This window comes from Streptococcus sp. 263_SSPC (genome assembly GCF_001071995.1).
Classification (GTDB): Bacteria; Bacillota; Bacilli; order Lactobacillales; family Aerococcaceae; genus Granulicatella.
Genome location: NZ_JVNU01000051.1, coordinates 1 through 57671, shown reverse-complemented (window position 1 = coordinate 57671; position 57671 = coordinate 1). Strand labels below are relative to the sequence as shown.

Annotated in this window: 56 protein-coding genes (1 of these 56 running past the window's edge); 3 read left to right on the top strand and 53 right to left on the bottom strand. The window is 39.9% G+C overall.

Translation table 11 applies throughout. The features are described from left to right. From ADH02_RS07920 to ADH02_RS07775, 30 genes are all read right to left on the bottom strand, one after another. Positions 1–34, bottom strand: the 5' end (the start) of a protein-coding gene (locus ADH02_RS07920; RefSeq protein WP_048783993.1) for a glycerophosphodiester phosphodiesterase. 695 nt of this gene lie to the left of the window's left edge; the window shows 34 of its 729 coding nt (coding positions 1–34); the start codon lies at positions 32–34; its stop codon lies off the left edge, out of view. After that, positions 31–1752 carry a DNA repair protein RecN gene (recN, locus tag ADH02_RS07915; RefSeq protein WP_048783991.1) on the bottom strand — a complete coding sequence of 574 codons (1722 nt, stop codon included), beginning with the start codon at positions 1750–1752 and terminating at the stop codon, positions 31–33. The genes ADH02_RS07920 and recN overlap by 4 nt, the downstream gene beginning before the upstream one ends. Before the next feature lie 3 nt (positions 1753–1755). Next, a complete protein-coding gene (locus ADH02_RS07910) occupies positions 1756–2571 on the bottom strand; it encodes a TlyA family RNA methyltransferase (RefSeq protein WP_048783989.1) in 816 nt (271 codons plus the stop codon). A 9-nt stretch (positions 2572–2580) separates the two neighbouring features. Then, the gene (locus ADH02_RS07905; RefSeq protein WP_048783987.1) at positions 2581–3459 is read right to left on the bottom strand and encodes a polyprenyl synthetase family protein; all 879 of its coding nucleotides are present in this window, start codon (positions 3457–3459) and stop codon (positions 2581–2583) included. Positions 3460–3463: 4 nt separating this feature from the next. Continuing rightward, entirely contained in the window at positions 3464–3676 is a 213-nt protein-coding gene (gene xseB, locus ADH02_RS07900) for an exodeoxyribonuclease VII small subunit (RefSeq protein WP_048783986.1), read from the bottom strand. Continuing rightward, the gene (gene xseA, locus ADH02_RS07895) at positions 3676–5010 is read right to left on the bottom strand and encodes an exodeoxyribonuclease VII large subunit (protein ID WP_048783984.1); all 1335 of its coding nucleotides are present in this window, start codon (positions 5008–5010) and stop codon (positions 3676–3678) included. Before xseA ends, xseB begins: the two co-directional genes overlap by 1 nt. A gap of 3 nt (positions 5011–5013) precedes the next feature. Then, positions 5014–5862: a bifunctional methylenetetrahydrofolate dehydrogenase/methenyltetrahydrofolate cyclohydrolase FolD gene (gene folD / locus ADH02_RS07890; RefSeq protein WP_048783982.1), complete on the bottom strand. Its 849-nt coding sequence runs from the start codon at positions 5860–5862 to the stop codon at positions 5014–5016. A 341-nt stretch (positions 5863–6203) separates the two neighbouring features. Continuing rightward, a complete protein-coding gene (nusB, locus tag ADH02_RS07885) occupies positions 6204–6665 on the bottom strand; it encodes a transcription antitermination factor NusB (protein ID WP_048783980.1) in 462 nt (153 codons plus the stop codon). Further along, a complete protein-coding gene (locus ADH02_RS07880; protein ID WP_048783979.1) occupies positions 6665–7054 on the bottom strand; it encodes an Asp23/Gls24 family envelope stress response protein in 390 nt (129 codons plus the stop codon). Before ADH02_RS07880 ends, nusB begins: the two co-directional genes overlap by 1 nt. A gap of 100 nt (positions 7055–7154) precedes the next feature. After that, positions 7155–8219: a M24 family metallopeptidase gene (locus tag ADH02_RS07875; protein ID WP_275043197.1), complete on the bottom strand. Its 1065-nt coding sequence runs from the start codon at positions 8217–8219 to the stop codon at positions 7155–7157. 86 nt (positions 8220–8305) lie between these two features. After that, positions 8306–9073: an acetyl-CoA carboxylase carboxyl transferase subunit alpha gene (accA, locus tag ADH02_RS07870; RefSeq protein WP_048783976.1), complete on the bottom strand. Its 768-nt coding sequence runs from the start codon at positions 9071–9073 to the stop codon at positions 8306–8308. After that, positions 9070–9930: an acetyl-CoA carboxylase, carboxyltransferase subunit beta gene (gene accD, locus ADH02_RS07865; RefSeq protein WP_048783973.1), complete on the bottom strand. Its 861-nt coding sequence runs from the start codon at positions 9928–9930 to the stop codon at positions 9070–9072. The genes accA and accD overlap by 4 nt, the downstream gene beginning before the upstream one ends. Before the next feature lie 25 nt (positions 9931–9955). Continuing rightward, positions 9956–11326 (bottom strand): acetyl-CoA carboxylase biotin carboxylase subunit, encoded by a 1371-nt coding sequence (accC, locus tag ADH02_RS07860; RefSeq protein ID WP_048783971.1) that lies wholly within the window; start codon positions 11324–11326, stop codon positions 9956–9958. Positions 11327–11330: 4 nt separating this feature from the next. After that, complete coding sequence (gene fabZ / locus ADH02_RS07855; protein ID WP_192831712.1) at positions 11331–11753, bottom strand: 3-hydroxyacyl-ACP dehydratase FabZ; 423 nt, start codon at positions 11751–11753, stop codon at positions 11331–11333. 33 nt (positions 11754–11786) lie between these two features. After that, positions 11787–12254, bottom strand: coding sequence for an acetyl-CoA carboxylase biotin carboxyl carrier protein (accB, locus tag ADH02_RS07850; protein ID WP_048783970.1), 468 nt, complete (start codon positions 12252–12254; stop codon positions 11787–11789). 3 nt (positions 12255–12257) lie between these two features. Next, a complete protein-coding gene (fabF, locus tag ADH02_RS07845) occupies positions 12258–13493 on the bottom strand; it encodes a beta-ketoacyl-ACP synthase II (RefSeq protein WP_048783967.1) in 1236 nt (411 codons plus the stop codon). Positions 13494–13513: 20 nt separating this feature from the next. Then, on the bottom strand, positions 13514–14245 hold the full coding sequence (fabG, locus tag ADH02_RS07840) for a 3-oxoacyl-[acyl-carrier-protein] reductase (RefSeq protein WP_048783966.1): 732 nt from the start codon (positions 14243–14245) through the stop codon (positions 13514–13516). A 4-nt stretch (positions 14246–14249) separates the two neighbouring features. Next, positions 14250–15203 (bottom strand): ACP S-malonyltransferase, encoded by a 954-nt coding sequence (gene fabD, locus ADH02_RS07835; protein ID WP_065427034.1) that lies wholly within the window; start codon positions 15201–15203, stop codon positions 14250–14252. Positions 15204–15284: 81 nt separating this feature from the next. Continuing rightward, entirely contained in the window at positions 15285–16238 is a 954-nt protein-coding gene (gene fabK / locus ADH02_RS07830) for an enoyl-[acyl-carrier-protein] reductase FabK (RefSeq protein WP_048783962.1), read from the bottom strand. 22 nt (positions 16239–16260) lie between these two features. Then, on the bottom strand, positions 16261–16491 hold the full coding sequence (locus ADH02_RS07825) for an acyl carrier protein (protein ID WP_048712258.1): 231 nt from the start codon (positions 16489–16491) through the stop codon (positions 16261–16263). Between the two features lie 25 nt (positions 16492–16516). Beyond that, positions 16517–17467, bottom strand: coding sequence for a beta-ketoacyl-ACP synthase III (locus ADH02_RS07820; protein ID WP_048783960.1), 951 nt, complete (start codon positions 17465–17467; stop codon positions 16517–16519). Positions 17468–17472: 5 nt separating this feature from the next. Next, positions 17473–17934 carry a MarR family winged helix-turn-helix transcriptional regulator gene (locus ADH02_RS07815; RefSeq protein WP_048783958.1) on the bottom strand — a complete coding sequence of 154 codons (462 nt, stop codon included), beginning with the start codon at positions 17932–17934 and terminating at the stop codon, positions 17473–17475. A gap of 247 nt (positions 17935–18181) precedes the next feature. Further along, a complete protein-coding gene (locus tag ADH02_RS07810) occupies positions 18182–19768 on the bottom strand; it encodes an amidohydrolase (RefSeq protein WP_048783957.1) in 1587 nt (528 codons plus the stop codon). A 1-nt stretch (position 19769) separates the two neighbouring features. Further along, positions 19770–20858, bottom strand: coding sequence for an ABC transporter substrate-binding protein (locus ADH02_RS07805; protein ID WP_048783955.1), 1089 nt, complete (start codon positions 20856–20858; stop codon positions 19770–19772). A 72-nt stretch (positions 20859–20930) separates the two neighbouring features. Next, entirely contained in the window at positions 20931–21890 is a 960-nt protein-coding gene (locus tag ADH02_RS07800; protein WP_048783954.1) for an ABC transporter permease, read from the bottom strand. 6 nt (positions 21891–21896) lie between these two features. Next, the gene (locus ADH02_RS07795; protein WP_048783952.1) at positions 21897–22955 is read right to left on the bottom strand and encodes an ABC transporter permease; all 1059 of its coding nucleotides are present in this window, start codon (positions 22953–22955) and stop codon (positions 21897–21899) included. Position 22956: 1 nt separating this feature from the next. Continuing rightward, positions 22957–24507: an ABC transporter ATP-binding protein gene (locus tag ADH02_RS07790; protein ID WP_048783950.1), complete on the bottom strand. Its 1551-nt coding sequence runs from the start codon at positions 24505–24507 to the stop codon at positions 22957–22959. Between the two features lie 103 nt (positions 24508–24610). Beyond that, positions 24611–25675: a BMP family lipoprotein gene (locus ADH02_RS07785; protein ID WP_048783948.1), complete on the bottom strand. Its 1065-nt coding sequence runs from the start codon at positions 25673–25675 to the stop codon at positions 24611–24613. 118 nt (positions 25676–25793) lie between these two features. Continuing rightward, positions 25794–28238, bottom strand: a complete 2445-nt coding sequence (locus tag ADH02_RS07780; protein WP_048783946.1) for a DNA translocase FtsK — start codon at positions 28236–28238, stop codon at positions 25794–25796. Continuing rightward, positions 28231–28545 (bottom strand): DUF1033 family protein, encoded by a 315-nt coding sequence (locus ADH02_RS07775; RefSeq protein ID WP_048783943.1) that lies wholly within the window; start codon positions 28543–28545, stop codon positions 28231–28233. Before ADH02_RS07775 ends, ADH02_RS07780 begins: the two co-directional genes overlap by 8 nt. 98 nt (positions 28546–28643) lie before the next feature. Between ADH02_RS07775 and ADH02_RS07770 the strand changes: the two genes are divergently transcribed. Further along, positions 28644–28916 carry an acylphosphatase gene (locus ADH02_RS07770; protein ID WP_048710913.1) on the top strand — a complete coding sequence of 91 codons (273 nt, stop codon included), beginning with the start codon at positions 28644–28646 and terminating at the stop codon, positions 28914–28916. Positions 28917–28984: 68 nt separating this feature from the next. Then, a complete protein-coding gene (gene yidC, locus ADH02_RS07765; RefSeq protein ID WP_065427033.1) occupies positions 28985–29914 on the top strand; it encodes a membrane protein insertase YidC in 930 nt (309 codons plus the stop codon). 249 nt (positions 29915–30163) lie between these two features. Here the strand turns inward: yidC and ADH02_RS07760 are convergent, their stop codons facing one another. The 23 genes from ADH02_RS07760 to ADH02_RS07650 form a co-directional block, all read right to left on the bottom strand. Further along, positions 30164–31891 carry an ABC transporter ATP-binding protein gene (locus ADH02_RS07760; protein ID WP_048784019.1) on the bottom strand — a complete coding sequence of 576 codons (1728 nt, stop codon included), beginning with the start codon at positions 31889–31891 and terminating at the stop codon, positions 30164–30166. Then, a complete protein-coding gene (locus ADH02_RS07755; protein ID WP_048783939.1) occupies positions 31878–33644 on the bottom strand; it encodes an ABC transporter ATP-binding protein in 1767 nt (588 codons plus the stop codon). Before ADH02_RS07755 ends, ADH02_RS07760 begins: the two co-directional genes overlap by 14 nt. A 103-nt stretch (positions 33645–33747) precedes the next feature. Then, positions 33748–35085 (bottom strand): MFS transporter, encoded by a 1338-nt coding sequence (locus ADH02_RS07750; protein WP_048783937.1) that lies wholly within the window; start codon positions 35083–35085, stop codon positions 33748–33750. Between the two features lie 99 nt (positions 35086–35184). Then, positions 35185–36621: a signal recognition particle protein gene (gene ffh / locus ADH02_RS07745; RefSeq protein ID WP_048711171.1), complete on the bottom strand. Its 1437-nt coding sequence runs from the start codon at positions 36619–36621 to the stop codon at positions 35185–35187. 17 nt (positions 36622–36638) lie between these two features. Beyond that, entirely contained in the window at positions 36639–36977 is a 339-nt protein-coding gene (locus ADH02_RS07740; RefSeq protein WP_048783935.1) for a putative DNA-binding protein, read from the bottom strand. Between the two features lie 144 nt (positions 36978–37121). Beyond that, positions 37122–37538 (bottom strand): hypothetical protein, encoded by a 417-nt coding sequence (locus ADH02_RS09565; protein ID WP_048783932.1) that lies wholly within the window; start codon positions 37536–37538, stop codon positions 37122–37124. A gap of 121 nt (positions 37539–37659) precedes the next feature. Next, a complete protein-coding gene (locus ADH02_RS07730) occupies positions 37660–38196 on the bottom strand; it encodes a TIGR00730 family Rossman fold protein (RefSeq protein ID WP_048783931.1) in 537 nt (178 codons plus the stop codon). A 53-nt stretch (positions 38197–38249) separates the two neighbouring features. Continuing rightward, on the bottom strand, positions 38250–39029 hold the full coding sequence (locus ADH02_RS07725) for an inositol monophosphatase family protein (RefSeq protein WP_005605229.1): 780 nt from the start codon (positions 39027–39029) through the stop codon (positions 38250–38252). After that, positions 39029–39310: a UPF0223 family protein gene (locus tag ADH02_RS07720; protein ID WP_048711176.1), complete on the bottom strand. Its 282-nt coding sequence runs from the start codon at positions 39308–39310 to the stop codon at positions 39029–39031. The genes ADH02_RS07725 and ADH02_RS07720 overlap by 1 nt, the downstream gene beginning before the upstream one ends. Before the next feature lie 810 nt (positions 39311–40120). Next, positions 40121–41035, bottom strand: coding sequence for a pseudouridine-5'-phosphate glycosidase (locus ADH02_RS07715; RefSeq protein WP_048783929.1), 915 nt, complete (start codon positions 41033–41035; stop codon positions 40121–40123). Further along, positions 41032–41985 (bottom strand): carbohydrate kinase family protein, encoded by a 954-nt coding sequence (locus ADH02_RS07710; protein WP_048783927.1) that lies wholly within the window; start codon positions 41983–41985, stop codon positions 41032–41034. The genes ADH02_RS07715 and ADH02_RS07710 overlap by 4 nt, the downstream gene beginning before the upstream one ends. A 250-nt stretch (positions 41986–42235) precedes the next feature. Then, on the bottom strand, positions 42236–43642 hold the full coding sequence (lpdA, locus tag ADH02_RS07705; protein ID WP_048783920.1) for a dihydrolipoyl dehydrogenase: 1407 nt from the start codon (positions 43640–43642) through the stop codon (positions 42236–42238). A 78-nt stretch (positions 43643–43720) separates the two neighbouring features. Then, positions 43721–45337: a 2-oxo acid dehydrogenase subunit E2 gene (locus tag ADH02_RS07700; protein ID WP_048783918.1), complete on the bottom strand. Its 1617-nt coding sequence runs from the start codon at positions 45335–45337 to the stop codon at positions 43721–43723. An 83-nt stretch (positions 45338–45420) separates the two neighbouring features. Then, positions 45421–46398 (bottom strand): alpha-ketoacid dehydrogenase subunit beta, encoded by a 978-nt coding sequence (locus ADH02_RS07695; RefSeq protein WP_048783916.1) that lies wholly within the window; start codon positions 46396–46398, stop codon positions 45421–45423. A 2-nt stretch (positions 46399–46400) separates the two neighbouring features. After that, positions 46401–47507 (bottom strand): pyruvate dehydrogenase (acetyl-transferring) E1 component subunit alpha, encoded by a 1107-nt coding sequence (pdhA, locus tag ADH02_RS07690; protein ID WP_048783914.1) that lies wholly within the window; start codon positions 47505–47507, stop codon positions 46401–46403. A gap of 307 nt (positions 47508–47814) precedes the next feature. Beyond that, entirely contained in the window at positions 47815–48876 is a 1062-nt protein-coding gene (gene dinB, locus ADH02_RS07685; protein ID WP_048783912.1) for a DNA polymerase IV, read from the bottom strand. Between the two features lie 90 nt (positions 48877–48966). Next, positions 48967–49407 (bottom strand): hypothetical protein, encoded by a 441-nt coding sequence (locus ADH02_RS07680; protein ID WP_048783910.1) that lies wholly within the window; start codon positions 49405–49407, stop codon positions 48967–48969. 141 nt (positions 49408–49548) lie between these two features. Continuing rightward, the gene (locus tag ADH02_RS07675; protein ID WP_048783908.1) at positions 49549–51180 is read right to left on the bottom strand and encodes a prealbumin-like fold domain-containing protein; all 1632 of its coding nucleotides are present in this window, start codon (positions 51178–51180) and stop codon (positions 49549–49551) included. Between the two features lie 92 nt (positions 51181–51272). Beyond that, the gene (gene ung / locus ADH02_RS07670; protein ID WP_048783906.1) at positions 51273–51929 is read right to left on the bottom strand and encodes a uracil-DNA glycosylase; all 657 of its coding nucleotides are present in this window, start codon (positions 51927–51929) and stop codon (positions 51273–51275) included. Then, complete coding sequence (locus ADH02_RS07665; RefSeq protein ID WP_048783904.1) at positions 51926–52423, bottom strand: dihydrofolate reductase; 498 nt, start codon at positions 52421–52423, stop codon at positions 51926–51928. Before ADH02_RS07665 ends, ung begins: the two co-directional genes overlap by 4 nt. A gap of 15 nt (positions 52424–52438) precedes the next feature. Then, a complete protein-coding gene (locus tag ADH02_RS07660; protein WP_048783902.1) occupies positions 52439–53386 on the bottom strand; it encodes a thymidylate synthase in 948 nt (315 codons plus the stop codon). A gap of 14 nt (positions 53387–53400) precedes the next feature. After that, the gene (locus tag ADH02_RS07655) at positions 53401–55290 is read right to left on the bottom strand and encodes an ABC-F family ATP-binding cassette domain-containing protein (RefSeq protein ID WP_048783900.1); all 1890 of its coding nucleotides are present in this window, start codon (positions 55288–55290) and stop codon (positions 53401–53403) included. 20 nt (positions 55291–55310) lie between these two features. Further along, entirely contained in the window at positions 55311–56975 is a 1665-nt protein-coding gene (locus tag ADH02_RS07650) for a formate--tetrahydrofolate ligase (RefSeq protein WP_048783898.1), read from the bottom strand. Between the two features lie 220 nt (positions 56976–57195). Here ADH02_RS07650 and ADH02_RS07645 point away from each other — a divergent pair. Continuing rightward, on the top strand, positions 57196–57671 hold a 476-nt coding region (locus tag ADH02_RS07645), incomplete at its 3' end, for an ISL3 family transposase (RefSeq protein ID WP_048781743.1).

Genomic DNA, 57671 nt, shown 5'->3' with positions numbered 1-57671 from the left:
CTTTACTTCCTCTATGTGCAAAGATTTTTGTCATTTGCGTTCACCTTCTGCTCGTGTATCATTTTCTTGTTTAATTGCGTTTGAAATTTGTAATAATTCTTTTGCATTTTCAAGTGTTAATGCTGTAATCGTCGTACCTGAAAGCATACGCGCGATTTCTTCTGTTCGTTCTACTTCGTCCATCACTTTCAGAATCGTATGCGTACGTTCGCCTTCTTCCACTTTTTCAATATGAATATGCGTATCTGCCATACTTGCCACTTGAGGTAAATGAGTAATACTCAACACTTGAGCGTATTCTGAAATGTAGTGCATTTTAGAAGCAATCGCCTGCGCCACACGTCCGCTGACACCTGTATCCACCTCGTCAAAAATAATCGTTCCAACGAGTTGTTCTTTCGTGAAGATGGATTTCATCGCTAATGTAATACGCGACAACTCCCCTCCAGAGACAATCTTGCTAAGAGGCTTCAATGGTTCCCCTTTGTTCGTTGAAATGTAAAACTCAACAATGTCAATCCCTGTTTCCAGTAAGGCTTCAGTTGTCTCAAATTGAATACCAAATTGCGCATTCTCCATGTATAGTCCGTGCAATTCGCTCACAATATCTGCTTCTAAGCGTTTTGCCACTTCACGACGAATACTTGAAATCTTCTCTGCAATCGCAAATGCTTCAAGAGTAGCTTGTTTCAACACTTTTTCTGTCTCAGCAATCAATGCTTCTTTATTTTCAATCTTATTCAAAGCGTCTCTGGCTTTATCTTGGAAGGCTAGAATTTCTTCTGCATCATCCCCATATTTACGTTTTAATTGATAGTAAACATCAAGACGTTCTTCGATAAAGGCCAGACGTTCTTCGTCAAATTCTGCATTTTCAATTTCATGACGAATCGCACTTGCGGCATCTTGTAATTGATAGTAAGCCTCACTCATTTGCGTAGAAAGTGTCTTAAAGCTTGTTGAAATCGATTCTAGGCTTTCCACTTCACGTGTCGCTTCTCCTATAGCATCGACGCTTGAATACTCTTCTCCTTCAAGAGCTGCAAGAGCTGTTTGAAGTGCCGTTTGGATTTTTTGGAAGTGTGTAAAGTATTCTTTCTCTTCACTTAATTGTTCTTCCTCACCCACATAAATATTGGCTTCTTCGATTTCTTGCAGTTGGAATTTCAACATATCTACGCGTTGTGCGTCTTCTTTTTCCGCCGTTTGCAAGGCTCTAAGCTCTTGTTTTGCAGCAACCACTTTAGCGTATGCTTCATCGTACTCGGCCATTAATGAACCCATTTGATGGTGTGCAAACTCATCTAATAGCCCTAGGTGTTTCTCTTCATTTAATAAGAGGAAATGCTCATTTTGACCATGAATATCGATTAAATAAGGTCCGATTTGTTTAAGGAGCGCAACAGTCGCTAACTGTCCATTAATACGGCAGTTTGATTTCCCGTTTTGCAATAATTCACGTTGAATCATTAATTCATCTTCAACAACTTCAACACCGAATTCTTGCAACTTTTCAACAACAGCTGGATCCTCAATTCGGAATACCCCTTGAATCAAGGATTTTTCTTCACCATAACGAATCATTTCAAGCGATGCACGTTCTCCAATTAATAGGCCCACCGCATCAATAATAATCGATTTACCAGCACCCGTTTCCCCGGTTAATACCGTCATTCCTTTTTCAAACGTACACTGAACTTCTTCGATAATGGCAAAATTCTTAATATAAATCTCTTGAATCAAGTTCGTCACCCTTTACTTTTTTAATCGTTGCGCTTCTTTAACCGTCTCACGCGCGAGTTCTTCAAATGAATGAACCTCACCTGGAGCCGTATTTTTTAAATGCGCTAAAAATTCAATATTCCCACTTCCACCAGTAATTGGTGAATACGTTACTTTCTCGACAGTGAATCCAATTTGTTCACTAAAGCTTAAAATATCTACTAATACATCTTCATGTACTTTTGGATCGCTAACAATTCCTTTTTTCCCGATGCGTTCACGACCTGCTTCGAATTGCGGTTTAATCAATACGAGCACGTCCCCGCCTTCTTTTAGAATTGGTTTTAATGGCGGTAAAATAAGTTTTAATGAGATAAACGATACGTCAATCGAAGCCACATCTGGTTGTCCTTTTGTGAAATCATCTGGTGTGGCAAAGCGGAAATTCATACGCTCCATAACAACGACACGTTCATCTTGGCGAAGTTTATAATCTAATTGGTTATACCCCACATCGAGTGCATAACTTTGTTTAGCTCCATTTTGTAAGGCCGCATCTGTAAAGCCACCTGTAGAAGCACCGATATCAAGTAAAATCTTTCCATCGACACTGACATCGAATTCTTTTAAGGCTTTTTCTAATTTCAAACCGCCACGAGAGACATATTTCAACGGTTCCCCTTTAATCATCAATGAACTCGTTACAGGAATTTTCTCCCCTGGTTTGTCGTATCGATTATGATTCACAGCATCCACAATCTGTCCTGCCATGACAAGACGTTTTGCTTTTTCTCTGGAATCTGTCAATCCTTGTTGGACGACTAGAATATCCACACGTTCTTTTTCCATTTGTTACTCCTATATTTCTAGATACGTTAAAAATTCAACGAGTAGCGCCTTTGTTTGTTGGTTTTCTGGTGAAAACTCAACTTCCTCTAATGCACGCTTACAAGAAGCGATTTCGCTTAGCAATGCTTCTTTTGCGCCTTCTACTCCTAAGAGACTCGGATACGTATTTTTACTTAGTTCTGAATCCTTACCTGTTTCTTTACCAGTTTGCTCACTTGTCCAGCACACATCTTGCAAGTCGTTTTGAATTTGGAATGCTAGACCAAAGTGCGTTGCATAAGATACAAAAGCTTCTTTCATCTTCGAATCATCTACAAAAAGATTTCCAAGACGTACAGCAGCTAGTAATAACTCGCCTGTTTTCTCACGATGGATTTCCTTCATTTGTTCTAAAGTAATCGTCACTTCTTCACTAGCTATATCTTTCATTTGGCCTGAAATCATGCCACTCATACCTGAAGCTGTCGACAAAATCTTCACGGCTTCCACTAATTGATGAGCTTGTAAGTTGGCATTTGCTGCCACTTCGAATGCTAATGTCAGTAATGCATCTCCAGCCAAAATCGCAGTGGCTTCATCAAAAGCCTTATGCACGGTTGGACGACCACGACGAAGGTCATCGTCATCCATCCCTGGTAAGTCATCATGAATGAGTGAATACGTATGAATCATCTCTAAGGCACACGCCAAGTCTAACGCTGCTTCATTTGACGAAGTTCCAGCTGAACCAACCGCAAGTGTCAAGAGCGGTCTAATGCGTTTGCCACCGGATTGAACGGCGTATAACATCGCTTCTTTCAACCTCGCATCTGAAGGTCTTTTTTCAATCAGCTGCGTTAAGTGAAGTGCTACGTCTTGTTGAAGTTGTTGAATAACATCCTTCACCATACGACTATGCCTCTTTTCCTTCTGCGTTCACTGTAATCATTGCACGAACTGTTTCTTCGGCTTTTGTCAATGTTTCATTACAAAATTGGCTTAATTCCATTCCTTCTTTGAACTTATCAAGCGCTTCATCTAAAGGAACATTTCCGCTTTCTAATTGGCTCACGATTTGTTCTAAGGCTCCCATTGCTTCTTCAAATTTCATTTCTTTTTTAGCCATTATAAACTCTCCTTATTTTTTGCTGTGACAGTAGCATTCACTAAACCATCACTAAGTCTGATTTCAATTGGTTGTTCTTCTTCAATTTGGTCAACGGACTTCACGATATCACCGTCTTTAAATACGATACCGTAACCACGCGTCATAATCTTCAACGGACTAAGTAAATCTAATTTCTCCACTAATTGTTGGAATCTGATTTGCTTATCCTGCAAGTAATTTTGATTGCTATCGACTAATTGCTTATGCAACCATTCGAGTTTTTGCTTTTGTTGAATTAATAATTGTTCTGGCGAAACTAATTGCAGGCGGTGCGTAAATTGCATCGACTGTTGTTTGGCCAAATGAAGTCTTTGTTGCATCCCTTGCATCAATTTTAATCGCAATTGATCTACTTGTTGCGCATAGACTTCATACATCCGTTCTGGTTTTACAAAAATACCAGATTTCTCTAGCTTACTTAATAACTCCTTACGAGTATTCAACTGATTAAGCATCGTGGTTTGCAAGCGCCCTGTTAGATTCCCAAGTGTTAAATGGATGTCATTTAAGACCGGGGTTGCAAGTTCTGCTGCGGCAGTTGGTGTCGCTGCACGTTGGTCAGCGGCAAAGTCTGTTAAGGTCGTATCTGTTTCATGCCCCACACTTGAGATAATCGGTAGCGAGAATGAAGCGACACGTCTTACAACTGGTTCTTCGTTAAAGGCCCACAAGTCTTCGATGGAACCTCCACCACGACCAATAATCACCACATCGGCATCCGACTGTTCTACTAAGTCTAAGTTTTTAAGAATGCTTGGAACGGCGTGAACTCCTTGTACCACGGTTGGATATAACACGAGTTGTGCGATTGGAAAACGTCGAGCTACCGTTGTTTGAATATCTCGAATAACAGCACCTGTATCACTCGTTAAAATCGCAATTTTCTTTGGAAATACAGGAATTGGTTTCTTTGGTCCAGCAAATACGCCTTCTTCAGTTAATTTTTTCTTCAACTGCTCGTAGGCTTGATAAAGAGCTCCAACACCATCTGGTTCCATATGCTCGATAATCATTTGGTATTTCCCAGATTTCTCATAAACCGTAACGCGCCCAATCACAAGAACCTTCATTCCTTCTTCTGGTTGGAATTGAATTTTCTTATAGGCACCTTGGAACATTGTTGCAGCGATAATCGCATTTTCATCCTTTAAGTTGAAATACTTATGGACACTATTTTTATTAAAGTTCGAAATTTCTCCCGTCAAATAAACGCGGTCTAAGTGCGGATCACGGTCAAATTTAGTTTTAATATACTTCGTCAACGCGGTGACGGTTAAGTATTCTTGTTCCATGTCCTACTCCTTCTTACTTTTTGCATTTTTTACGGTTTGCGCTAGTAACATCGCAATCGTCATTGGGCCTACTCCGCCAGGCACTGGTGTAATCGCACTTGTGAGTGGCGCCACTTCTTCAAATAAGACGTCTCCACAGAGTTTTCCTTCCTCATTACGATTAATGCCGACATCAATGACAACGGCTCCTTCTTTTACGAAGTCTTTTGTAACAAGTCCTGCTTTTCCTACTGCACTTATGAGAATATCAGCTCGTTTAGCAACTTTGGCTAAATCTTTAGTACGGCTATGACAAACGGTAACCGTCGCGCCGTGATTTAATCCTAAAAGCGCCATTGGACGACCGACAATCGTACTTTGGCCGATAATCACCATCTCTTTACCAACAAGGTAGATATTGTATTCTTTGAAGAATTCCATAATACCTTGTGGTGTACATGGAACAATCGATTCATCCTTTTGTAGTAACTTCCCTAAGTTCACTGGATGGAACCCGTCCACATCTTTATCAGGAACAATCGCTTCCAAGACTGCATCTGTATCGATGTGTTTTGGCAGAGGCAATTGCACTAAAATCCCATGGACGCTAGCATCATGGTTTAGTGTATTCACGTATTCTAATAGTTCTTCATGTGTCGTTTCTTCACTGAGGCGAATCACGTTTGAATGAATGCCTACTTCAGTTGCTGCACGTTCTTTGTTACGCACGTACACTTGGCTAGCTGGGTCTTCTCCAACGAGAATCACTGTTAGTGAAGGTGTAACCCCACTCTTAGAAAGTTGTTGTACTTCGTGTTTTAGTTCTTCTCTTATTTTTCCAGCTAATGCTTTCCCATCTAGAATTTGCGTCATAGAAGTCTCCTTTTTTCAAAATAATATGTAATGGTGATAAAAATAAAATATGTATGGCAGAATTAACATATGTGTGAATTAACATATATGTTAATTTTGAGCGCGAAGAAGGTGGCAGGGATTGTGATTGCTCACATCCTTTGTAGTTGAACTCGGGCTCACATCCTGTTTTTAGTTGAGCTCGCAATCGAAGAAATGGCGTGCGTTTCCCGAAACATCCGCAGAACGTTTCACGTTCCTTCTGGTGTTCCGGTCCAACGTTCCATTTCTGGGCGCGATTGCTCACATCCTTTAAAAAAGAGTCTGAAACTGTTGCTTCAGACTCTTCGTGTAGTAGAATCTTACCCGTTTACTAAGTTTGATAAGATACCATTAATAAATTTCGCTGATTTTTCGTCACTGTATGTTTTTGCGATTTCAATTGCTTCGTTTAACGCTACAGTTTGTGGAACTTCTAATTCTGGAGAAGTCATTTCGAAGATAGCTACTCGCATGATGATTAAGTCTAAACGGACGATACGGTTTAACTTCCATCCTTTTAAGTATTTTTCGATTAACGCGTCGATTTTCTCGACGTTATTTTGAACTCCTCGTACTAATGCTATGCTGTACGCAATTTCTGGAACTTCGTTAAGTAACTCTTCTTCCGTAATTGCTTCGATAGAATAAGGTGAATCTTCTGAGCATTCCAACGCAAGACTAAGCGCATCTACAATGTGCATTTCAGGCGACACATCTAGTTGGTATAAGGCTTGAATCGCCAAAACTCGTAGTGCTCGTCTTTTTAATGGTTTACGACTCACTATTCATCCCCCAATTCAAATAATTCTGCATCTTCGTGATGCACTGGTAAAATTTCTTGAACGTGAACATTCACTTGTGAAATCACTAATTCACAGCTGAATAATAATTGTTCTTTAATTTTGTTTTGCAATAATAGAGCTGTTTTTGGAATTGAAACACCGTAATCTACATTTCCGTAAATATCAATTACGAATGATCCGTTTTCTTCTGTTAAATAAGCCCCTTTAGATAATTGTTTTCCACCAAAAATAGTGTTTAAGAATCCAGGAACTGGATAGAAGCCTTCCACTTGCGCAGCTACAATCCCTGCAATGCTTTCGATAACTTCAGGAGCAATCTCAATTGCACCTAATTCTTGATCTTTAGAATATTTTTTGTTTTGTTCCATTTTGTAACCTCCCTGTTTGATAGAAAATTACTCATAAAAAGATTTTCCAATTCTCATTTAGTTTACCATGAAACAGCTATTCTCACAACTACCGTCTATTTTAGAGAATAATGAGTTCACGAGGAACTTTTTGAATCACTTCGCCGCCAGTTTCATTGATAATAATATCGTCTTCGATACGTACACCACCAACACCTGGAAGGTAAATTCCTGGTTCGTTTGTAATCACGTTACCTGGTACAAACGCTTGTGTCGCAATACGAGAAACGTTTGGTGCTTCGTGGATTTCAAGACCAATACCATGTCCTGTTGAGTGAGTGAAGTATTCGCCATAACCACGGCTAGCAATATAGTCACGAGCAATCTTGTCTAATTCTACCCCTGTTTTACCAGGAGCTGCTGCTTCGCTTACTTTTAATTGAGCTTGCAAGACAACATCGTGAATTTCTTTTAATTGGTCGATTGGCTCACCAACAGCAATTGTTCTAGTCATATCAGATACATAACCGTTGTAGTAGCAACCAAAGTCAAGTGTTACTAAGTCTCCTGTTTCGATGACTTTAGCACTTGCAACCCCGTGAGGCATTGAAGAACGAACACCACTTGCGATAATCGTATCAAATGAAACCCCAGTTGCACCGAGGCCTCGCATATAGAAGTCTAATTCATTCGCTACTTGAATTTCAGTTACACCTGGTTTGATGAAATCTAAAATGTGTAAGAATGCAGCATCTGAGATACGGCAAGCTTCACGGATTGTTTGGATTTCTCCTTCATCTTTAACTTCACGAATTTTTTCTACAATGTTTTGTGTTGGAATTAATGCTGTATCAAACGCATCTTCGAAGATTTCTAGTTGAGAAACTGAAACATGATCTGCTTCAAATCCAACAAATTTTAAGTTATTTTCGCGAATGATTTTTTCAAACGCTGGAACCCAACCTGTTTTATGTTCAATCACATGGAATCCTTTTGCTTGTTGTTGTGCTTGTTGTGTGTAACGAGCATCTGTTACAAAATAAGCATCTGTCAATGTGATTAATGCAAATCCTGTTGTTCCAGTAAAGTTTGCTAAATAACGCAAATTGTATGGGCTATAGACGATAAGTCCATCAATTTCTTGTTCTTTCATGGAATTTCTTACTTTTTCTAAACGTGTCATAATTGTTCCCTCCAATGAAAATGGTAACTCTAGTATAACAAAAAAGAGCCTAACAAAAAAGTCAGGCTCCTTGGAATTTTCATCAAATTCTAATATTGGTTAAATCGCTCTAAACGTTGGCTTACAATTTCTTCTTTCGATTTCTGTGACCACTCATTCAATTGAACTTCTAATTGTTCTCTCGTATCTAAAGCAATCTCTTCATTTGTCTTTTTCTTTTCTGGAATAATGCGGTCTACAATCTTTTGCGCCAACAAATCCTTACTTGTAAATTTCATAAGTTCAGCGGCTTGACTGGCTTTAGAACCATCTTTCCACAAGATGGAAGCAAATCCTTCTGGAGAAAGAATCGAATACATCGCATATTCCATCATCCAGACTTCATTGGCAACAGCAAGCGCTAATGCTCCACCACTTCCGCCTTCACCACAAAGGATGGCGATAATTGGAACTTTCAAGTGGCTCATAATACGAAGATTATCCGCAATGGCTTCACCAATCCCACGTTCTTCTGCAGTGGCCCCGCAGAAAGCACCAGCTGTGTTAATAAACGTCACAACAGGGCGATTAAACTTCTCGGCTTGTTTCATTAAACGTGCACTCTTACGATATCCTTCTGGATGGACTTGTCCGAAGTTTGTCTTCAAGTTTTCTTGAAGCGTATGCCCCTTCTCCATCCCAATCACCGTAACAGGCTTGCCGTTTAATGTCGCAATTCCACCTACAAGGGCTTTATCATCGGCGTAGTAACGGTCTCCGTGTAATTCAATAAAGTCGTCAAATACGGCGTTAATCCATTCTTTTGTGGTAGGACGTTTCACATCACGTGCCAACGCAACAATTTTCATTGGTTTCATGCATTCGCCCCCTTTCCATGAAGGACAAGTAGACGATGAATCATCTTCTTCATTTCTTTACGGTGAACTACCGCATCGATAAATCCTTGTTCAAGAACTGTTTCCGCTTGTTGGAAATCATCTGGAAGTTTTTGGTTCATGGTTTGTTCCACAACACGTTTTCCAGCAAATCCAACGATAGCTTTTGGTTCTGCTAAAATAATGTCGCCTTGCATCGCAAAGCTTGCAGTGACGCCTCCTGTAGTTGGATCCGTCAATACTGTTAAATAGAATAATCCAGCTTGATGGTGTTCTTCCACAGCTCCTGAGATTTTCGCCATTTGCATGAGAGAAAAGATTCCTTCTTGCATTCTGGCACCACCTGAAGCAGTAAAAATCACAACTGGCAAGTGGCGTTTAATTCCCTCTTGGAAAGCTTTCGTGATTTTCTCACCAACGACTTGTCCCATTGAGCCCATCATGAAGAATGAGTTCATGACGCAACAAATAAAGGATTCTTCACCAATCGTTGCCACACCGACTGTTACAGCTTCATTTTCTTTGGCTACTTTTGAGGCTTTCTCCAATTTCACTTCGTACCCTGGAAAGGCTACATCCACTTTTGGCTTTTCATCCTCAAAGAGTTCCTGGAATGTATCTACTGTAATGGCTAATCGTTCAGCCGCATTAATTCTAAAATGAGCATCACAGTGCGGACAAACTTTTAAGGATCCTAAATCCTCTTTGTAGACAATCTTGTCACAAGAAGGACATTTCACCCATTTCCCATCCGGAACTGTAGGTAACTCAGACTGTTCAGATAAGTCTACTTTGGTACGATTAATAGTGATATACGACCGTTTTCTAAACAGACCCATCTAATCACTCCTTTACTAAATCATTCTATTTCTCTTTTGGTTGATTCCAGTGTTTCAAAAATTCAGTTTCAACATACGCAGTTGTATAGTCCCCACGTCTAAATGCTGGTGAATCTAATAAATCTTCAACGAATTCTTGGTTGGTATCGACACCTTCTACCACGAGTTCAAAAAGCATACGTTTCATGCGAAGAATCGCTTCTTCACGGGTTTTACCGTGCGCAATTAGTTTCGTTAACATTGAATCGTAGAATGGTGGGATTTGATACCCTGTATACAATGCGGATTCAATACGAACACCCATCCCACCAACTGGTTGGTGTAAGAATGTTACTTTCCCTGGAGAAGGACGGAAGCCTTCAAATGGATTTTCAGCGTTTAAACGACATTCAATCGCATGACCTTCGAAAGTAATATCCTCTTGCGTAAATGGTAATGGTTCTCCTGCAGCAATCTTAATTTGTTGTTGTACAAGATCCACATTCGTAATCATTTCCGTAATCGGATGTTCTACTTGAATACGCGTGTTCATTTCCATGAAATAGAAATGTTTTTCTTCATCTACAAGAAACTCAATTGTTCCTGCATTTTGATAGCCGACTGCTTTAGCAGCACGTACAGCAGCCTCTCCCATTTCTCTTCTAAGTTGAGGGGATAGAGATGGACTTGGTGCTTCTTCAATAATCTTTTGATTTTTACGTTGAAGCGAACAGTCACGCTCTCCTAGGTGAACTACATTTCCGTGTTGATCGGCAAAAATTTGAAATTCAATATGTTTGGCTGGATAAATAATACGTTCCATGTACACATCGGCATTTCCGAAGGCTTGTAAGGCTTCTTGACGCGCAGTCACAAATTGATGTTCAAATTCTTCAACTGTTTCAACACGACGAATCCCTTTACCGCCACCACCGGCAACCGCCTTAATTAAAAGCGGGAATCCGATACGCTTGGCAAGTTCAATACCTTCTTCTACGGTTGCGACAACATCATCACTACCAGGGATTACTGGTACATTGGCCGCAATCATTTGTTTACGCGCTTCAGCTTTATCCCCCATTTGAGAGATCACTTCGCTTGAAGGTCCAATGAAAGTGATATTGCATTCAGCGCACATTTTGGCAAATTTAGCATTTTCTGATAAGAATCCAAACCCTGGGTGAATCGCTTGTGCCCCTGTTGTAACGGCAGCGCTCAAAATATTTTCAACCTTTAAGTAAGAATCTTTTGAGGCAGCTGGTCCGATACAAACGGCATGGTCGGCTAATTGTACATGAAGAGCATCTTTATCCGCTTGGGAATAGACGGCTACCGATTCAATTCCTAACTCGCGACAAGCACGAATAATGCGGCAAGCAATCTCTCCACGGTTTGCGATTAGTACTCTATTAAACATAGGCTTAACGTCCAATAATAAAGGTTAATTCAGCTTCTGCGACTTTCTTACCATCGACATAAGCAACGCCTTTACCGATTCCTGCATATTCTTTTAATTTCACGATATCCACTTGAAGTGTTAACACATCTCCTGGAGTTACTTTTTGACGGAATTTAACATTGTTTAATCCACCTAAGTAAGCTGTTTTTCCTTTGAAAGAATCTAATTTCAATAATGGAATTGAACCCGCTTGTGCTAATGCTTCAACGATTAACACACCAGGCATTACAGGTTCACCAGGGAAATGTCCTTGGAAGAAGCTTTCGTTAAATGTCACGTTTTTACGTGCCACAACGTGCTCACCTGGTACTAATTCATCTACACGGTCAATAAATAAAATTGGGTAACGGTTAGGGATTAACTCAGCTACGTCAGTTACAGTCATAATGTTCATCTTAATTTCCTCCTAAAATTGGGTTTAGCGAATCGCAAATAGTTTTTGTCCGAAATCAACCATTTGGCCGTTTTCTACTAGGACTTCTACAACTTCACCATTGAAGTCGCTCTTAATTTCGTTCATGATTTTCATTGCTTCGACAATACATACAGTGTCGTTTGAAGTGATTTGTTTACCCACTTGTACAAATGGATCTGCATCTGGTGAAGATTGTAAGTAAACCACCCCAACGATTGGGCTTGTAATGTATTTTGCATCTGCTGCAACTTGTGGAGCTTCTTGAGCTTCTGCAGAAGGAGCGGCATTTACTGGTGCAGCTTCTACTGGACTTGCCACGTTTGCAACTGGTGCAACGGCATTAGAAACGACTTGAGGATATTCCTCGCGTTTACTAAATTGCACTTCGAACTCTTCGTTTGATAAATGAAACTCAGTCATGTTTGAATCATTGAACAAAGTCATTAGTTCTTTAATTTCTTCTACATTCATGTATTAATCCTTCCATTTCTTCACGCAGATTACGGCATTATGTCCGCCGAAACCTAACGAATTACTAATTGCTACGTCTACTTTTGTAGAAACTCCAACGTTTGGAGTTACGTTTAAGTCACAAGCTTCGTCTTGCTCTGTTACATTAATCGTTGGTGGTACGAAGTCTTCTTCAACTGCTTTCACGCAGGCGATAGCTTCGATAGCACCAGCAGCCCCTAATAAGTGTCCAGTCATTGATTTTGTACTTGAAACATGAACCTTATCAGCAGCTTCTTTTAACGCATAACGGATTGAAGTTGTTTCAGCTGAATCGTTTGCTGGAGTACCAGTTCCGTGAGCATTCACATAGTCCACTTCACTTGGAGCTACTCCTGCTTCTTCGACAGCTTGTAAGATTGCTTTACCAGCGCCGCTTCCATCAGGATTTGGAGCTGTCATATGATAAGCATCTCCTGTAGCACCATATCCAACAACTTCTGCATAGATTTTAGCGCCACGTTTTTGTGCGTGTTCTAGGCTTTCAAGAACAAGAACTCCTGCTCCTTCACCCATTACGAATCCGCCACGTTTTTTATCAAATGGTAATGAAGCTGCATCTGGATTGTCACTGCTTGATAATGCTGTTAAAGCAGCAAATCCAGCAATTCCGATTTCACAAATTGAACCTTCAGCACCACCGGCTAAAATCACATCTGAGTAACCATGTTTAATGTTACGGAACGCTTCACCGATGGCATGTGTTCCTGTTGCACAGGCTGTTACTAATGATGTACATACGCCACGTGCTCCGATTTTCATTGAGATATTCCCTGCAACCATGTTTCCGATGGCCATTGGAACGAATAATGGAGCTACACGAGTTGGACCTTTATCATGCATTTTGATGATTTGGCTTTCCATTACTGTTAACCCACCGATACCAGAACCAACCATAACGCCAAAGCGGTCATAGTCTGTATTTTCTGGAGTAATACCGCTGTCTTCAACAGCTTGGATTGCTGCAGCAAGTCCGTATTGACAGAATAAATCCATACGTTTTGCTTCTTTACGATCCATGTATTTTGTAGCATCGAAGTCTTTTACTTCAGCCGCCACATGAACATCTAAGTCTTTTTTATCAAATTTTGTAATTGGAGCAATTCCGTTCTTACCTTCTTTAAGGCCTTCCCAGAAGCTAGCTACATCATTTCCTAAAGGAGTGATTGCTCCCATTCCTGTAATTACTACTCGATTCATTGTTTTCCTCCTTTAAGAGATTACATGTATAATCCGCCGTTAACGTTTAGTACTTGTCCTGTAACGTATTTTGCTTCCGCTAAGAACACACATGCTTCAGCAATATCTTCTACTGTACCGAAACGACGTACTGGGATTTGTTTTTCCCATTCATTACGAATCTTTTCAGGTAATGCTTGTGTCATATCTGTATCGATGTATCCAGGAGCAACAGCATTCACTGTAATCCCACGAGAACCGATTTCTTTAGCAACAGATTTTGTTAAACCAATGATTCCGGCTTTACTTGCGGCATAGTTTGCTTGACCTGCATTCCCTGTAACCCCAACGATACTTGTAATGTTAATAATGCTTCCTGATTTTTGTTTTACGAAAACTGGAGTCGCAAAACGAATCATATTGAAATATCCTTTTAAGTTAATATTCATTACATCGTCAAAATCAGATTCACTCATACGCATTAATAAACCATCACGCGTAATTCCAGCGTTATTGACTAACACGTCGATGCGTCCAAAACGCTCTTTTACTTCGTTAATAAAGTTTTCAGCTACGTCGAATTTCGAAACGTCTCCAACAAACGTCATTACTTCACCAGGATAAGCATCAAATTGCGCAAGTGTTTCTGCATCAATTTCACGAGTACCATTTAAAACAACATTAGCGCCAAGTTTAGCGAATTCTAATGCGATTCCAAGACCGATACCACGACGGCTCCCTGTTACAACAACTGTTTTATCTTTAAATTTCATTTCGTTATCCTTTCAGTTCCTTTACTTTTTCAATGGTTTCATTCATTGCTTTAAGGCTATCTGTTTGGAATAATTGAACAGAGGCACCTTTTGCTTTGGCAATTTGTTTCACCATTTGCGTCAATGTTTTTCCAGGACCTACTTCAATAAAGACATCTACGCCATCTTGAAGCATCCACTCTACATTTTGTTTCCATTTCACGGCATTTGTAATTTGATCACAGAGAACACCCTTTGAAGGAACGCCTTCATGTGGTGTGCCTAGCGTATTGCTTAATACAGGGCATTTACTTTCGTGTAACTCTGCCACTTCCATCTCTGGAGCAAAACGAACTTTCGCTTCTTCCATTAATGGAGTATGGAAAGGTCCAGATACCACAAGTGGTACAGCTCTTTTCGCGCCAGCTTCTAAGCATTTTTCGTTTGCTGCGTCTACTGCTTCTGCATGACCACCAATCACTAATTGACCTGGTGTGTTGTAGTTTGAAGGAACTACAAGAGCTTCTGGTGTAGAGACTTCACGGCAAATGTCTTCGATGACATTGTCTTCAAGCCCTAGTACGGCTACCATCTTCCCTTCACCTTCCACAACCGCTTCTTGCATATATTGACCGCGTTTTGCGACTAAGTTTAGAGCTTCCTTGAAGTTAAGGACTCCTGCTTCAACAAGCGCTGAATATTCACCTAGAGACAATCCAGCAGTCACATCAGGTGTGATACCTTCTTGTTCTAAGACGCTTGCTAATGCATGAGAAACCGTTAATAACAACGGTTGTGTATATTCTGTTTGATTGATACGTGCGGCAGGTTCTTCCAAAAGAATGTCCGTCACACTGTATGGCAGAACGCTACTTGCTTCTTCAAAGACAGCTTTTGCCACTTCAAAGTTGTCAGCAATTTCTAAGCCCATTTGTGCTTTTTGACTCCCCTGACCTGGAAATAAAAATGCGATTTTCATGAGTTTCCTCCTATTGCGCTGTAAAAAAAATGGTGGAAGTATGCTAAATAAGCATATTTCACCATTCCTTTTTTCATTTAATTAAAAACGTGCAAGTTGTTTTTGGATGACTTCATGAGATTCTGCCATCAATTCTTGGATGATTTCAGAACAGCTTTGTTCTTTTGAAATTAAACCAGCGATTTGACCAGCCATCATTGATCCCATTTGAGTATCCCCTTCAACTACGATTCTACGTAGAGCTCCACGTCCAATATCTTCTAAGCGTTCGAAGTCTGGATTTTCTTTACCAGTTTCTTCTTTTTCAGCTTGTAAGTAGATTTTTGTTAATTTATTACGTAACACACGTACAGGATGTCCTGTAATTTGTCCTGTAATAACTGTGTCGATATCTTTAGCTTTTAATACAGAAGCTTTGAAGTTATCGTGCGCAGTACATTCAGTCGCAACAAGGAAACGAGTTCCAAGTTGAACTGCATCGGCACCAAGCATTAAAGCTGCTGCCATACCGCGTCCGTCACCAATTCCTCCAGCACCAATTACTGGAATGTTTACCGCATCCACAACTTGTGGTAAAAGTGCCATAGTAGTAGACTTACCAATATGTCCGCCTGCTTCCATACCTTCTACAACAACAGCGTCTGCGCCTTCTTTTTCCATTCTTTTCGCTAGAGCAACTGAAGCCACAACTGGAATTACTGTAATTCCTGCTTCTTTAAATTTCGCCATGTATTTGCCAGGGTTACCAGCACCGGTACAAACCACTTTCACGCCAGCCTGACAAACGACATCCACAACTTCATCAACAAATGGACTTAATAGCATAATATTTACACCATATGGTTTGTCTGTTAAACGTTCCATCTCTTCGATGAATCCTTTAACGACATCGCCAGGAGCGTGTCCACATGCAACGATTCCTAAACCGCCGGCATTGGACACTGCACTTGCAAGCGCAGGATTTGCAACCCATGCCATCCCTCCTTGGATAATCGGATATTCAATTCCAATCATGTCGCAGATTCTTGATTTCATGTGTTACCATCCCTTTTTTAAATTATTTGTCTGCTAATTGAGCATCAACGTAGTTTACTAAGTCTTGAACTGTTTCTAGTCCTTCTTCAGTATCGATTTTTACATCGAATTCATCTTCGATATCGTTGATGATTTGGAATAAATCTAAGCTGTCTGCATCTAATTCGTCTTTAAGACGAGTTGTTAATTGTACTTCTTCTTCCTCTTTACCTAATTGATCTACGATAATTGCTTGAATTTTTTCAAATGTCATTGTGTTTTCCTCCAATAGTTTAAAATTATAATGTTATTGTGATACTTCCCCAGGCAAGGCCTCCGCCAAAACCTGATAAAAGTAATTTTGTATTTTCTCCAATTTTCAATGTCCCGTTTTCTACGAGTTCATTGAGTAAAATCGGAATACTTCCAGCCGAAGTGTTTCCAACGTGATCGATATTCATTGGGAATTTTTCGATCGGTTGTTTTAATTTCTTAGCCACTTGTTCGACTAAACGACGATTTGCTTGATGTAACAAGTACAAATCAATATCGTCGGCAGTATATCCAGCCTTTTGTAAAGTCTCTTGGATATTGACTGGAACAGTTTTGCTGACTAATTCATAAACGCCTCGACCATCCATTGTCATGGTTGAAAGTGTTTGATTTGTCATTCTTTTTCCAGCGACTAATGCCTCAGATTTCTGTCCATCATTTTGTAATGTTTCCGCCAATAAAAATGGCTCTTCATCTTTTTGTAAAAGAACAGCTCCAGCGCCATCTCCAAAGAGAATAGCCGTTGAGCGGTCTTCCCAATCGAGTGAACTGAGCATTGTTTCTGCTCCGATGACGATTCCGTATTTTCTTTGACCATGTTCCAACATTTTTAAACCTGTTGATAAGGCAAAGACAAATCCGCTACAAGCAGCACTGATATCAAATGCGAATGCATTCGTTGCTCCGATTGCTCCTTGTACAAGTGACGCGCAAGAAGGACTTGCTGCATCAGGTGTCATCGTTGCTACAATGATAAATTCAATGGATTCAGGAGAGATATTGCTCTTTTCAACTAAGCGTTTTGCGGCAATTGTCGCAAGTTCACTTGTTGTCTGTTCTTTTGCCCAATAACGGGTTTTGATTCCTGTTCTCTTAACGATCCATTCATCAGAAGTATCTACTCGTTTCGCCCAGTCATCGTTTGTAATCACGGACGTTGGGAGATAGGAACTTGTCGCTATCACTTGAACCCCCACAATGTCTACTTCCCTTCTTGATTTGCTAGTACAGCCTCGTGTAAGAAATCATATAAATTATGAAGTCCTTTAACAAGAACTGCCATTTCTTCAGCATTCATTCCCTCGATAGTTTTTAAAACTAATTTCTCGTGGAATTTACGATGAAGACGATAAAGTAAGCGACCTTTCTTGGTCAGACCTAAAATTACAATTCTTCGATCGGTTTCACTCTTCAAACGAACAACATAGCCTTTTTTCACTAATGCATTTACTGCAACTGTTAGCGTCCCAACAGTAACATTTAATTTATTAGCGACTTCTGTTGTCGTATGTTCGTTATACATTCCAATCGCTTCAATGGCATGCATCTCTTTAATGGATAAATCATTAAATTGGCTTTGCGCCAGCGAAGATTCTTCAATGTCGAGCATTTGATTAAAGACGTCCACCAAATACCCGTTTATGGTCTCTAGAGTTGGTTCCATAAAAGATTTTCTCCTTTTTGTTTGAATATCAAATCATTTGATAATCAAAGTATATAGGATAGATAGTTTGATTGTCAAACCTTTTTTTGGTGTTTATTTTGAACTTCAAACTATTTTCAAAATTTAAAAAGCTTACATTCCTTTTAAATTAGGCATTATTGTTTGTAATTTTCATAAAAAGAACAATTTTTAAAAAACTTAAAACACATAAAAAAAGCTAGATAGACTGCTCTATCTAGCTTTCTCATTATTGTTTATAGACACATTTACCAGTGATATAGGTTGCTTCTACGTTCGTGTTTAACAAATCCACAGGGTCACTTTCAAGAATATTCTTATCTAGAATTACGAAATCTGCGAATGTTCCAACTGCTAATGTTCCGATATCCAAACGACTAAGGGCTTTAGCTGCCCCACTCGTATGCGCCTTTAATGCTTCTCCAATCGAAATACGTTGTTCTGGCATTAAGCATGGCACTGGTAGCTGCTCTTTTGTTTGACGGGCTACCGCGTTGAACATCGATTCAAACGGTGTCACATCCAGTACAACAGGTGTATCTGTTCCAAACCCAAGCGTTGCACCTTCTTCTAAGAAAGATTTGAACGGGAACATATGACGGGCACGTTCTGCACCAACTTCTTCATCTAAAGTCTCGTATCCTACTAATAAATGACTTGGTTGCACTGAAACAATTAATGAAGGTTGAGCGGTTAAAGGAAGGTCTGTTGGATCCATTACTTCTAAATGCTCAATCGTATTGAATTTATATGGTGCGTCAAACGGAGTCTCTTCTTGCGCCTTTTTGAAGTTTTGAAGCGTTAAGGCAATCGCCTTATCTCCAACCGTATGAATACGCATCGGCCATCCTTCTTTGTTAGCAAGAAGCGTTAGGCGTTCCATCTTCTCTTCTGTTAAGAGTGGACCACCCACGTCTCCTTCAAAAAATGGCATCGGATATGGCTCTTTCAAATAAGCCGTATGCGAACTGGTCACTCCATCGTAAAATTGCTTCACGCCCCCCATTTGGAGCATGTCAGAGCGGTATGTCTTGTAGAGTTCACGGTTACGTTCCAATTTTTCACGCATCGCTGGGAAGAAGCTCACACGAACAGTCGCATCCTTTTCTACTTTCGAGTAGAGTTCTGGATACACGATATCATCTGGGCTTTCACCTGTTAAGGCAACATCCCCTACAGCCGTCACACCCATTTTATTCAAATAAGACATATAATCTTTTAACGCTTGTTCTTCGTCGTCTTTATATACAGACAAGACTTTTGATAAATAATAGATGGCTTTTGCTTCAAGGAACACCCCTGTAAGTTCGCCGCCTTCTACCACTGCTTCTCCGCCGATGTTTTGCGGAATCGCATCTGGCGTTAATTCGAGCACTTCTAGCGCTTTGGAATTGAGCCAAATCGTATGAGCGTCTCCTGCGATTAAACAAATAGGTACGTCTGTTGATGCTTTATCTAAATCTTCTTTTGTCGGTAACACTTGTTGACCAAAGTCGCTAGCATACCAACCAATTCCGATTTTCCAACCATTATATTCAGGAATCGAACTTGCTTGAAGAACTACCTCATCAATTGTTGGACCACCGACTGCCTTCATTTTTCCTAAATGAATTAAGGCAGATAAGTATAAATGCACATGGGCATCAATAAAACCAGGTACGACTAGTTTTTCTCCTGCATCTAGGATTTCTCCTTCAACAGGTGTGTTGTAATCGAAATGGTCAACAATGCGACCATCTTTAATTTCTAAAATCCCACTAACTGCTGTCGTTGCATCTCCAATAAAGAGATGTTTACTTTTTAAATAGTAATGCATATTATAACTCCATCTTGAAGTCTAAGAAGGCTTCGTTATATTTTTGAATCCACTCATTTCCTAAATATTCATAGTGTTCTAATGAATTGATAATTTCTTCTGAAGGATAGTATGTTTCATCAGAAGTTACTTCAGGATCCATTAACTCTTTTGCTTTTTCGTTTGGTGTTGAATAACCCACATATTCGGCATTTCTAGCTGCATTTTCTGGACGAAGCATAAAGTTGATAAACGCGTATGCACCATCGATATTTACAGCTGTGTGAGCAATCGCAAAGTTATCTGTCCAAACCGCACTGCCGTCTTTTGGTAAGATATATTGGACGTTTGGATTTTCTTCTGCAACTGCCGCCGCGTCTCCAGAATACCCCATTCCGATTGGAGCTTCTTCAAGTTTCATCATCGTTTTGATTTCTTCATTAAGTACCGCACGAACATTTGGTTTCAATTCTTTTAACTTCACTTCTGCCGCATGTAATTCATTCTCATTCTTCGAATTTAACGAATACCCTAATGATTGAAGCGCCATTCCGAGTGCTTCACGGTTTCCATCTAAGACGAGTACTTTATTTTTGAAATCTTCTTTCCATAAATCATTCCATGTTTGAATGCTTTCTGGATCGATATATTTCGTATTGACCATAATTCCGACTGTTCCCCAGAAATATGGCACTGTATATTGATTTCCTTTATCTACTGGACTATTTAATAGAAAAGGAGAAATATTCTCTAGTCCTTTAATCTTTGAATGGTCTAGTTTTTGAAGTAAATTTTGATTCACTAATTTGGTAATACTTGATTCACTTGGAAAGACGATATCATAACGCGTTCCGCCTTGTTTTAGCTTGGCTTCCATCGCATCATTAGAATCGAATGTTTCATAGACAACTTGAATGCCTGTTTCGGCTTCAAATTCTTTTATCAATTCTGGATCGATATAGTTTCCCCAGTTAAATAGGAACAATTGCTGTTGTTCTGATGAAGTTTCTACTTCCTCTGTAGATTCTTTTGCTTGAAGCATGTTTTTTACTCCAAATAAAATAGCAACCATTGCAAGAATTGCAACGATTAAAGATACTAGTTTTTTCATTTATGACCCCTTCTCATTAAAAAAACTGCTTTTAATACAGTACGGCACCTAGATTAAAAGCAGTTCTCATTCTTATTTAGATTTTACGTAGTTCTTGCCGTTAGCGGCTGGTCCTTCCGATTTTCCAATGAATCCTACCAATACAATGATAGTAATCAAATATGGCGCAATCGTCAAGCCAACTGATGGAATATCTTTAATTACTGGGATGTAGTTTCCGATAACCCCTAAACTTTGAGCAAGTCCAAAGAGTAATGCTGATAGCATGACGCTCACTGAATTCCACTTACCAAAGATCATCGCAGCCATCGCAATGAACCCTTGACCAGCGATGGTTGTCGCTGAGAAGTTCAGTGTAATCGATTGAGCAACAATGGCTCCTCCGATACCAGCCAAGAACCCTGAGATTAATACTCCAGCAAAACGCATATGGTAAACGTTAATTCCTAATGTATCTGCTGCTTGAGGATGTTCCCCTACAGAACGTAATCGTAATCCAAATTTTGTCTTATTTAAAATCGTCGCACAAATAAATGCTAACCCAATGGCTAGATAAGCTGGAACAAATGTATCTGTGAAGAAGATTTTCCCAATGACTGGAATCGAACTTAATACTGGAATCGTTGTTTTACCAAAATAGTTCGTAATGATTTCCGTTTGTCCGATTTCGTTATACATTAAGCGGCACAGGAACACGGTTAAGGCTGGTGCTAGTAGGTTCAGCACTGTTCCTGAAATGATGTGGTCTGCACGTAGGTAAACTGTTGCGACCGCGTGAATGGATGAGTACAACATTCCTGCAAGAGCCGCTACACCAAGTGCAACCCATGGCGTCAAAGAACCAAGTTGTGGTGCAAATGCCAAGTTAAACACTGCTGAAGCAAATGCCCCGACGACCATTGTTCCTTCAAGACCGATATTTACAATCCCGCTTCGCTCTGAGAAGATACCACCAAGCCCTGTTAAAATCAGTGGCGTTGAGTAGATGAGCATGTTCCCAACAACTACTTGTAAAAGTGTTACTAAATCCATTTCTCATTACCCCTTTCTCTTCCCAAATTGAGGGAATTTATCAACAATAACTTCCATTAAGTAGTTCGCACCTACAAAGAAGATGATAAATGCGACTACAATCGATACGACTTCTGTTGGAATCTTCGCAAGGAGCGGCATTGAAATACCTCCAATACGAAGAATGGCAAATACTAATGCAGAGAATAGAATACCGATTGGATTATTCAATCCAAGAAGCGATACTGCCATTCCGTCCCATCCGATACTTGGAAGACTTTCTGAAGCAAATGCATTTTGGAAAGTTCCTAACCCTTCCATCACTCCGCCAAGACCTGCTAAGGCACCAGAGATGACCATTGCGAGAATAATCGTCTTCTTAGCGCTCATACCGGCATATTCAGCAGCGTGTTTGTTTAACCCTACTGTTTTCAATTCGAAACCAGTAGTTGTTTTATTCATGACTAACCAAACAATGAAAACTGAAGCAATCGCGATAAAGATTCCTCCATGCAAGGTTGATTTTCCTGTCAGTTGATACAAGAATTGCATTCTTAAGCTAGCTGCTTCTGGAATAGAAGCTGTGATTTCTGATTTCTCTGTTAAGATTTCACGAATCACGTAGTTTACGATATGAAGCGCTGTGTAGTTCAACATAATCGTTACGATGACTTCACTGGCATTAAAGTACGCTTTTAAGTAACCTGCGATCCCTGCCCAGATAGCACCGGCAAGCATCCCCATAAAAATACATAATGGTAAGAGAATAATTTTTGGTAAATCTGGAAGAACTAGTCCTGTCGCAACGGAAGCAAACCAACCGACTAACGCTTGTCCAGCAACCCCAATATTGAAGAAACCAGCGTAACTTGCAAACGCAAATCCAAGCGCTACAAGAATTAATGGTGTGGCTTGACGTAATGTTTCACCAATATAGAATGGTTTTCCAAGTGAGCCTTTCAGTAATGCGGAATATCCTTTTACTACGTCAAAGCCGAATACCCACATGATAATGGCTCCGACTAATAATCCAAGTACAACTGAAAGGACTGGAATAAGAATCTTTTTGTATTTTGCACCTTTCATCTTATAACGCCTCCTGTTCCTTAGCTCTTACTTGTTCGCGAGTCGAACCAGCCATTAATAATCCTAATTCTGTTTCATTTGTTTCTTTAGTATCTAACACATCTACGATACGACCTTCATACATGACAGCAATGCGGTCCGCAACGTTTAAAATTTCATCTAATTCAAAGCTCATTAGTAATACGGCTTTACCTTTATTTCTTTGATCGATTAAACGCTTATGAATATATTCAATCGCACCTACGTCAAGTCCACGCGTTGGTTGAGCCGCAATAAGTAAACTTGGGTCACGGTCGATTTCACGAGCGATAATTGCTTTTTGTTGGTTCCCACCAGAAAGAGCACCAGCGGCTACTGTTGGACTTGGTGTACGCACGTCAAACTCTTCAATTAAACGTTCTGCTAAGTCCACAAAAGCTTTTTTATTTAAGAATCCATTCTTCGATAATGGTTCTTTATAGTACGTTTGAAGTCCGATATTTTCATCGAGACCCATTTGAAGAATAAGACCATGTTTATGACGGTCTTCTGGAATATGACCTAGGCCACCTTCAGTACGTTGTCTTGTTGGCACCTTCGTAATATCTTTTCCATCTAATTGGATTGAGCCACTTTCGATGGCACGCAAGCCAGACAACGCTTGAATCAGTTCTGACTGTCCGTTTCCGTCCACCCCAGCAATTCCGACAACTTCACCATGTCTTACCGTTAAATCTAAACCTTTCACTGCTTCAATACCACGGCTATCTTTCACAACAAGGTCTTTAATCACTAAAGCCTCTGTTGTTGGTTTAGCAGGTTCTTTTTGCGTCTTAAAGGATACAGAACGTCCCACCATCATGTCGGCTAGCTCTTGGTCTGAAACATTTCCCATTTCAACCGTTCCAATGACATTTCCGCGACGAATAACCGTACAGCGATCCGCAACCGCTTGGATTTCTTTAATCTTATGGGTAATTAAGAAGATGGATTTTCCTTCCTTCGTTAATTGCTTCATGATCACAATCAGCTCAACGATTTCTTGAGGAGTTAATACCGCTGTTGGTTCATCAAAGATTAAAATATCCGCACCACGATATAAAGTTTTCAAGATTTCAACACGTTGTTCCATCCCAACTGTAATATCTTCTACTTTCGCATCAGGATCTACCGCAAGATGATATTTCTTAGAAAGCTCCATAATTTCTTGTTTTACCGCATTTTTATCGATAAAACCGAACTTTGTTTGCTCTTTACCCAGGATAATGTTCTCCACTACGCTGAATTTCTTCACAAGCATAAAGTGTTGGTGAACCATTCCGATTTTTAAGCGATTCGCTGTATTTGGTGAATCAATTTTTGTTGGAACACCATTCACTTTAATTTCTCCTTCCGTTGGTTCTAATAACCCTGAAAGGATATTCATTAATGTCGATTTCCCCGCTCCGTTTTCTCCAAGAAGCGCGTGGATTTCGCCTTTTTTCAATGTTAAATCAATCTGATTATTGGCTACAAAATTACCAAACTTTTTTGTGATGCCTTTCATCTCAATCACAAATGTTTCTTCTACCAATCGTCTCACCCCGCACAATGTTCTATGTATACAAAAGTAGGAGCGAAGAAATTCGTATTCTCTTCAACTCCTACTCCTCTCAATTTAAGTTCGTTTGTTAAAATTAAGGTTTCGCAGGAACTTCTTGTTTTCCTTCGATAATTGCTTTTTTGTATACAGCAACTTTTTCCTTAACTGAGTCTGATAATTGACCATCTGTTAAACCAACACCGTTATCAGATAATCCGTAAAGTACTTGTTCACCACCATGGTAGTTTCCTTTAGAAGCATCTTCACTAAATTTGATAAGTGCTTGTTTTACACCTTTAAGTGTTGATGTCAATGTTACGTTACGAGAGTCGTTTACTTTACCTTCTGCTTGTTGGTCTTGGTCAACCCCGATTACCCAAATTTTACGATCTGGATTTGCTTCAACGATTGATTTAGCCGCTGCGAATACTCCAAGTCCTGCACCACCTGCTGCTGCATAAATGATGTCAACATCTGAAGCGTACATTGCTTCTGCAAGAGATTTTGCTTTAGCACCATCTGAGAATGATTCAGCATATTGAATTTCAACAGTTGCTTTAGGGTTTACTGCTTGAACCCCAGCTTTGAAACCAGCTTCGAATTTGTCTAATGCTGGACCGTGCATACCACCGATGAAAGCTACTTTATTTGTTTTAGTTGTTAAACCAGCTGCAACCCCTGCAAGGAATGCTGCTTCTTGGTCTTTATAGTTGATTGAAGCCACGTTTGGTTGTTCAACCACACTATCGATAATCGCAAAGTGAGCATCTGGATTTTGTTTTGCTGCTTCTTCAACAGCTTTTTGTAATTTAAATCCGATTGCGAAAATAATATTGTATTCATTTAAAACTGCAGTGTTAAGGTTTGTAGTATAGTCAGATTCTGCTTTGGAAAGAATGTAATCAATACCATTTCCTTTAGTTTTACCACCGTTATTTTTACCCCATTCTTGAAGGCCTTCCCAAGCGCCTTGGTTGAATGATTTATCGTCAATACCACCAGTATCAGATACCATTACCGCTTTGAAGTTGTCTGAAGAGCCAGCGTTGTTTTGAGAAGATGCTTGTGAGCTGTCAGATTTTGATCCGCCACACGCTGCTAGTACAGCAGTCGCACCAAGTGTCAATGCAAATAAAGCTAAATTCTTTTTAGTTTTCACGATAAAAAACCTCCAATAAATGATTTACTACAGTCATTCTAACATAAATAGAATGAAAATCAAGCTAAATCTTTTCATTGGAGGTATTTTTTATGAGAAATGTTCGGTTTTTACATTTCTATACGTTGGTTTCACCCGGTTCGGAAGCGTCATTTTCATTAAAAACATGAACATTCACTTTTCTTCCTTTACTTCCATCTGCAGGTCCAACATAACCACGCGCCTCTAATTCATCAATCATACGCGCTGCACGGTTGAATCCGATACGGAATCTTCTTTGTAAATAAGATGTACTAATCGTTTCTTGTTCTTTTAATAATTCGATAACTTCGTAGAATAGTTCGTCTTCTGGTTCACTTCCACCAGCAGAAGTTGTATTTTCTGAAGGCATCATCGCTTCGTCATACTCTACTTCTTGCTGATTCTTCACGAAATCAACAATACGTTCGACTTCTTCATCTGTTAAGAATGCGCCTTGTACACGAATTGGTTTATTTTCACCCATCGGCATATACAGCATATCCCCGCGTCCTAGAAGTTTCTCAGCGCCATTAGCATCAATAATCGTACGAGAGTCTGTACCACTAGATACCGCAAAGGCGATACGAGAAGGAACGTTGGCTTTAATAATCCCTGTGATAACGTCAACAGACGGACGTTGTGTTGCTAGAATCATATGAATTCCGGCAGCACGAGCCATTTGCGCAAGACGAATAATCGCATCTTCCACTTCATTACTTGCAACCATCATTAAGTCCGCAAGCTCGTCTACAATCACGACGATATAAGGAAGAGTTGGATTATTTTCGCCCGTTTCACGGTTATATTGTTCGACATGAGCGTTATATCCATCGATATTACGCATTCCCATTGAAGCGAATAATTCGTAACGTTTTTCCATCTCAGCCACAACCTTTTGTAAGGCTTGAGCGGCTTTACGAGGGTTCGTTACAACCGGAGTTAATAGATGCGGAATGCCATTATACACATTCAACTCTACCATCTTCGGATCGATCATCATTAATTTCACTTCATGTGGTTTTGTCTTCATTAAAATACTTGTGATAATGCCGTTAATACATACCGATTTACCAGAACCGGTTGAACCGGCGATTAACATATGCGGCATTTTTGTAATATCGCAAAGACGAACATTACCAGAGATATCTCTTCCTAATGGTACGTCTAAAGGTTTTGGTGATTGAAGAGCCGATTGAATTACATCGCTAAACGACACAAAACTTGTTTGGCTATTTGGAACTTCAATCCCTACATAAGGTTTTCCTGGAATTGGAGCTTCAATACGAATATCTTTTGCAGCCAGTGCGAGCGCGATATCATCACTCAAGTTCACAATCTTACTTACTTTTACACCAATCGCTGGTTGAATTTCGTATTTCGTTACGGCTGGTCCAAGCATTGGGTTTGGCATTACTTTGGCATCCACCCCAAAACTTGCAAAGGTACGTTCTAAAATACGCATATTTCGTTCCACAATTGTACGTTCATTCGTTTGATCTGATTGTTGTACTGGATTTAATAAAGTCACTGGTGGTAATTGATAATCTTCATCATTTTGTTCACCACTCATTGAAAGTTCCCCGATGTCTTCCCCATCATCCTCGAACTCAGGCTCTTCTGGCTTTTGAACTGAAACAGGAGCTACTGGTTGCGGAGGCATCACTGGTGCTACTGGTTCCACTGGAGGAATCGGTTCAATCGATTCTACCATTGGAGAAGTTGCGTACTCTTCCTCTGTTAAAGTTTCATCTTCATATTCATCAAAGAACACATCTTTCATTCGGTCTAATAACGAATGTGGTTTTCTTGGTTCTTTGGGTTTTTCAGGTGTTTCTGTTTGTACTGGCGTAGGAGCAGGAGCCGGTGCTACAGGTGTTGCCACAACCTTCTCCTCGGCTTCTTGTTCTTCTTCCAAACGGCGTGCTTCACGTTCGGCTTTACGCTCGGCTAACTTTTCAGAAGCATTCGCTGTTTGCGTACGTACAAAATCCATCACGTCACTTAAATGCACGTTGAAGATTAAAAGTCCGCTACATACTAATAATAAGAATACGATTAAATACGTTCCCCATTGTGAAACAAGGAAATACGTACATGAATAAAGAAGAGTTCCTAATACCCCTCCACCGAGTCGTTGAGAAACGGTATTAGACGTAAAGTCCACCATGAAACGATTCATCATTTCTTGGAAAACAGGAGAACCTGAACTAGTAAAGCTACTATAGGTCATCACTGACACGAATAAGAGAAGTGCCACGCTTGATGAAATGGCTGCAGCAGTCCATCTCCACATAATCTTAGGCATGCGTCCACGGAATAACATCCCGAACCCCGCAAGAACTCCGCACACTCCACCGAAGGCATATAAATCCCCGATAAAGAAACGAATTAGGTTAGCAAAGAATTTTCCTAAGAATCCTAATTGAAAAGTTGCTAATAAACTATAGACAATAATAAATACAGCTACAGCTTCAATCGATAAAAACGGATTGGTATTCTTTGTATTTTTTCTTTGTGTTTTTTTCTTCGTTTGTTTAGCCACGTTCTTCTCCTTTCTCTTCTACTAATTGATTATTTTCATCGACTAAAATCAGTCCATGGAAAATTTGAACATCACATTCACACGCCACACAATAATCTTGTTCTTTCTCATCCCAAAAGGCAATGGCGCTTGTTCCTTTTGATCGTTTTTCTGGATAGTTAGAAGCAAGTCTTGCTTCATGCTGTTGGAAACTATTTTTCGCTTCTTCTAAAGAAGAAAATTCTTCAGTCGAAACAATCATTTTTTCCCAGTCATCGAAAAACCACCACGGTTCATCTTGACCTGCTGTCTCAATTACTTTAAACATGTTTTCACCTCGTTTATTAGTATACCAAATTTTGCGAAATCATGGTAATCTTGTTTCATAGAGATGTCAAAATAATTCTACTTTTTGGAGGTCTTTCTATGATTACAAGACAAATTCGTGTTTGGGGACGCGTTCAAGGCGTCGGATTCCGCTTTTTCACGCAGCAACTCGCGATTCAATTAGATATTTATGGCACGGTTCAAAATAAAATGGATGGCTCTGTTTTTGTAGTTGCACAAGGCGAGGAAAAAGCCGTCACTCGTTTTATCGAAAGAGTCAAAGCTTCCGTATCCCCTTATGGACGTGTTGACCGGTATGAAGAAAGTGACGTCGTGGATGCACCTAAATTTACAAAGTTTCAAATTATATAAAGAACGTTGCTATTTCAACGAAACACGTGTACAATAAATCATGTTATTAAATGAAAAGGAAAGTGATTATGAAACTAACTAAAAAAGCTCAACTTCTATTAGTTGCAACAGTTCTTCCCCTACTACTTGCAGGATGTACCGTTCAATATAATGAAAACCATGAACCAATTGGTTGGCTCTATAACTATTTAGTAGTCCCAACACAATGGTTATTAAACCAAATTGCTTCTGTATTTAACGGAAACTACGCGATTGCAATTGTGATCGTATCAATACTTGTTCGTGTCGTTTTGATGCCAACACAATTCCATCAAATGAAAACAATGCTTGTCCAACAAGAAAAAATGGCAGTATTAAAACCATATATTGCTGAAATTACTGCTCGTGCAGAACAAGCGACAACTCCTCAAGAGAAACTTGCAATCCAACAAGAACAAATGGAGTTATACAAACTAAACAATGTCTCACTAATGGGCGGTATCGGATCAGGATGTTTACCAATCTTGATTACATTGCCAATCTGGAGCGGATTGTATAACGCAATTCTGTTATCAAACGAAATTTCAAGTAGTAACTTCATGGGAATTAACCTTGGAGCACAATTCTTACCAATCGCTCTTGCGACAATGGTAGCTTACTATGTTCAATCAGTAGTCAGCCAAATGGGAATGGACGAAGAAACGAAAAAACAAAGTCGTTCGATGAACTACATTCTTCCAGCAATGATGTTCATGATGACTTTCCAATCACCAGCCGGGGTTGGTATTTACTTCTTCATCTCTGCCCTTATCCAAATTTTACAATCATGGATTCAAAATACTTATATTCGTCCAAAAATTAAAGCTCAAATCGACGAAGAATTAAACCATGAAAACATTGTGTTACCACAACGTACAACACCACGTAAAACAGCTCAAAAAGTGACTCAACAAGAGACGTTCGCACAACGTCAAAACAAAACTGGTGGCCGTAACGCTGGTAAACAAAACCGCAAATAATAACGCAAAATACCTTTGAGAATTTCTCAAAGGTATTTTTTTGATGCAATGTGTATCATGCATGATACGTATCACAGATGATACACTTTTTGTTTGCGAATGTTTTTGTATCAAAAATGATACGTATCATTTTTGATACATTTTAGTTTTCTCAATGTAGGATGTAACAATTATGTTACGTAACAAAAATGTTACACTCGCAAAAAAAGACATAGCGATTCGTTTTCGCTATGTCTTTTCTAATGATTGTTATTCTTGCATCATCCCTGCTTGGAGTTGATACATCTTATAATAGAGCCCTTCTTTTTCAAGAAGTTCTGTGTGCGTGCCGCTTTCTACGATTTCTCCTTTATCAAGCACAAAGATTTGATTAGCATCTTGAATGGTTGATAATCGGTGCGCAATCGCTAAAGTGGTACGTCCGTTTCTCATTTTCTTCAGAGACGTTTGAATGACTTCTTCGGTTTGCGAATCGATATTCGCAGTCGCTTCATCCAGAATCAGGATTTTAGGATTAGCCGCAATCGTTCTGGCAAAGGCGATTAATTGACGCTCTCCGCTCGAGAACGTTGAGCCCTTTTCAGATACTTTATGTTCATATCCTTGTGGCAGTTGCTCGATAAAATGATGAGCATCTACGAATTCGCTCGCCTTCTTCACTTCTTCGTCTGTAATATCTTGATACATGCGAATATTAGAAGCAACCGTTCCATGGAACAAGAATGGATCTTGAAGCACGAGTCCGATTTTATCGCGAAGGACTTCTTTTGAATACTGTTGAATTGGAATATTATCAATCAAGATTTCTCCTTCTTTAAAATCATAAAATCGTAAGAAGAGATTCATAATAGACGATTTCCCTGAACCAGTCGAACCAACAAAAGCAACGGTCTCTCCTGGATTCACGACAAAGTTAATATTCTTTAATACATTGCGTTTTCCATCATAAGAGAAAGTGACGTTTCTAAACTCGATCTTCCCGTCTTTAATCTCCGTAACCTTCCCAAGTTGTTCAGGTTCGTAATCCGTATTATCGATGACTTCAAAGACACGAGTCGCTGCAATCATCGACGTTTGAATAATCGAGAAGTTTTGCGTCACATCGATTAATGGATTAAATAACTGATTTGAGAATTGAATAAAGGCATACATCACCCCTGCTGTCACACCAGCTACTTCCCAAGTAAGGCCAAAGTATAAAATAATGACCGCATAGGCAACGAGCTTAAGTAGCGACATCGCAGGACGAAGGAACAGACTATTCACATTAATCGAACGATTCGAGAATTGCACATGCTCCTCATTAATCTGTTCGAATTCTTTTCTTAAACGTTCTTCTTGGTTAAATGCCTGAATCATCTTCATCCCATCAATACTCTCTGCTAGCTTCACGTTAATCTCACTAAGCTTCTCACGCGTCTTACGAATCACGCTATGAGAGAGACGATTATAAATTTTAACGGACGCAAACATCACCGGAATAAATAGAACCATTAAAATTGTAAGGCCTACATTCATACTAAACATCGCAGACAAGGTCGCTACGACGATAAATAAAGTACTTAAAAACGTCGAGAAAATCGAGCTAAACATATCGCTGACTGCCTGCGTATCGTTGGTTAAACGAGAGACGATGGCTCCAGCTGGTGTTGTATCGAAGTACGTCATATTGAGTTTTTGCATATTCGAAAAGGCCTCTTGACGCAAATCACGAACAACACTATTGGATACATAACTAAAGGCATAGGTTCCAATATACGTTAAAAGAACACGTAGTAAGAACAATGAGTAGTAAACGATGAGAAGCCAGTAACCCTCATTCCACACGCCGTTATCAATATACGTGTCGATATAATAACGAGCTATCAGCGGAATCACTGTTGCGGTAATACTCGATAAGAGGATAAATAAAATCGCAATCGTACTCGACTTCTTATAACGCCATAAGTAGGCGATGAGTCGATTAAAGGTCTTCATGTTCAACTGCGTCTCCCCCTTCCTCAAGTGTCGCTTCAAGCTGTTGACGGTCGTATGTTTTAGCATACCAACCACCAAGCGCCATTAATTCGTCATGCGTTCCTTTTTCAACAATACGTCCATCTTGGAGCACGATGATAAGGTCCGCATGTACAATCGCTGATAAACGGTGCGCTGTAATCATCGTTGTCTTGTCGCTGCGTTCACGTTTTAAGTTTTCTAAAATTAAATGCTCGGTTTTGGCATCGACAGCCGATAACGAATCATCAAGCATGAGAATTTCAGGGTTCACAACAAGCGCACGTGCCATCGATAGACGTTGTTTTTGACCACCAGATAAAAGCACACCCTTCTCCCCGATTAACATATTGAACCCTTCAGGCATTGCCATAATATCGTCATACAGTCCGCAAATTTTAGTAGCTTCTACGACGGCTTCATCAGGAAGTGTTGGATTTCCAAAACGGATATTGTCTTTAATCGACATCGCAAATAAAATCTGTTCTTGCGGCACATATCCCATAAGCTCACGCAAGTCTTTCATGCGATAATCTTGTATCGAATGACCATTCATCAAAATCTCTTCTCTTCCTGCATCATATTGACGAAGGAATAATTTTAAGAGCGTTGATTTTCCTGACCCTGTTGGACCAACAATCCCTAGCGTTTGCCCTTGATGAAGGCTAAATGTAATATCTTCTAATGTTGGCACATCTTCGTATTGGAAGGTGTGAATATCGACATCAATCTCACGAGCTTCTGTAATCGGAAGTGCGTTAGGAGCATCTTTGACTTCACTAGTCTCTTCCAATAACGTTTCAATACGACGATACGAGATGCTTGCACGTTGACCGATATTTAGGAGCCACCCAATGGCTTGAAGCGGCCACACCAGCATATCTAAGTACGTCATAAAGGTAATCATTTCTCCAACAGTAAATTCGCCTTGTTGGATTAAATAGCCACCATACCCAAGGCTAATTAAGTAGCTAAGCCCCACGAAAATCAAAACGATTGGATCGAATAAATTATTATATTTCGCTGCATGATTATTCTTCTTCCATGCATCTTGGTTTGTTTCCCAAAACGATGCCGTTTCTTTTTCACCATAGCCAAATGATTTCGTCACTTTAATCCCAGAAACGCTCTCGTTCACATGGTTATTCAGCAATGAGAAAGCTTCTTGCGATTCTTTGAAACTTTGATGCTCAGCACGAACGACGAAGTTTGTCGCAATCGCTAAAAGTGGCAATGGAATAATCGCAACGAGCGTCACACGCCAATCAAGCACAAAGAACATCGTCGCTAGCGTCACGAGCGCTGTAATCGAGGCATCGACAGCCGACATGACACCTCCACCAGCCGTCATAACAATAGCGCTCACGTCATTTGTTGCATGGGCCATCAAGTCTCCTGAACGGTACTTTTGATAGAAGCTTGGTGACATCTTTGTAAAATGTTCAAAAAGCTGCGTTCGTAATCTCTGACCAAGAGAGTTCGCCGTTCCAAAAATGAACAGTCTCCATACAAAACGAAGGCCATACATGGCTACTGCTGAAAGGAGTAACAGCAATAAGTTCCATAGTAAAGACGATGTTGTTAAAGTCTTCAGGTCAATAGAATCGACAACTTCCCCGATCACTCTTGGTGGAATCAGATTCAATACACTGACAAGCGATAGCGCCAGAATTCCAATGACGTATCGTTTCCACTCTAATTTAAAAAACCACGATAATTTCTTTAGTAAATACATTTCTCTCTCCTTTCACACGTCTATCTATTGTACTATAGTCGTCTTTCTATTTCATATGAAAAGTTTTAAAAAAAGACAACCTTTGTCAAGGTTGCCTTATGTTCTATTTACTTTTTTGTGTTTGCGGATAAATCCACAAGAAAACAACAAGTGCAATGACTGCAAGTGTCGTTACAAAGACGACACTGATTTGTCCTGCTGTTACTAAATTTGAATCAAACGAGCTGAAAATACGCGCGATAACGGCTGTTGAAATCGCACCAGTGAATTGTTGCAATGTATTCACGATACTATTTCCATCTGCTTGAATCTCTGAATTTAATTGAGCTAATGAATAGGTTACATTGCTTCCCATTACAAATCCAATCCCTGTCATAAAGATGACGTTTAGCGCTAAGAGCGGATAAATCGTTAACCCTGGGAAGAAGATGCTGATGGCTACTCCTCCAACAACCGCAAACACTAATCCTGTTAAAATCGGCTTCAATGGACCTGATTTATCATACCAACGACCGGACACAACAGATAATACGGCTACCATCGAAGCCCCTGGGAACATGAAGAGCCCAGCCACTGTTGCTGTTTCTCCCCAAGCTAATTGAATAAAGTTTGGATAAATGAACGATAATCCTAACACAACTGCTTGGAATGCTAACACGATATAAAGCGTCGCATTGAAGCGGACAATTTGGAATGGTTTAAACGATAAGAGCGCATTATTTCGATTAAAGTAGTAAAATGCCGCAAACGCTACAACCACTACTCCAAGGTAGATGACAGATAAATGTTCAATCGCCATCAGTAAGCTTGCAAGACCAATCCCTAACGTTACAAACGCCATAAAGTTGAATGGTTGTTTCTTTGGTGACTCTTCCGCTTGAATCGCCCAAAGTCCCATCACTAATGAGAAAATTAGGAATGGAATCAATGCGTAGAAAATTGCACGCCATCCAAACATACTTGAGACAACACCACCAAATGTTGGCCCGATTGGTGGCGCAAGAGCGGTCGTCATCCCTCCGATTCCAATGACTGTTCCATGTTGGTGCAGCGGCACTTTTGTCAATACGATATGGAACATTAATGGAAGTGCAATCCCTGTTCCAATCCCCTGCATAAAGCGTCCGAGTAATAAAATCGCTAAGTTTGGTGAAATACAGTCAATTAAGACCCCACCGATGAATAAAAGGTTCGCTGCCAAGAAGAGTTGGCGAATCGTGTAGTTTCGTGTTAAATAAGCCGTAATTGGCACGACGATGGCAATAGCCAGTAAGTATCCTGTTGTTACCCATTGAATCCCTGAAGAATCTGTATGAAATTCTGTCATCAGTGTTGGGAAGGTAACGTTCATTGCTGTTTCAATCAACACGCCACAAAAGCTCATAATCGCCGTTGCAACTACTGCTGGAATGACATGCCATGTTTTCGTTTGGTTTCCCATTGAGTTCTCCTTTCTTTGCGTTATCATCGCCATAAAAAAACCGCAACCTTACGAGTTTAGTAAGATGTTGCGGTTTAAATTATTTTATAACGCTGTTTCCTAACGTTTTTTCTTTAATTTTTTCAATTTATTTTGTTTTTGACGGCGTGCGTATTGTTGCATACCGATTTGAGCAAGTTTATTCGTACGTCCGCCCATGCCCATTTGGTTCATCATGCCTTCTAGGCCTTTCATATTACCGTTGGACATTTGGTTCATCATCTTCTTAGATTCGTTGAACTGTTTGATTAAACGGTTCACTTCAGCTAACGGACGAGCTGAACCTGCCGCAATACGTTTACGACGAGCTTGTGATAAGATATCTGGATTTTCACGCTCTTGTGGGGTCATTGATAAGACGATAGCTTTCATACGAGCTGTATCTTTTGGATCCACTTTTAAGTCGTTTAGACCAGCCATTTTATTTAACCCTGGAATCATCTTCAAGATGTCTTCTAGTGGTCCCATCTTATTCACTTGGTCTAATTGGTCGATAAAGTCATTAAAGTCAAAAGTATTTGCTTTAATTTTATCTGCCATCTCTTGCGCTTTTGCTTCATCGAAGTCTTGTTGCGCCTTCTCGATAAGGGTCATCATATCCCCCATACCAAGAATACGAGAAGCCATACGTTCTGGGTAGAAGATTTCGAAGTCTTCTAATTTTTCCCCACGACCTGTAAATTTAATTGGTTTTCCTGTAACAGAACGGATAGATAGAGCCGCACCACCACGAGTATCCCCATCAAGTTTTGTAAGGATAACCCCTGTGATGTCCAAACGTTCGTTAAATGTTTGAGCCACGTTTACGGCATCTTGCCCTGTCATTGAGTCGACAACGAGTAAGATTTCGCTTGGATTTGCGACTGCCTTGATGTTTTGTAATTCTTCCATCAAGTTTTCGTCAATATGCAAACGACCGGCCGTATCGATAATCACTAAGTCACGACCATCAATTTTCGCTTTTTCAATCGCTTGTTTTGCGATTTCCACTGGGCTTACTTGATTTCCAAGTGAGAATACTGGGAAGTTTAATTGTTTCCCTAATGTTTGTAATTGGTCAATCGCGGCTGGACGGTACACGTCGGCAGCAACTAGTAATGGGCGTTTCTTTTCATGTTTTGCCATGAAGGAAGCTAATTTACCAGCAGTCGTTGTTTTACCGGCACCTTGTAGACCGACCATCATCACTACTGTTGGTGGTTTTGCTTCGAAACGGAACGGCGCTTGTTCGCCCCCCATTAATTCTGTTAATTCTTCGTTAACGATTTTAACGACTTGTTGTGCTGGTGATAATGCTTCAAGCACATTAGCCCCTAATGCACGTTCGTTCACTTTACGTACGAAGTCTTTTACAACTTTGAAGTTAACGTCGGCTTCTAACAGCGCAAGACGCACTTCACGCATCATTTGTTTTAAGTCAGCTTCCGTAATTTTTCCTTTTCGTGAAACGGAAGTCATCGCATTTTGCAGGCGATCTGATAATCCTTCGAATGCCATAATTTCACTCCTTGAGTTTATTTATTCATCTCTTGTAATTTTGAAACGATTGAAGCAAGTTGAGTTGCCTCAGGATAGGTCTTTTGAATTTCTTTTTCTAATTCATCATAGTGCTCTTGGCGTTTATAGAAATCAGCGACCAGATGTAATTTCTCTTCGTAGTTTTCTAATAACTTTGCCGAGCGGCGGATATTATCATATACTGCTTGACGGCTCACGTCAAATTCTTCGGCGATTTCACCCAGCGAATAATCATCCCCATAATAGAGCTCCATATATTCGAGTTGTTTATCGGTTAAAAGGCTGCCATAGAACTCCACAAGCAAGTTCATTTGCGTTGTTTTTTCTAATTCCATTCGTTGACCTCCCTTAAACTCATATCCTTTATTATAGCAAAATTAGGGTTATTACGCTAACAAAAAAACGGAGTAGAACTTCCCCCAGAACTTGTATCATTCCGGCTTGTTTTCCACTCCAAAAATAGAACTACATTTGATTTATTACGTTGTCACCCTTTTTACACAGAACATTCTTCCTAACTGCATCAACAGTTGAAGAATACTCCACCCCATCATCAAAAGAACTAGTTGACTACAAATCCCAAAAGCTCCTTGTAAGAAAAGTGGAATGGTGCTCTCCACAAATGCGTCGGTAATCATAATGATACTTGCAAAGATTTGGTAAAAAAGTAAAAGAAGGATTAAAGCTTCCCCTACTCCAATTAGCCAATCGTGTTGCTTGTTACTTCGTTGTACTATTCCAATCACCAACAGTCCAGTCAAGGATTGAAACAGTATTAGTACTCCTTCATCAAAAAATACACCACTTTGATTATAGAAATAGATTGAAAAAAGAAATTGAATCAATAAACAGATAAAAGACAAATACTGGTAGACCTTACTTAACGACTTCATCATTAGCTCATTCCCCTTTCTGTTTAACTCAGTATAACAACATTACTTATTAATGAATTTATTCACTATATATATTATACAAAAAAAAAACGGTTTTTTAAGTAAATGCACTCGAAAATTAATCTTATACTACCCCAATAATCACTTCAATTTCAGCTAAATTTTTTGCAAAATGAATTTGGCTTCTGTCTTCTTCGCTCAGTAAGTTCGTTTCCACCATTTTATCGAAAAAGGCTTCTAAATGGTCGTAGTAGCCTTCCATATTATAGAAGATACAAATACCATTGGTTTGGCCTACACGTACCCAAGAAACGACCTCTGCGATTTCTTCGAGGGTACCAGGACCACCAGGAAGAGCAATGTACACTTCACTGAGAGCAATCATTTGATTTTTGCGTTCTGACATCGTATCGACAATATGAAGTTTCGTGATATCTTGTTTCGCAATTTCTCGGTCTACAAAGAACTGTGGCATCACGCCAATGACTTCGCCACCTTCATTCATCACGGCAGTCGCAACGACTCCCATGAGCCCTGTATTTCCACCACCATAGACAAGTGTGTGGTTGTGTTTTGCCATCCACTTCCCTAGTTCTTCTGTCTTTTTGTCAAATGCAGGGCAATTACTTTGGCTTGCCGCACAATAAACTGCAATATTCATACGTTCTCCTTTAAAAGAAAGAGGCGTAATCTCTTACGCCCCTCCACTCATTTTTATTTAAATGCTGCGATAATTTCGTCAGCAATATTTTTAGAACAGATAACACCAGTTGTCTTCTTGTTAGGAACTAAGAAGTCCACTTCTTTTCCATCTACTGTACTGTAGTGTAATCCTAATTCTTTAGCAATCACCATTCCTGGTGCGATATCCCAAGGTGCTAATAATGTAGAAACATACGCTACAGATTTTCCTAAAATCACTTGGATATGCTCGATTGAAGAAGCCCCGTAAGTACGAGTAACCATTGCTTTACGAATCATTTCTGCTTCTTTTTCAGTCGCTTCTAATAACATAAATCCATTCACGTTGATTGAGCTGTCGCCAATGCTGTGGATTTCTGGAGTTGAAAGACGACGGCCGTTGCAGTAAGCACCGTAATCTTTAATACCGTAGACGAAGCGATCACGCATTACATCGTAAATGTAACCTAATAGACCTACACCATCTTTATATAAAGCAATCATAATACCGAAGTCTTCTTGACGTTTCACGAAGTTTAAAGTGCCATCGATTGGGTCGATTAACCAAACGTAACCGTCCATTGAAGTTAATTCGTCACCGAAACCTTCTTCTCCCATGATTTTATGTGTTGGGAATTGTTCGCGAATTTTAGCGATAAAAAATTGTTCGATTTCTTTATCCACGTTTGTTACTAAGTCGTTACGGCTTGTTTTTGTATCTACTTTTAATGGTTCACCAAAGCTGTGACGAATTTTTTGTCCAGCCTCCATAATCCAGTCATTTACTAATAAGTGTGTTGCTAATAAATCCATTATTTTTTCAATCCTTCCATACGAATAATTTTTGTTGCGTTTTTACTTGCTTGGACTACACGATAAAGGCTATATCCAGATGCCTCCTCGAATTCACGACCGAGTCTCTTCTCTTCACCGATACTACGGACTACCGTTTTAAATTCTTGGTAGGCTTTTTTAAAAGCTTCTACTTGGATTCCTTTTTCGTAAGCCTCTTCGACCGCATTCCAAAGTTTGATGACTTTATTCATCTCTTCATGCGACCATTCCAAATCAATTGGATAACTATAATTGGCCATCTCGCCACCTCACAATCATACCCATTTAGTATACACTTTTTCTGCAAGAGTTTCCATTTATGAAGCAAAAAAATTAGTAATGAAGATGATAACTTCGAATCCTTGCGGATTTTTTCATTGTCGTTGTAATGGGGCACCGGCTCAAGCCGTTTGTCTTTCGCCTTTAAAGCCTCAAAGCAGGAGTAAGAAAAAACTTTCTAACTCCTGCTAATTCGCATTTAATGCACTTTCCCATTACTACGACAATAAAATCCACCAGATTCTTCGTCATCATCTTCATGGTGCTTTATATGAATTAATACAACTCTTCCAGAATTTACTAAATAGGTTGATTCCTCGAAAATTAGACAAAACCGCTCTAACTTTATCACTGCTTTTCAGTATATTTTGTTGATAGCACGTTCTTAAAACTAAGTCGCTTCACTCTCTAACTCGAGAAGCACCGGACCCTTTCCCTTGGGCACAAATCCCAAAAGAAAAACATTCATCTATGGATTACAGAGAATCCGCGGATTTTGTAGTTGCAGTGACAGGAAGTGCATCAAAACGAGGGAGAAAGACAGAAATGCCATAGATACATTGTATCTATGGCATTTCGTTTTCTTTCCCCCACAAAGTTGAATAGGAATGAGATAGCTGTTTACAGCGAAACTCATTCCATTCAACCACTGTGCTAAGAGGGCGTAGGATTTTGAATCCATACGCCTCTTTGAGGCTTTGAAGGTGAGAGACATCGGCTCGAACCGGTGCCTTGTCACAGCAACTACAAACAAATCCGCAAGGATTCATCGTAATCCATAAAGCCTTTGATTATTTTCCTTCTTGGTATTCTTTTGCGATTTGTGCACCAAGCTTCGCGTTATTGTAAACAAGCTGAATATTTGTCTTCAAGCTTTCCCCGCCTGTTAACTCAACGATTTTCGCTAATAAGAATGGTGTGCTATCTTTACCATGAACGCCTTTTTCATCCGCTTCACGAACTGCTTGATCGATAATGGCATCGATTTTTTCATGTGGAATTTCGTATTCTGCAGGAATTGGGTTTGTAACTAAGATACCGCCTTTAAGGTTCAATAACTCAGAGTAACGAATCATTTCTGCTACTTCTTTTGCAGAGTCAACACGGCTGTTTAATTTGTACTCAGATGTACGAGTGTAGAATGCTGGTAAGTAGTCTGTTTGGTAACCTACTACTGGCACCCCTTTTGTTTCTAAATATTCAAGAGTACGTGGTAAATCAAGAATCGCTTTTGCACCAGCACAGACAACTGTTACTGGAGTTTGTCCTAATTCATCTAAGTCTGCTGAGATATCCATTGTTTCTTCAACGCCACGGTGAACCCCACCGATACCGCCAGTTACGAATACTTTAATTCCAGCTAAGTGCGCACCAATCATTGTTGTCGCTACAGTAGTTGCTCCTAAAACACCTTTAGCAAACACTTCTGCTAAGTCACGGCGAGATACTTTTGCAACTGGTTTTTCTTTCGCAAGACGTTCTAAATCTGCTTCTTCTAAACCAATTTTATATTTTCCATCCATGATAGCGATTGTTGCTGGAACAGCACCATTGTCGCGGATAATTTGTTCTACCGTTTTAGCCATTTCAACGTTTTGTGGATATGGCATTCCGTGTGAAATGATTGTTGATTCCAACGCCACGACTGGTAGGTTGTTGTCTAATGCGTGTTGCACTTCTTTACTGATTGATAATAATGGATTCATGATAAACCTCTTTCCTTTAATTGTTGATATTCTTTTTCAAATGACTTAGCGTTTAAGTCTTTTCGAACTGTTTCAATGGCTTGGACCGTATAGTACGAATTCGTTAATCCGTATCCAATCGACTCTTCCAAGCTTGCTTTCTTAAGAGCTCCGTAAAGCACTCCAGAAGAAAATGAATCTCCTGCTCCTGTCACGTCTTGAACATGATCTGCTTTTATTGGTGTAAAAGTTTTTACGACTCCTGTTGCAGCTGCAAAAACACCACATTTCGTCCCTTTTGTAATGACGATATTTTCAACGCCATCCTTCTGCCACAAATTAGCTAGTTCCGAAAGCGTGTGTTCGCCGTACCTCGTCCTAGACTCGTCCGCATTGACGACAATCCAGGTCACTCCTTGTAAATTGTCAGGGATTCGTTTCATCTTCGGTCCACTCACTGGAATAATGGCCAGTGGAATCTTCTCAAGACTAGTTAGTTCTATGAGTGCTTGTAATGTTTCTTGTGGAAGATTTAAATCCGCAATGACTAGTGCTGCTTGTTTCACCGCTTCTTCGTGCGAAATAAGCCAGTCAGGCGTCATTTCCTCACAAATGGTCATATCGGCTAAAGCTAGACACATGTCTCCTTGGAGGTCCAAAATCGCTGTATAATTCGACGTTGTTTTCCCTTTTAATCGGTCTACAAGTGAAAAATCGATAATGCCTTCAGTCTCTTTTTCAAGCCAAGTAAAACTTTCATCATCGCCTGCAACTGACAACATCTTAACAGGAAGGCCTAGACGTCCCAGATTTTCGGCAATGTTTCTTGAAACACCACCGGCACTTAGCGACGAGACCACTGGATTACTCGTCTCAAGCACGAGATTTTCGAGCAATTGAACTTTCTTATCCACGTTCATTCCGCCGATACAAAGTACGTAGGAATCCTTAAATTTCTTCTCTTCTGACATGAAACATCCCCCTTCGTTTAAAAAAGGTTCGATGAATGGAGGTTGATGAAGCTTTTCCTTCATTCGGTCTTATACGCCTCATTATAAGGGATAACCCCTACTCCAATCAAGCTATCCAGGAGAAAACCACAAATATTTCAAAGTTCATTCAGATAATTGTTCGGATTTAAAACATAAACAATAACATCTTTCCTTTGATTAAAACAAAAAAGGACTCGAAAATTCGAGTCCTCTGTCGTATTCTTTAGAATTATACGTGAATTGGCATACCTAATGCTAATTCAGCAGTATCCATAACTACTTCTGATAATGATGGGTGTGAGTGGATTGTTAATGCGATATCTTCCGCATTCATTCCAGCTTCAACTGCTAAACCTAATTCAGCAATAATATCTGAAGCGTTCACGCCGGCAACTTGTGCACCAACGATTACGTTATCTTCTTTAGTAGTGATTAAACGAACGAAACCTTCAGTAGCGTTCAATGATAATGCACGACCATTTCCTGATAATGGGAATTTAGAAGCTTTAACTTGTAAACCAGCATCTTTAGCTTGTTGTTGAGTGTAACCAACTGAAGCTAATTCTGGATCAGTGAAGGCAACAGATGGCATTGCACGGTAGTCAACAGCCACTGCTTTACCTGAGATTGCTTCTGCAGCGATTTTTCCTTCGTAGCTTGCTTTGTGAGCAAGAGCTGGTCCAGGAACGATATCACCGATTGCAAAGATTGATTTAACGTTTGTACGTCCTTGGTTGTCAACTTTAACTAAACCACGTTCAGTCATTTCAACACCAGCAACGTCTAAACCTAATTCATCAGTGTTAGGACGGCGACCTACAGCAACCATTACGTAGTCAGCTTCAACAGCTTCTTCTTTGCCGTCTACTGTGTACTTAACAGTTACGCTATCACCATTGTCAACAGCTTCTTTAGCCATTGCGTTTGTTACGATAGTAACACCTTTTTTAGCCATGTTGTCTTCAACAAGTTTAACCATGTCTTTGTCAAACATTGAAAGGATGCTTGGAGCACCTTCAAGGATTGTCACTTCTGAACCTAAGTTAGCATATGCTGAACCTAATTCTGAACCGATAACCCCACCACCGATAACAACTAATTTTTTAGGAACTTCTTTAAGACCTAAACCACCAGTTGAATCGATCACGCGTCCGCCAAATTTGAAACCTTTGATTTCGATTGGACGGCTACCAGTAGCTACGATAGCGTGGTTGAATGAGTATGTTTGAGCGCTGTCTTCAGTAACAACACGTAAAGTGTGTTCGTCTACTAAGAAAGCTTCTCCACGAATGATTTCAACTTTGTTTTTCTTTAATAAGTACTCAACACCAGCAGTTAATTTCTTAACAACTTGGTTATCTTTCCATTCTTGAGTTTTAGCGAAGTCTAAAACAACTTCTTTAGCAGTCACACCAAACACTTCTGAGTGTTGTGCTTCTTGGTAATGATGTCCAGCTGAAATTAACGCTTTAGATGGAATACATCCAACGTTTAAGCAGACACCTCCAAAATATTCTTTCTCGATAATCGCAACTTTTTGACCTTCTTGAGCTGCACGAATAGCTGCAACATATCCACCAGGGCCGGCACCGATTACGACTGTATCTAGTTCAATAGCGAAATCGCCTACTACCATTTTTTTCACCTCTTAAAAGTTTTCAAATAAGGAACCGACGTAAACCCATGTCTACGCCGTTCCTAACAATTTAATGAATTAAGCTTCCATTAATAATAATTCTGGATCGTTTAATAGACGTTTGATTTCGTTCATAGCTTTTTGAGCAGTTGCGCCGTCCACGATACGGTGGTCAAAGCTTAATGATAATTTCATGTTACGTCCGATTACGATTTCATCGTTTTCGTTGATTACTGGTTCGCGAACGATTGTACCAACACCTAAAATCGCAACTTCAGGGTAGTTGATAACTGGAGTGAACCAACCGCCACCTACTGAACCGATGTTAGAGATTGTAATTGTTCCTTGTCCCATTTCTGCAGCTGTTAATTTACCTTCATGAGCTTTTGCAGCTAATGCGTTAATTTCATCTGCAATACCAAACATGCTCTTAGTGTTTGCATCTTTGATATTTGGAACGAATAAACCTAAATCTGTATCTGTAGCGATACCGATGTTGATGTAGTTTTTGTAAACAATTTCTTGAGATGCATCGTCGATAGAAGCATTCAATACTGGGAATTTCTTCATTGCTACTGCTAAAGCTTTAACAACGTAAGGTAAGAATGTTAATTTAGTACCTTGTGCAGCTGCAACATCTTTGAATTTCTTACGGTGATCCCAAAGTTTAGAAACTTCAACTTGGTCATGTAATGTAACGTGTGGTGCAGTGTGTTTGCTGTTAACCATTGCTTTAGAGATTGCTCTACGCATTGGAGTTAATTTAACGCGTTCTTCACGTTCTGCTGATCCAACGAATGGTTTAGCTGGAGCTGGAGCCGCTGCTGGTGCAGATGCTTGAGCTGGAGCTGCTGGTGCAGATGCTGCAGGAGCTTCTACTGCTGCTGGAGCTGCAGGAGCTGCTACTGGTGCGCCACCGAAGTTATCGATGTCTTCACGAGTTACGCGTCCACCTTTACCAGTTGGAACTACTGCTGTAATATCAACACCTTTTTCACGTGCATATTGACGAACTGAAGGCATTGCTAATACTAATTTACCAGGGTTGCTTGCTGCAGGAACTCCTGTTGGAGCTGCTGGTGCCGCTGGAGCTGCTGCTGGTGCTGCAGGTGCTGCTGGAGCCGCTGCTGCAGGTGCGTGAGAACCGCCTTCTGTTGCGATTTCAACGATTACATCACCAACGTGAGCTACTGTTCCTTCAGATACTAAAACTGCTGTAACAGTTCCAGATACTGGAGAAGGAATTTCTTCTACTGATTTATCGTTTTGTACTTCGAATAAAATGTCATCTTCAGCAATCTTGTCGCCTACTTTGATGTCGATTTTAACGATTTCACCTTCTGCAATTCCTTCACCGATGTCAGGTAATTTGAATTGGAAAGTGCTTGTTGCTGCTGGTGCAGCTGGTACAGGGGAAGCCGCTGGAGCCGCTGCTGGAGCTGCTTCTGCTGGGCCAGAACCATCGTCGATAACTACGATGATGTCGCCTACGCGAGCTACTGTACCTTCTTGAACTTTAACTTCTAATACTTTACCACTTACTGGAGAAGGAATTTCTTCTACAGATTTGTCGTTTTGTACTTCGAATAAAATATCATCTTCTTGAATTGTATCTCCGACTTTAATGTCGATTTTTACGATTTCGCCTTCTGCGATACCTTCACCGATATCAGGCATTTTAAATTGGAAAGCCATGCTTGTACATCCCTTCTTAATTTTAATAAAACTCTAAAGAGCACACTCGTGCGAGAGGCTCTTTAGAAATGAAAATTGTTGAATTAGAAGTTCACTGTTTCGCGAACTTTAGCTTCAATATCGCTAGCATTTGGTAACCAGTCGTTTTCTGCTTGACCAAATGGGAAGATTGTATCTGGAGCTGCAACACGTCCGATTGGAGCTTCTAAACTTAAGATTGCACGTTCAGAAATTTCAGACATTACCATTGCGCCAACACCAGCTTGACGTTGTGCTTCTTGAACAACAACTACGCGACCAGTTTTTTCAACTGAAGCTAAGATTGTGTCTAAGTCTAATGGAGAAACAGTACGTAAGTCGATAACTTCTACTGAGATTCCTTCTTTTTCTAAGTTTTCAGCAGCTTTAACAGCTTCACGAACCATTGCACCGTAAGTAATTACAGATACGTCTTTACCTTCACGAGTTACTGCAGCTACTCCTAGAGGAACTGTGTATTCTCCTTCTGGAACTTCTTCACGGAATGAACGGTATAATTTCATGTGTTCTAAGTAAACAACTGGGTCGTTGTCACGAATTGCTGAAATTAATAATCCTTTTGCATCGTATGGGTTTGAAGGGATAACCACTTTCAAACCTGGAGATTGAGCTACTAAACCTTCTAAGTTATCTGAGTGTAATTCAGGTGTGTGTACCCCACCACCAAATGGTGAACGGAATACGATTGGCATGTTACGAGTTCCACCCATACGGTAACGTGTACGAGCTGCTTGAGCTACCACGCTATCCATTACTTCGAATACGAATCCGAAGAATTGGATTTCAGGAACTGGACGGTAACCTTCTAAAGCTAAACCGATTGCTAAACCACCGATACCAGATTCTGCTAAAGGAGTGTTGAACACGCGGTCTTCACCGAATTCATCTTGAAGCCCTTGAGTTGCACGGAAAACCCCACCGTTTTTACCAACGTCTTCCCCGAAAATTAGGACATTTTCATCACGTTTTAATTCAACAGCCAATGCATCAGTGATGGCTTGAATCATTGTCATTTGTGCCATAATTATTTATTCTCCTTTGCTTTAAAGTATTCGATTTGTTCTTTAATAACGTTTGTTGGTTCTTCAAACATTGTTTCTAAGAAGAATGAAACTTTTTGTTTAGGTTGTTTGTCAGCCTCTTTAATAGCTTCTTTGATTTCTTCTTTAGTTGCTTCAATTACTTCGTTTTCTTTTTCTTCTGACCATAAGCCTTTAGCTGTTAGGTAGTTACGGAAACGAATTAATGGATCTTTCTTAGCCCATTCATCTTGAATTCCTTCTGGTTGGTAACGAGTTGGGTCGTCACCTGATAATGTATGAGGACCATAACGGAAGCAGATTGTTTCGATTAACACAGGACCGTTTCCAGCAACTGCGTATTCACGAGCTTTTTTAGTTACAGCGTAAACTGCTAATGGGTCCATACCATCCACTTGGATACCAGGGATACCAGCAGCAACTGCTTTTTGAGCCAATGTTGGAGCAGCAGTTTGTAACTCACGAGGAGTTGAAATTGCCCAACCGTTATTTTGAATGAAGAATACCGCAGGAGCTTGGTATGCACCAGCGTAGTTAATACCTTCATAGAAGTCCCCTTGTGAAGATCCTCCATCACCAGTATAAGTCACTGCAACATTTTTCTTACCACGTTTTTTAAGACCTAAAGCAACACCGGCTGCTTGAACATATTGAGCACCAATGATGATTTGTGGTGGTAAAGCTTTTAATGATTCTGGGTACATGTTACCTGCAACATGTCCACGAGACCATAAGAATGCTTGTGATAATGGTAAGCCGTGTTTTACTAATTGAGGTACATCACGGTAACCTGGTAATAGAACGTCGTCTTTTTCAAAAGCTTTGATAGAAGCTAATTGTGAAGCTTCTTGTCCAGCTGTTGGAGCGTAGAAACCTAAACGTCCTTGACGGTTTAATGCAGTTGAACGTTCGTGTAAGATACGTGACCATACCATGTCAGTCATTAATTGAACTAATTCGTCATCAGACAAATCTGGTACTAAGTCAGGATTTACAACATTTCCTTCTGCGTCTAACACTTGAACCATTTCGAAGTTCGTGTTACTTGGTGTGAAAAGTGCATCGAGATTGAATTTTTTCTTCGTTGCCATACTTCTTTTTCCCCTTTTCTATAAGAAATTGTGCTTAACAGACAAAACAGGTAGTTAAAACTGTACTATTCCCTCTGCTATCGTATAATAATTTAACAAACTTTTGTGAAATATGCAAGCAAAGAAGACTTTATAGAGCGTTTTTGTTAACTTTGTGAAAAAACTACCACTATCTTACGCTAAATAAAGTCTTCTTTTATTCTTATTTGTTCAATCGTTTTTCTGTTTTCAGTATTTTTCAGTAACTATTTTCTTGATTTTCACAATGAAACTGTACTAGTATGTTGATGAAAACTGTACTATTATTTTAAAACAGTTTTAATTGTTTATAGAGCCTATTTGTATTTTCCAGATGAGAAACGGTGAGTCCTATCAGTCTTATCGGGCGTTCTTCCATCATTTCCTCAAACAACTGCAGTGCAATCGAATAGATTTCATCTTGTTTATTCAAATAATCACGCATTGTAACACTCTTCGTCATTGTATTAAATTCCGAATCTCTTAACTTCAGCGTGACGGTTCTACAAGCCAAACTTCTCTTCTTCAACATTCCTTCTAATTCTTCTGCAAACTCCTCCAAGTATCCAGTTAAAATACCATGGTCGGTTGTATCCTTTATTAATGTCCGTTCGGTTCCAATCGATTTACGTTCCCGGTGAAGCGTCAGTTGGTCGTTAGACTCCCCACGCACTTGTAAGTATAATCGCGGGCCAAGGTTGCCAAACTTCTTCTCCAGTTCTTCCTTAGATAATGGAAAGAGATCTTCTCCTGTTAGAATGCCCGCTTGTTTCAATTTCTCTGCGCTCACTTTTCCAACACCATAGAAATCTTCAATAGGAATTGTGCGAATAAACTCTTTAGCATTTTCTGGTGTAATGACGGTCACTCCTGAAGGCTTATGATAACCTGATGCCATTTTCGCGAGAAACTTATTAAAGGACACGCCAACGGAACAAGTTAATCCGACCTTCACATAGACATCCTTTTGAATCGCATGGGCAATCATAGTCGCAGAAGTCATGGCCTTCTTATTATCAGTGACATCTAAATAAGCTTCATCAATTGAAAGTGGTTCAATCAAATCCGTGTAGGTTCGAAACACTTCATGCACCTGAGCAGACACTTCTTTATACAAATCATATCGTCCAGGCGTGAGGATAGCTTGTGGACAAAGTTTCATCGCTTTGGCAGTCGGCATAGCAGAACGCACGCCAAAAGCTCTCGCCTCATATGAACAAGTAGACACAACTCCGCGATGGTTTGGTTTCCCACCGACAATTACAGGCTTTCCTCTCCACTCAGGATGGTCCCTTTGTTCCACTGATGCGAAAAACGCATCCATATCGACATGTAAAATCTTTCGCATCATACCCCCACTTTCTACTCATTTCTCATTTCTATCTTATCGATTTTCTGCTAAAAATAAAAACGGAATGCACATTAGCATCCCGCTCTGTCTTTATTCATTATTGGCTAAACTTCTTTTCCTTACAAAATAGCGAATGATTTTTGCGACCACGATTCCATTGGTGATAGCAAATATCCCAATCTGTACAACACCTGCTCGTTGGATCACTTGTTGCATCCACTCATCTAAAGAAAGGTCTGCCGCATGTTTTAAAACAGTCACTCCAAACGCTCGAACGACTAATGTGAGCCAGGCGATACAAAGTAATCCGGCATTTTCAATTATAAATTCGAAGAAGTCATCTGGAAACTTCTTCTTCGCAAATTCCATTCCAAATATAATTACTAAGATGAGTGCACTAAGAATTACAACATGCCATCCTTGAGTTGTGATAAAAGTATTTCCTAAGTTCATTACAGTTGCAGTCAATACTAAATAGAGAATGGTTAAAACAGCGACTATATTATAGTAGATTAACATTATCTTTTTCATCATTATCCCTCCATTTCAACGTTTCTTCTATCTACTTCTATTGTACTCCTCCTAAAAGCGGACTTCAATCGGAATTAGGATATTTTAGAGCCAAAAAAGACTGACAAGAAACTTGTCAGCCTTTCATTTGGTTATGGATTGTTATTTATCTTCGTCAGAATCTTTTTTCTTCGCGAAGACTAATACTCCAACTGCCGCAACCACTAGTAATGCACCAATCACCATATAAATTGTTTGGTTACCAGTACCTGTGTTTGGAAGTTCTTCTGTTATAGTTGTTGAAGTTTCCTCAACTGTTGTAACTGTAGTTTCTTCAGTCGTTGTTGTTCTAGTTGTAGTAGTTGTTTCTTCCTCTTTAGGAGTATCTTTCACATGTAAGATGCTTCGGTCTTGTCCAAGAGTCACTGTGTATTCTGTTTCGTCTAATTCGTAACCTTCTGGAGCAGTCTTCTCTTTAATCTTAAATTCTTTTCCAGCGTATTTTTCATCAAACTGTGGAGAAACAGCATGACCTTCTGCATCAGTAGTCACTTCAACTGTATTTCCATCTGGATCTGTAATCACATAGACAGCCCCTGCTACAGGATTCAATGTTTTTTCATCTACTTTACTTACTTTAACAGTATAAGCGCTCGATGCTTCAATGGTTCCTGAGAATAGTGAAGTGGCACTGGCTGTGAATGTTGTTTCAGTTGTGTTTGTACGACGAGTGACTAGCGTTCCGTCTGCTTTTGCAACAGAAACCATATTTTGAACTTTACTTCCATCGTTTGGAGTTGTTGTGTCGTAAGTGACATAGTATTTCTTGCTTCCATCTTTGAATGTAATCGTAAAGTTTGTATAGTTCGAATTCCAGTTAACTGTATAATCAGTTCCCTCTACTAATTGAACAAAATCCGCTGCTTTACCAGAAGTTGATTCTGTCATTGAAGGAGCGTTATATACCACTAATGATTCAGGAATATATTGAATTGAAGCAGTTGTTGGGTCACTTGGTAATGTATCTGTTAAAACTAAGTTATCTCCTAAGTTTTCTCCGCTTGTATTCACACGTACTTTCCACTCAGAAACATATTGCCCAGAAGCTTTTGAACCCGCAGCTTCAAGTTTTGCTGATGTCCAAGCTTTATTAGCTGCTTGCCCACCAATTTTCGCAAAGTTTTCTTTCCCGATTGGATCTGTTTCTTCTGAAAGAGTTTGAACATTATAAGTTTGTATAATCGTTGTTTGCAGTGAAGGTGAGTCAAATGTTACAGGTTGATTAGATACATTCTTTTTATATAAGAAGTTTAAAGCCAAAGTTCCTTTGACCTCTTTAACTGTATCCGCACCCTTTGCTGCTAAATATTGGTCAAGGTTCTTCAAGGTTACTGTAATTGTTCCACCTTGATTATCCCCGTGCCCTTCAAAATGTGCATCCGCAATTGGGACATTTGTTGCTAAATCCACTAATTCCACATCATGATTATCGTAGAATGTAATCTCAGCGGGCACTTCTAATTTAAAGAAATCACCATTTTGAATATCGCCATTGTAATGCTCTAAGTCGAATACAGCTCTTAATTTATAGGCTCTATTTGTAAGGATTTGATAGACTCCATTTGCATCGGGACTTAATTTTGTATCCGATTGATCAAGAAGTTCTAATCCTGAAATTACATTCTGCAGTTCTTTTGCTTCAGCAGCTTTTGCCGAAGTGTTTCCGAAAAACACCAATGATAAAATCATCAATAAAGTTGCGAATAAACCAAACCATTTACTCTTTATCTTCATAAAAACCCTTCTTTCTTTTAACCGTTTTCATTATCGTACCATAAACTTCATACTGAAGACAAAAAAAATAGAGCAAGCGGGAAAAATTCCACTTACTCTACGCGCCAATCAATTGGCTGTTGACCTGTTTTTTCTAAGAATGTATTAATTTGACTGAAGGGTTTACTTCCAAAGAAGCCGCGATAAGATGACAACGGACTTGGATGTGGTGCCTTCAAAATCAAATGATTTGGATTGGTAATGAGCTTTTCTTTTGATTGAGCAGGTTTCCCCCACAAGACAAAGACGATTGGATGGTCGCTTTGATTGAGAGAAGTAATCACCGCATCCGTAAACGTCTCCCACCCTTGTCCGCGATGACTATTCGCCTCATGTGCACGAACGGTTAAAACCGTGTTGAGCAGTAACACTCCTTGTTTTGCCCAAGCAGTTAAATCCCCACTCTTGGCAACTGGAATTCCTAGGTCGCTTTCAAGTTCCTTATAAATATTCAGTAATGAAGGTGGCAAGGCGATTCCTTTTTGTACCGAGAAGCTAAGGCCATGTGCTTGGCCGTCACCATGATACGGATCTTGACCAAGAATAACCACTTTCACGTTATCAAATGGTGTCAGTTCCAAGGCTTTAAAGACATTCTCAGCAGCTGGAAACACTTTATGATGATTTCGCTCGCTTTGTTCAAACGAACGTACTGCATGGAAATACTCTTTTTCCTTTTCTCCTCCAATGACATCATGCCATGTTGTCATAGAGTTTCCTCTTTTCTCTCGTAGATTTCAAACGTATATGGATAGATATTTTTCTCGTCCACTTCTCCTTCGATTGATTTTACTTTGATAAAATCTCCCCACGGAAAATCGGTTGGAAAATACGTATCCCCTTCAAATGTATGATGGATTCTTGTGCAGTATAAAAGTTCTACACGATCTTTTAAAAGACGATAGACTTCGGCACCACCACACACATAAATATCCTCGTGTTTGGCATCTTCGATAATTTCTTGTAAATCAGTTACGACTTCAGCACCTGGCACTTCATAATCGTCACTTCTTGTTAAAAGAATGATTTGACGTCCTGGAAGCAAGCGACTTCCCATCCCTTCAAACGTTTTACGTCCCATAAGGATGGTTTGTCCCATCGTTACTTCTTTAAAGAATTTCAAATCATTCGGCAATCGCCAAGGAAGCGTATTGTCTTTTCCAACAAGCCCTTGTTCATCTTGAGCCCAAATATAAATTAACATCTGTCTCCCCCAGCATTACACGGCAATCGGTGCTTTAATCGTTGGATGCGGATTATATCCTTCTACAATCACATCATCAACATCAATCTCAAACATTGATTTTTCAGGATGTTTTAATACGAGTGTTGGCAATTCTCTTTCTTCACGCGCTAATTGCGTTTCTACTTGTTCCATATGGTTTATGTAAATATGCGCATCGCCTAATGTATGAACGAATTCACCAACTTCTAAGCCTACTTCATTTGCGATTAAATGGGTTAATAAAGCGTAACTTGCAATATTGAAAGGCACTCCTAGGAACACATCCGCACTACGTTGGTACAATTGGCAGCTTAATTTACCATCAGCCACGTAGAATTGGAACATTGTGTGGCATGGAGGAAGCGCCATGCTAGGCACATCTTCTGGATTCCATGCTGAAACAATCATACGACGTGAATCTGGAGAATTCTTCAATAAGTTCAGTAAGTCTGCGATTTGGTCAATCGTTTCACCCTTTGTTGTTTTCCAGTGACGCCATTGTGAACCGTAAATATTTCCAAGTTCGCCGAATTCAGCCGCAAACGCATCATCCGTTAAGATTTTTTCACAGAAGTCTTTCTTCACTTCTTGGTATACTTCATTGAACGCTTCGTCTTGCAAGCAGCGACGTCCAAAGTCTGTCATATCAGGACCAGTGTATTTTGGAGAAGAAACATAACGTTCAAACGCCCATTCATCCCAAATGTGGTTGTTATGTTCTAATAAATATTTGATATTTGTATCTCCGTGTAAGAACCATAGTAACTCGCTCTTAATCAAACCGAGCGCTACACGTTTTGTTGTCAACAGTGGAAATCCTTTTTGCAAGTCAAAACGCATTTGGTATCCGAACACACTCTTTGTACCTGTACCAGTACGGTCTGTTTTAATGGTTCCTTCTTCTAAAATCTTTCTTAGTAAGTCTTTATATTGTTTCGTCATATCTGTTCCTTTCTTTAATTCCCTGCTAGTTCTGCTAAATATTCCCAACGTTCATAAGCCACACTTGCCGCTTCTTCCGTCTTGTCTAATTCCTCTTGTAATTCTTGTAGTTTGGCAAAATCTTGTGCGTGGACACTCATTTCTTCTTGCAAGAATTCTAATTTCTCTTCGAGTTCTTGAATGGTCGCTTCAATCGTCTCCCATTCTTTCTTCTCTTGATACGTCATCTTCTTAGCCGGAGCTGATTTTGGAGCCTCCACTTTTGGCGCTTCTGCCTTAGGAGTTTCCACCGCAACTTTTGCTAGTGTTTTTTCTTGTTCTAAATACTCACTCATTGATCCGTAGAACAGTTCTGTTTGCCCTTCGCCTCGGATGACAAATAATTGGTCGACCGTCTTATCTAAGAAGTATCGGTCATGCGATACGATAAGGACTGCTCCATTAAACGACTCTAGGAAGTCCTCGAGTACGGTTAATGTATCGATATCCAAGTCATTCGTTGGTTCGTCTAATAATAACACATTTGGTTTTGTCATTAATAAGCGAAGTAAGTAGAGTCGTCTTCTCTCTCCCCCAGACAATGTATGGATGTACGCTCCATGTAGATGTCTTGGGAATAAGAACGTCTCGAGTAGTTCTGAAATAGAAGCTACTTCTCCGTTTTCACGTTTAATCTCTTCGGCTTCTTCTCGTAAATATTGGATAAGTTGCTTATCCATTGGGATATCTTCATCTTGTTGCTTATAGTACGCGATTCGAACGGTCTCACCGACAACAAACTGACCACTATCAAATGGAATCTGTCCAGCAATGGCGTTTAGGAAAGTAGATTTTCCAACACCATTCACCCCAGCAATCCCGACACGTGCTTGACTTTGAATTATCCAGTCTAGATTCTTCACGATTTGTTGTCCATTAATCGAAAGACTGACATCTTCCATTTGGAAGACACGTTTCCCGATACGAGCTTGGTCAAATTCCATCACCAATTTATCTTGAGAAGTCGTCTGTTTCACTTCTTTTTCTAACGCTTCAAATCGGTGAATACGCGCTTGTTGTTTCGTCGAACGAGCCTGAGCCCCTTGACGCATCCATTCTAATTCGCTCAAGTACAATCGTTTTTGTTTCTGCGACATACGAGCTGCGATTTGTTCTCGTTTGCTTCGTTGCTCTAAGTATGACTCATAGTTTCCTTCGTAAGCTTCGATTCGCCCATTCACTAGTTCGAACATATGCGTTACGGCACGTTCTAAGAAGTAACGGTCGTGAGTCACGAGCATCATCGCGCCTTTGTAATTGGCTAAATATCCTTCTAACCATTCGATAGCTTCTAAGTCTAAATGGTTCGTTGGTTCATCGAGCAATAGTAAATCCGGTTCTTCCATCAATACTTTTGCAAGTCCAACACGCTTCTTCTGCCCACCAGAGAGCGTTCCAACTTTTTTCTGAATATCCGTAAGTCCCATCTTTTGAAGAATGGTCTTGATTTGAACTTCCACTTGCCATCCATCGATTTCATTCATCTTTTGCTCTAAAACACTGTATCGTTTTGTAAGGCTTTCTGAATTTGGATTTTCTCGTAATTGTTCCACCACTTCTTCAAAGTCATGAACGACTTTTAATGTTGGATGGTCGCCTTTATACAAGGCCTCAAAAATCGTATCGTCATCATCCAATTCTGGTTGCTGAGATAAGTATCCTATTCTGTAATCGTTAGACGTTGTGATGTCTCCTGATTCGGCAAAATCAACCCCTGCTAGAATGGATAATAATGTACTCTTACCAGTCCCATTTTGACCGATTAACCCCACGTGTTCTCCTTCATTAATAATAAAGGACACGTCTTCTAATAATGATTTCGCACCATAAGATTTTTTCAAATGATCGACTCTAAAATCTTTCATGCAAACTCCTTTCAAGTCTCTTAATATAACCCTTGAATTTTTCCATTGTCATCAACACTAATTCCAAGTGCTGCTGGAACTTTAGGAAGTCCCGGCATCGTTAAAACTGTTCCAGTTAACGCTACAATAAATCCAGCACCTAGTTTTGGAATCAATGAACGAATTGTAATTTCAAAGTTTTCTGGACGTCCTTTTAACTTAGCGTTGTCTGAGAATGAATACGGTGTTTTCGCAATACACACATTAAGATTGTTCCATCCCAGTTTTTCGAATTCCTTCAATTGTGTAAGAGCTTCATCTGAATAATGAACGTTTGTAGCACCATAAACGTTCTTCGCAATCGTCTCGACTTTTTCTTGGATTGTCGCACTCATATCGTAAGTTGGTTGGAAAGTAGCGTTGTTCTCACATAATTCGACGACTTTCTCTGCTAGTGCGATACCGCCCTGGCTTCCGTGTTCCCACACACTCGTAAGAACACAAGTCACACCCATCTCACGGCATAATTCCATAAAGAGGTCTTGTTCGTTCTTCGTATCTGTTAAAAATTCATTTAATGCTACAACAACTGGTAAGCCATAAGCTTGTAAGTTTTCGATATGTTTTCGTACATTTTTGAAACCTTCACGAACCGCCTCGAGATTCTCACCAAGTGCGAGTTCATCAAGCGAAACGCCACCATGCATTTTCGTCGAACGAATAGTCGCTACAAGCACAACTGCATCTGGATGTTTTCCAAGAACAGGAACTTTAATATCGAGGAACTTCTGTGCACCAAGGTCAGCCCCAAATCCAGCTTCTGTCACGACATAATCTGCAAGCGTCAATGCCATTCTCGTCGCCACCACACTATTACAGCCGTGAGCGATATTAGCAAATGGTCCCCCATGAACAATAGCCGGTGTTTCTTCCAATGTCTGCACAAGATTAGGCTTCATCGCCTCTTTAAGTAATGCGGTAATTGCTCCTTCCGCACCTAAATCAAACACAGTAACAGGTTCTCCTGACTTTGTATACGCTACGAGAGTATTTGAAACGCGTCGTTGCAAGTCGCTTAAATCACTCGCCAGGCAAAGAATCGCCATCATTTCGGTTGCGACCGTAATATCAAAACCGTCTTTACGCGTTGTCCCATTCACTGGACCACCCAGTCCAATTTCAATCTCTCGCAGTGCACGATCATTCAAGTCCAAGGCCCGCTTCCAAACAATGCGGCTAGGATCGATTTCTAATTCATTTCCTTGATGAATATGATTATCGATGATAGCAGATAACAGATTTGTTGCTGTCGTTAGGGCATGCATGTCCCCTGTGAAATGCAAATTGATTTCTTCCATCGGAACAACTTGTGCATAACCTCCACCTGTGGCTCCCCCTTTAAGCCCAAGCGTTGGTCCTAGAGAAGGTTCACGGAGCGCAATGGCTGTTTTCTTTCCAATAGCCGTTAGTGCGTCCCCAAGCCCAACTGTTACTGTAGACTTTCCTTCTCCAGCAGGAGTTGGATTCATCGATGTCACTAAAATGAGTTTTCCAAAATTCTCTAGGTTATGAATAGCAGTCTTATCAATCTTTGCTTTGTATTTTCCATATGGTTCTATTTCATCAGGAGTTAAATGAAGCTTTTCAGCAATCACCGTGATGGGTTGCATTTGGTTTTCTTGTGCAATTTTAATATCTGTTTTCATGAGGTCACCTCGCTTGATGCATATTCGTTTTATTATACCATAATTTGAAGCAAAAAAAAGAATGAGGATGCAATCATCCTCATTCTTTTCTTATTATTTTGGTTCTATAATTTTTAGGGTTGATGGAAATTTTCCATCAACCCTATTTTAGTGTATACAAAAAGGCCAACATCCATTATATTAAAAGCGCCTAAACCTAATACAAAAGGATGATGACCATATGAACAATATACTAGAAGCTACGCTACAAATCAAAGATAAAAACATTATCTGGGATAATACAGTTCAAGAGAAGATATTTAAAAAGAGAAAATCTTTATTTTATTCAGCTACATATACGCATAAACCAGAATTTTGTACCGTTTGTGGATGTGTTAGCCAAAATAATAATATCGTCAAAAATGGCACGAAAACTTCTCGTATCACTCTCTGTTCTGTTTCAGGCCTACCGGCCTACTTAAATCTACGCAAGCAGAGATTTCTCTGTAAAGAATGCGGCTCTTCATTTACCGCAGACACTAGTAGAATCGTAGAAAAACATTGTCATATTTCGAAACGTTTAAAAAATGAAATTAAGGCAAAAATAAGTGAAACAGTATCTGAAACATATATTGCAAAAGAAACAAATGTTTCAGTTCATACTGTAAGACGTATCATAGATGATACAGCACGATTATTGACCATTAAACCATTACA

Coding starts and splice junctions, on each gene's coding strand:
- ADH02_RS07730 (WP_048783931.1), bottom strand. CDS start 38,196: ATGAATATTGCAGTTTATTGTGCGGCAAGCCAAAGTAATTGCCCTGCA.
- ADH02_RS07675 (WP_048783908.1), bottom strand. CDS start 51,180: ATGAAGATAAAGAGTAAATGGTTTGGTTTATTCGCAACTTTATTGATG.
- fabK (WP_048783962.1), bottom strand. CDS start 16,238: ATGAAATCAAGAATCTGCGACATGATTGGAATTGAATATCCGATTATC.
- ung (WP_048783906.1), bottom strand. CDS start 51,929: ATGACAACATGGCATGATGTCATTGGAGGAGAAAAGGAAAAAGAGTAT.
- ADH02_RS07825 (WP_048712258.1), bottom strand. CDS start 16,491: ATGACATTTGAAAAAATTCAAGCAATTATCGTAGATCAATTAGGTAAA.
- ADH02_RS07880 (WP_048783979.1), bottom strand. CDS start 7,054: ATGGAACAAAACAAAAAATATTCTAAAGATCAAGAATTAGGTGCAATT.
- accA (WP_048783976.1), bottom strand. CDS start 9,073: ATGAAACCAATGAAAATTGTTGCGTTGGCACGTGATGTGAAACGTCCT.
- xseA (WP_048783984.1), bottom strand. CDS start 5,010: ATGGAACAAGAATACTTAACCGTCACCGCGTTGACGAAGTATATTAAA.
- accC (WP_048783971.1), bottom strand. CDS start 11,326: ATGTTTAATAGAGTACTAATCGCAAACCGTGGAGAGATTGCTTGCCGC.
- ADH02_RS07815 (WP_048783958.1), bottom strand. CDS start 17,934: ATGGAACCAACTCTAGAGACCATAAACGGGTATTTGGTGGACGTCTTT.
- ADH02_RS07650 (WP_048783898.1), bottom strand. CDS start 56,975: ATGAAAACAGATATTAAAATTGCACAAGAAAACCAAATGCAACCCATC.
- folD (WP_048783982.1), bottom strand. CDS start 5,862: ATGACGCAAATTCTAGATGGGAAAGCATTAGCTGGAAAAATAAGAGAA.
- ADH02_RS07720 (WP_048711176.1), bottom strand. CDS start 39,310: ATGGCCAATTATAGTTATCCAATTGATTTGGAATGGTCGCATGAAGAG.
- ADH02_RS07770 (WP_048710913.1), top strand. CDS start 28,644: ATGATTACAAGACAAATTCGTGTTTGGGGACGCGTTCAAGGCGTCGGA.
- ADH02_RS07800 (WP_048783954.1), bottom strand. CDS start 21,890: ATGGATTTAGTAACACTTTTACAAGTAGTTGTTGGGAACATGCTCATC.
- ADH02_RS07655 (WP_048783900.1), bottom strand. CDS start 55,290: ATGAAAGATTTTAGAGTCGATCATTTGAAAAAATCTTATGGTGCGAAA.
- ADH02_RS07700 (WP_048783918.1), bottom strand. CDS start 45,337: ATGGCTTTCCAATTTAAAATGCCTGATATCGGTGAAGGTATCGCAGAA.
- ADH02_RS07725 (WP_005605229.1), bottom strand. CDS start 39,029: ATGGATTTATTAGCAACACACTTATTAGTAAATGACTGGATTATGGAG.
- ADH02_RS07905 (WP_048783987.1), bottom strand. CDS start 3,459: ATGGTGAAGGATGTTATTCAACAACTTCAACAAGACGTAGCACTTCAC.
- ADH02_RS07660 (WP_048783902.1), bottom strand. CDS start 53,386: ATGACGAAACAATATAAAGACTTACTAAGAAAGATTTTAGAAGAAGGA.
- pdhA (WP_048783914.1), bottom strand. CDS start 47,507: ATGGCAACGAAGAAAAAATTCAATCTCGATGCACTTTTCACACCAAGT.
- fabZ (WP_192831712.1), bottom strand. CDS start 11,753: ATGACTGTAACTGACGTAGCTGAGTTAATCCCTAACCGTTACCCAATT.
- fabF (WP_048783967.1), bottom strand. CDS start 13,493: ATGAATCGAGTAGTAATTACAGGAATGGGAGCAATCACTCCTTTAGGA.
- ADH02_RS07710 (WP_048783927.1), bottom strand. CDS start 41,985: ATGTCAGAAGAGAAGAAATTTAAGGATTCCTACGTACTTTGTATCGGC.
- ffh (WP_048711171.1), bottom strand. CDS start 36,621: ATGGCATTCGAAGGATTATCAGATCGCCTGCAAAATGCGATGACTTCC.
- ADH02_RS07805 (WP_048783955.1), bottom strand. CDS start 20,858: ATGAAAAAACTAGTATCTTTAATCGTTGCAATTCTTGCAATGGTTGCT.
- ADH02_RS09565 (WP_048783932.1), bottom strand. CDS start 37,538: ATGATGAAGTCGTTAAGTAAGGTCTACCAGTATTTGTCTTTTATCTGT.
- yidC (WP_065427033.1), top strand. CDS start 28,985: ATGAAACTAACTAAAAAAGCTCAACTTCTATTAGTTGCAACAGTTCTT.
- ADH02_RS07695 (WP_048783916.1), bottom strand. CDS start 46,398: ATGGCACAAATGACAATGATTCAAGCCATCACTGATGCATTGGCTGTT.
- ADH02_RS07715 (WP_048783929.1), bottom strand. CDS start 41,035: ATGAATCCATTATTATCAATCAGTAAAGAAGTGCAACACGCATTAGAC.
- ADH02_RS07665 (WP_048783904.1), bottom strand. CDS start 52,423: ATGTTAATTTATATTTGGGCTCAAGATGAACAAGGGCTTGTTGGAAAA.
- dinB (WP_048783912.1), bottom strand. CDS start 48,876: ATGATGCGAAAGATTTTACATGTCGATATGGATGCGTTTTTCGCATCA.
- fabD (WP_065427034.1), bottom strand. CDS start 15,203: ATGAAAATCGCATTTTTATTTCCAGGTCAGGGGAGTCAAAAAGCACAA.
- ADH02_RS07680 (WP_048783910.1), bottom strand. CDS start 49,407: ATGAAAAAGATAATGTTAATCTACTATAATATAGTCGCTGTTTTAACC.
- ADH02_RS07750 (WP_048783937.1), bottom strand. CDS start 35,085: ATGGGAAACCAAACGAAAACATGGCATGTCATTCCAGCAGTAGTTGCA.
- ADH02_RS07755 (WP_048783939.1), bottom strand. CDS start 33,644: ATGTATTTACTAAAGAAATTATCGTGGTTTTTTAAATTAGAGTGGAAA.
- lpdA (WP_048783920.1), bottom strand. CDS start 43,642: ATGGTAGTAGGCGATTTCGCTATTGAACTAGATACAGTCGTAATCGGT.
- ADH02_RS07910 (WP_048783989.1), bottom strand. CDS start 2,571: ATGGAAAAAGAACGTGTGGATATTCTAGTCGTCCAACAAGGATTGACA.
- ADH02_RS07775 (WP_048783943.1), bottom strand. CDS start 28,545: ATGTTTAAAGTAATTGAGACAGCAGGTCAAGATGAACCGTGGTGGTTT.
- accB (WP_048783970.1), bottom strand. CDS start 12,254: ATGAATGTAGAAGAAATTAAAGAACTAATGACTTTGTTCAATGATTCA.
- accD (WP_048783973.1), bottom strand. CDS start 9,930: ATGGGTCTGTTTAGAAAACGGTCGTATATCACTATTAATCGTACCAAA.
- ADH02_RS07810 (WP_048783957.1), bottom strand. CDS start 19,768: ATGCATTACTATTTAAAAAGTAAACATCTCTTTATTGGAGATGCAACG.
- ADH02_RS07760 (WP_048784019.1), bottom strand. CDS start 31,891: ATGAAGACCTTTAATCGACTCATCGCCTACTTATGGCGTTATAAGAAG.
- fabG (WP_048783966.1), bottom strand. CDS start 14,245: ATGAAATTTAAAGATAAAACAGTTGTTGTAACAGGGAGCCGTCGTGGT.
- ADH02_RS07740 (WP_048783935.1), bottom strand. CDS start 36,977: ATGGAATTAGAAAAAACAACGCAAATGAACTTGCTTGTGGAGTTCTAT.
- xseB (WP_048783986.1), bottom strand. CDS start 3,676: ATGGCTAAAAAAGAAATGAAATTTGAAGAAGCAATGGGAGCCTTAGAA.
- ADH02_RS07795 (WP_048783952.1), bottom strand. CDS start 22,955: ATGAAAGGTGCAAAATACAAAAAGATTCTTATTCCAGTCCTTTCAGTT.